This is a genomic window from Kluyvera georgiana, assembly GCF_050990895.1.
Classification (GTDB): domain Bacteria; phylum Pseudomonadota; class Gammaproteobacteria; order Enterobacterales; family Enterobacteriaceae; genus Kluyvera; species Kluyvera georgiana.
This window is the reverse complement of sequence record NZ_CP158865.1, coordinates 4,882,970-4,940,640: the sequence shown is the minus strand read 5'-3', so window position 1 is coordinate 4,940,640 and position 57,671 is coordinate 4,882,970. Positions and strand designations below refer to the sequence as shown.

Below are 57,671 nucleotides of genomic sequence, written 5' to 3'. Positions count from 1 at the left end.
CTGCTTCATCCAGCAGACGAGAAAGTTTGTTGAGCACGTTGATGACCCTATCAGAAAATAACTGCCCGGTAGCATGACGCGTACCGGGCCGATGAATCAAGTGGGCGAGCGTAAGATGCTCGCCAGAAGAGCCGCCGGGGCGGTAATCAAGCGCTGCGGCGCAGCAGACCTTGTTTTTTCAGCCATACCAGCAGAATCGAAATTGCCGCCGGGGTGATCCCGGAGATACGCGACGCCTGGCCGATCGAAACCGGTTTGTGATCGTTGAGCTTGGCAATGACTTCATTTGACAGCCCGTTCACCTGACGATAGTCGAGGGTGGCTGGCAGCAGCGTGTTTTCATTGCGCTGCTGTTTTTCAATCTCGTCCTGCTGACGCGCGATGTAACCTTCGTATTTCACCTGAATTTCCACCTGCTCTGCCGCCTGGGCATCTTCCAGCGCTGGAGAGAACGGCGCCAGGGAAGTCAGCTGCTCGTAGGTCATTTCCGGACGACGCAGCAGATCTTCACCGTTGGCTTCGCGGGACAGCGGCGCTGTCAGGTGAGCGTTCACTTCGGCTGCTGATTCCGCCGATGGCGTTACCCAGGTCGACTTCAGACGCTGGCGCTCGCGCTCGATGTTCTCCAGCTTCTCGTTGAAACGTGCCCAACGGACGTCATCCACCATTCCCAGCTCGCGACCAATTTCGGTCAAGCGCAGATCGGCGTTATCTTCACGCAGCATCAGACGATATTCGGCGCGAGAGGTGAACATACGGTACGGTTCTTTAGTTCCCAGCGTACAGAGGTCATCCACCAGTACGCCAAGATAAGCCTGATCGCGACGCGGCGCCCAGCCGTCTTTCTCTGCGGACAGCCGCGCGGCGTTAAGACCCGCCAACAGCCCCTGCGCCGCGGCTTCTTCGTAGCCGGTGGTGCCGTTGATCTGCCCGGCAAAGAACAGACCATGAATAAATTTGCTTTCCAGCGTCGGTTTCAGGTCACGCGGGTCGAAGAAATCGTACTCAATAGCATAGCCAGGACGGACGATTTTCGCGTTTTCCATCCCCTGCATCGAGCGGACGATCTGCATCTGTACGTCAAACGGCAGGCTGGTGGAGATACCGTTCGGGTAAATTTCGTTGGAGGTTAGCCCTTCCGGCTCCAGGAAGATCTGGTGCTGGTTACGATCGGCAAAGCGCATCACTTTGTCTTCGATCGACGGGCAGTAGCGTGGGCCGATACCTTCGATCACGCCTGCGTACATCGGGCTACGATCGAGGTTATTACGGATCACGTCATGGGTTTTCTCGTTGGTGTGCGTGACGTAGCACGGCATCTGGCGCGGGTGTTGAGACACTTCGCCGAGGAACGAGAAGACCGGCATAGGATCATCGCTGTTTTGCTGAGCCAATACGCTGAAATCGATGGTGCGCGCGTCAATTCGCGGCGGCGTCCCCGTTTTCAGGCGGCTGACGCGCAGCGGCAGTTCGCGCAGACGGCGAGACAGCGGGATGGATGGCGGATCGCCAGCACGGCCACCGCTGTAGTTATCCAGGCCAATATGGATTTTGCCGTCCAGGAAGGTCCCGACGGTCAGCACGACCGCTTTTGCACGGAATTTGAGGCCCATCTGGGTGACGGCGCCAACAACACGATCGTTCTCGACAATCAGATCTTCAACCGCCTGTTGGAAGATCATCAGGTTGGGCTGGTTCTCCAGCGCGGTACGGACTGCCTGACGGTAGAGCACGCGATCCGCCTGAGCACGAGTGGCGCGAACGGCCGGGCCTTTGCTGGCGTTTAGTATCCTAAACTGAATACCGGCGTGGTCGATCGCCGTTGCCATCAGGCCGCCAAGCGCATCCACTTCTTTTACCAGGTGTCCCTTCCCAATGCCGCCAATCGCCGGGTTGCAGCTCATCTGCCCCAGGGTGTCGATATTGTGTGTCAAAAGCAGGGTCTGCTGACCCATTCGCGCTGCGGCCATCGCGGCCTCAGTGCCTGCATGACCCCCGCCAATGATGATGACGTCAAAAGGATCCTGATAAAACATGGTGGTTTGCCTCGCGTACTGCGGTTTTTAAATGGATTGAAGTCCGGGCGTGGATTCTACTCAACTTTAGTCGATGGAGAAAGCGTCTGGATCCTGGGTATTAAAAAGAAGATCTTTTTATTTAGAGATCTGTTCTATTGTGATCTCTTATTAGGATCGCCAGTCTCTGTGGATAAGTGCGATCCAGACATTAAGATCAACCGTTTAAGGTGGATCGTTATCTGTGAATGATCGGTGATCCTGGTCCGTATAAGCTGGGATCAAAGTGAAGGGTTATACACAACTCAAAAACTAGCCAACGGTTATTCTTTGGATAACTACCGGTTGATCCAAGCTTTTAACCAGAGTTATCCACATAAAAAAGTACGATCTTTACAAATCTCTGAGCAATGGATGCCATGATCCCAGCCAAATTTCAGCCGGATCTTCCGGAATCTCATGTTCAAGGACGTTGATCCGCAGCGTTTCACCCACCTGTTTTGCGCCACACGCTTTCAGTTCGGCTTCCAGTTTGTCGATCGCGCCGCAAAACGTGTCATATTCACGGCTACCGATACCGATGGCACCAAAGCGAACCTGGGAGAGATCCGGTTTCTGCTCGCATAATGCTTCATATAAAGGAAGCAGGTTGTCAGGAATGTCGCCCGCACCGTGTGTGGAGCTGATCACCAGCCAGATCCCTTCAGCAGGAACTTCATCCAGCATTGGGCCATGCAGCATTTCGCTGGAAAAACCAGCGTCGTCCAGCTTTTCCGCCAGATGTTCCGCAACATATTCAGCACTGCCAAGCGTGCTGCCGCTGATTAGAGTGATGTCTGCCATGCTCGCCCACCTTTATAAAGAAGGCGCATTGTACGCTGTGAGCGAGCTGGGATCTACCTGTGGAAAAATGTGGGATTAAAAAAAGCGATCAGGGCTTGATGGTACGCATGATCGGGTTCTGCAGGACGATCAGCGTTTCAGTGGACTGAATTTCATCAATTGTTTGGATCTTGTTGATAAGTACCTGCTGGAGCGCGTCGATCGATTTGCACATCACTTTAATAAAGATGCTGTAGTGCCCGGTGGTGTAATACGCCTCGGTCACTTCATCCAGGCTTTCCAGCCGCGCCAGCGCCGACGGGTAGTCTTTCGCGCTCTTCAAAATAATGCCGATAAAGCAGCCCACGTCATAACCTAATTGTTTGGGGCTGACGTCGACGTGCGCGCCGGTAATGATCCCGGCCTGCTTCATCTTCTCTACGCGAACGTGGATGGTGCCTGGGCTAACGGCAAACTGTTTGGCCAATTCGGCGTAGGCGGTACGGGCATTGGCCATCAGAGCCTCAAGAATGCCGCGATCCAGATTGTCGATCTGATAATTTTCCATAGGTTTTTCTTATGAAGATTAATGATTCTCTCTATTTTAGCCTCTTATTTTAATGAATCAAAAGTCGATAAGGCTTTTTATTGTTTGATTATTGAATTGATGCCCTATTTTGTTGCTTAATCAATGGCAACAGGACGCAGGAGTAAAAATAATGAAAACCGCATACATCGCAAAACAACGCCAGATCAGTTTCGTTAAATCCTATTTTTCCCGTCAGCTGGAAGAGAAGCTAGGGCTCGTAGAAGTTCAGGCGCCGATCTTAAGCCGCGTGGGGGATGGGACGCAGGACAACCTGTCTGGTTGCGAGAAGGCGGTTCAGGTGAAAGTGAAAACACTGCCAGATGCCCAGTTCGAAGTGGTTCATTCCCTTGCGAAGTGGAAACGTCAAACCCTGGGACAACACGACTTCAGCGCGGGCGAAGGGCTGTACACGCACATGAAGGCCCTTCGCCCCGATGAAGACCGACTCTCTCCGATTCATTCCGTTTACGTTGACCAGTGGGACTGGGAACGTGTGATGGGAGATGACGAACGCCACGCCGGCACGCTGGAAAGCACCGTAAAGGCGATTTGGGCGGGCATTAAAGAAACCGAAGCTGCCGTAAGCAAAGAGTTTGGGCTGACACCGTTCCTGCCAGAACAAATTCACTTTGTGCACAGCGAAACGCTGCTGAGCCGCTATCCTGGCCTTGATGCAAAAGGGCGCGAGCGCGCCATCGCCAAAGAGCTGGGCGCGGTATTCCTGATTGGTATCGGCGGTAAACTGTCCGATGGTCAGCGCCACGATGTACGTGCGCCGGACTATGACGACTGGAGCACCCAGACCGCCTCCGGCCTGACGGGTTTGAACGGCGATATTCTGGTGTGGAACCCGGTGCTGGAAGACGCGTTTGAGCTCTCTTCAATGGGGATCCGCGTGGATGCGAAAGCGCTGAAACATCAGCTGCAGATAACCGGCGACGAAGACCGTTTACAGCTGGAATGGCACCAGGCGCTGCTGCGTGGCGAAATGCCGCAGACTATCGGCGGCGGTATTGGCCAGTCTCGTCTGACGATGCTGCTGCTGCAACTGCCTCATATCGGCCAGGTGCAGTGCGGCGTATGGCCGGCTCAGGTACGTGAAAGCGTCTCCGCTCTGCTGTAACTAATCTATCGCCGCCAGCGTCTCAGCAGGCGGCTTCTTAACCCGGTATCAAAGCGCCAGATATGATCGAAAATGCGCATGATCCCGGGTTTGCCATGGGCGGACATCGCCACCGCGTGAAAACGATGCTGATGTTTATGCTGAAGATCCCCCACCTTTTTGACCACCTCATCCGGTAGCCGCTGGGCGATAAAATCTGAAATCACCACCGCGTCGGCATCCTGCCACTGCGGGTTTTGCAGATGCTCGATAATGGCGCGGAAACAGCTGGCCATATCGGTACCACCACGAAATCGCTGGCTTAAAAAGCGGATTGCCTGCTCCAGACCCTGACGACCGGTTAACTCGTAGCGCACCACTTCGCTGGAAAACAGCATAATGTAGCAGCGACGGTTGTCCGCCAGCGCCACGCGCATCAGCGCGAGGCAGAACGCTTTTGCGCACTGTTCGTTGAAGCCGCCCATCGAACCGGACGTATCCACGCAGACGATAAACGGCCCGCGCGGCTGTTCATCGACGTCCTGATGTACGACCGGACGCTCGGTCACCTTCTCGCGCCAGGCGTCGCCGTGCAGACGGTACGTTAGCAGCTGTTTCTCCACCAGCCGCCGGTAAAATTCATATTCCAGCTCGGTGATCCCAAGCGTTGCCAGCTCCGGCGGCAGTAAACGCAGAATATCGTCGCTTTGCTGGATGCCATCGACCTGTTCGGGCACGGTGGAGGGCTCGCGCACCAGCGAACGGAAAGTCTCCATCGGGGAATCTTTCTTCGGTACCGATTTGGCTTCGCGCGAACGGCCCAGCTGTTCAGCCAGGCGCAGCAGCTCAGGCTGCTGGCTGAGAAACTCACCGTATTTCACAATCAGCTGATAATCGCCGCGCTTAAGCTGTCCGGCGCTCATATCCCACAGCCGCCCACCGGCGCTGTCGTTTTCCACCAGCACCGGATCCAGCTGTCCGCTTAGCGTCATCCGCTCCTGCACTTCGCTCAGCAGCTGCTCGCGCTCTTCTTCCAGCAGTTGCTGGTTCAGGGAGGTGACCTGAACGACCAGACTTAAGCGCCAGCGTTGCAGGAAAAGGGTGTGTAGCGCAGGGGTAAAGGTGGCGTTATTTGCCGCCAGTTGCTGAGCCTGAGCCGCAAAAGGCGACTGTACGCGGGTGAGCAGCGCCACAATCTGCGGCAGCTGCACGATAAACTGGCTGGTGGAGAGAAGCTGACTCTGCTGATAGCAGATGACCTCCTCTTCCAGCTCGTGCGGCACCGGGGCATCTTTGAGTCGGTTTCTGAAAGTATCGCGCCAGCGGGGAAGATCGTCGGTAATGGCGCTTTTCAGGCGTGGAAATTTTTCAAAGAACACGGCCAACTGCGGGGAAGCCAGCAGGGCGATGATCATCTCTTCAATCATCCCCTCTTCGCTGACCGCCAGCATGACGTTGAGCGTGTCGATAGTCAGCATTAACTCTGCGCCTGCTTAATTTGCGCGGCCACGTCCTGAAGGCTGGCTTCGATGCGTCCCAGCCACTCGTCATGAATGAACAGACATTTTTGCTGTTCGCTAAAGCGGTTGTGCTGCTGGTGCCACTCTTCATCTAAGGCGAGCAGCTGCTGGCGGATCTCGGTCGGCATACTTTCTGCTGAACCCGAACCCGGCAGCGACAGACGTGTACCCTGAAGGCTGATATCGCGCACGACCAGATGCTGTGCGGCATCCACTTCCATATTTAACGTCAGCGCAAAACCGATACCGTTGAGCTTACCGCGAATTTCACCGCCCTTTTCCAGCCAGTTCTCCAGCGCCTGGCGCTCGAAGGTAATGTGAATGACCTCAATATCGTGCAGCTTTAGCGGCTGCTGGAGCAGCAGGGTCACCGTTGGCGTTTGAATCTCCGGCGGCAGCTCATAATGCGGTTTGCGGCTAAACATGCCGCCCAGACGGGTGACTTTCAGCGCGGTTTTATCGCTTTGCTGCTGCTGAATTTGCAGGCGCTGCTGGGTGATGGCACCCAGCTTGTTGAGCATGGCCTGCTGCTGCCATGCATGCCCTGTCATCAAAATATCTATTTGTTGTTGCAGCAGATTTCTGCTTTCCGCATCGTGCCACAGGCACTCTTTTAACAGGATCAGATCGATAGGCGCGATCGTGTCGCGGCCGCTGAAGAAAGCGCAGGCCTGCAGCAGACGGATCGCTTTTTTCCAGCGACGATCGGAAACGTAAGGCGCATTTGGCAGGTTATCCAGCTGCTGGCGAAGGGTAAAAATCAGCTCGAACACCGCATCCGGCAGCTTCACGTTGCCAATATCTTTCTGCCACTGGAAGTACTCTTCGTCGGTAACCTGAAGATTCGCCGGAATCGGGTTGTCGTTTTCGTCCTGCTGGCTAATCAGCATCGAGCGGAAATTGCCCTTATCCTGCACTTTATCGAGCCACAGGCGAATCAGCATACGGTCATACAATGCTTCGAGGCTGCTTTCGGCTTCCGGCAATTCATTCGAAGCGGTGACCAGCAGGCGCATGGGAATCTTTTCAACGCTGGCGCCGTTGCGGAAGTGACGTTCGTTGATGGCGGTCAGCAAGGTGTTCAGGATGGCCGGGCCCGCTTTCCAGATTTCATCAAGGAAGACGATCTCAGCCTCTGGCAGATAGCCAGCAGTCAGGCGCTCATAGCGGCCTTCATCTTTTAACGCCTGGATAGAGAGCGGCCCAAAGACCTCTTCCGGCGTGGAGAAGCGGGTCATCAGATATTCGAACGCGCGGGCGTGCTGGAAGGCGAACTTGAGACGGCGAGCAATTAGACTTTTCGCGATCCCCGGTGGGCCAAGTAAAAAGACGCTTTCGCCGCTCAGGGCTGCCAGTAGGCAGAGGCGAATGGCGTGACTACGTTCAAATAGCCCTTTCTCCAGCGCGCTACTCAGCCGCGAAATTCTTTCTGCTAATAAATGTGGTTGGGCCATAATTAACTTGCGTCCTTTCGCCGTTTAATCAGCTAACTGGCTGAGTATAGACGTTTAAGTCTTTAGGTGAATAGCCTGAATAGTACCTCACAGTTTCTTGAGGCAGGTTAATATGACGTGATTAAGGGGTACGATTTTGACGCTAATCGTGCATACTGTGCGCTTTTCGTGGGCCAAGGGACTAGGCACACATTTGTTTCGTAAACGAAAGACTAGTCTATGAGCACTGATAAGAAACAATCTTTATCAGCGATTACACTCGCTGCAATTGGCGTGGTATACGGCGATATTGGTACCAGCCCTCTTTATACGCTTCGTGAATGTTTATCTGGCCAGTTTGGTTTTGGCGTCGAACGTGACGCGGTTTTTGGCTTTCTGTCATTAATCTTCTGGCTATTGCTGTTAACGGTATCTCTCAAATACATCACCTTCGTGATGCGGGCAGATAACGCCGGCGAAGGGGGGATCCTGACGCTGATGTCTCTGGCGGGGCGTAATACGTCTGCGCGCACGACTTCTGTCCTGGTCATTCTTGGGCTGATTGGCGGTAGCTTCTTCTATGGCGAAGTGGTTATCACCCCGGCGATTTCGGTGATGTCGGCGATAGAAGGTCTGGAAATTATCGCCCCGCAGCTCGATACCTGGGTCGTTCCCATCTCGATTATTGTCCTGACGTTGCTGTTTGCGATTCAGAAGCACGGTACCAGCATGGTCGGTAAACTGTTTGCGCCGATTATGCTCATCTGGTTCCTGCTGCTGGCAGGCCTCGGCGCGCGCAGTATTATCGCCAACCCGGAAGTGTTGCAGGCATTGAATCCATACTGGGCGGTCAATTTCTTCCTGCAATACAAAACCGTCTCCTTTATTGCATTGGGGGCGGTGGTGCTGTCGATTACCGGTGTGGAAGCGCTGTATGCCGACATGGGGCACTTCGGGAAGCTGCCGATTCGTTTGGCCTGGTTCTCGGTGGTACTGCCGTCGCTGGTGCTGAACTACTTTGGGCAGGGCGCACTACTGCTCAAGCATCCGGAAGCGATTAAGAACCCCTTCTTCTTGTTGGCGCCCGAGTGGGCGTTGATTCCAATGCTGATTATCGCCGCCCTGGCGACGGTTATCGCCTCTCAGGCGGTGATCTCCGGCGTCTTCTCGCTGACGCGCCAGGCCGTACGTCTGGGCTATCTGTCGCCGATGCGCATTATCCATACTTCAGAGATGGAATCGGGGCAGATTTATATTCCGTTCATCAACTGGCTGCTCTATATCTCCGTGGTTATCGTGATTGTTAGCTTTGAGCACTCCTCAAACCTGGCAGCGGCGTATGGGATTGCGGTTACCGGGACGATGGTCCTGACGACCATTCTGTTTACCACGGTGGCGCGTAAAAACTGGCACTGGAATAAGTTCTTTGTCGCGCTGCTGTTTGTGGCGTTTATGTGCATCGACATTCCGCTGTTCTCGGCGAACCTGGATAAGATCGTCTCCGGCGGTTGGCTGCCGCTGACGTTAGCGCTGATCATGCTCACCATCATGACCACCTGGAAAAGCGAGCGTTTCCGCCTGCTGCGCCGGATGCACGAACACGGCAACTCTCTGGAAGCGATGATCGCCTCGCTGGAGAAATCGCCGCCGGTCCGCGTGCCGGGCACCGCGGTATATATGTCGCGCGCGCTGAACGTCATTCCGTTTGCCATGCTGCATAACCTCAAGCACAACAAGGTGCTTCATGAGCGCGTTATTCTGCTGACACTGCGTACTGAAGATGCGCCGTACGTGCACAACGTGAGACGCGTGCAGATTGAGCAGCTCTCGCCAACTTTCTGGCGCGTGGTGGCCAGCTACGGTTGGCGTGAAACGCCAAATGTGGAAGAGGTGTTCCACCGCTGTGGTCTGGAAGGTTTAAGCTGCCGGATGATGGAGACGTCGTTCTTTATGTCGCATGAGTCGCTGATTGTCGGCAAGCGTCCGTGGTACCTGCGCCTGCGCGGTAAGCTGTATCTGCTGCTCCAGCGCAACGCGCTGCGCGCGCCCGATCAGTTCGAGATCCCGCCAAACCGCGTTATTGAGCTGGGCACCCAGGTCGAAATTTAACGCTATCAACACCCTCCCTCATTTTGACGGAGGGTGTTTTTTTATCCCCTCTTCTTTGTTCGCGAAACGTTTCGATATCGATCACATTTCTATAACCTGATGATGGTTTTCTGCGCGTTCTTCAGACTACACTTATGACAGCGAAACGTTTCGCTAGTGGAGCAAGAAAACAATATGAAGAAAGGTACGGTACTCAACTCTGAAATCTCGTCGGTTATTTCCCGTTTGGGTCATACCGATACGCTGGTGGTGTGCGATGCGGGTTTACCTATCCCTCGTAGCACGGCGCGCATTGATATGGCGCTAACCCAGGGCGTTCCCACCTTCATGCAGGTGTTGGGCGTGGTGACGCAAGAGATGCAGGTCGAGGCCGCCATTCTCGCCGCGGAAATTCAACAACATAATCCGCAGCTTCACGAAACGTTGCTCAAGCACATCGAGCAACTGCAGCAACACCAGGGAAATTGCATTGACGTTCGTTACGTCTCGCACGAGCAGTTCAAACAACAAACCGCAGACAGTCAGGCGGTGATTCGCAGCGGGGAATGTTCCCCGTATGCGAATATCATTCTCTGTGCTGGCGTCACCTTCTGAGGCCATCATGGACGCACTCTTACAACTGAAAGGGATCGATAAATCGTTCCCGGGCGTCAAAGCGCTCTCCGGCGCCGCGCTGAACGTCTACGCTGGCCGCGTGATGGCGCTGGTGGGCGAAAATGGCGCAGGTAAATCCACCATGATGAAGGTGCTGACCGGGATCTACACCCGCGACGCCGGTTCTTTATTATGGCTGGGTCAAGAGACCACCTTTAACGGCCCAAAATCCTCACAGGAAGCCGGTATTGGCATCATCCACCAGGAGCTGAACCTGATCCCGCAGCTGACGATTGCCGAGAACATTTTCCTCGGCCGTGAGTTTGTGAATCGCTTTGGCAAAATAGACTGGAAGAAGATGTATGCCGAGGCCGATATTCTGCTGGCCAAACTCAATCTGCGCTTTAAGAGCGACCGTCTGGTGGGTGACCTCTCGATCGGCGATCAGCAGATGGTCGAAATTGCCAAGGTGCTGAGCTTTGAATCAAAGGTCATCATCATGGATGAACCGACCGATGCGCTGACCGACACCGAAACCGAATCCCTGTTCCGCGTCATCCGCGAGCTGAAATCGCAGGGGCGCGGGATTGTCTATATCTCCCACCGCATGAAAGAGATTTTCGAGATCTGCGACGACGTGACGGTCTTCCGCGACGGGCAGTTTATTGCCGAACGCGAAGTCGCCAGCCTGAATGAAGATCTGCTGATTGAGATGATGGTGGGCCGCAAACTCGAAGATCAATATCCGCATCTGGACAAAGAGCCGGGTGAGATCCGCCTGAAGGTGGACGCACTGTGCGGGCCGGGCGTGAACAGCGTCTCCTTTACCTTGCGCAAAGGGGAGATTCTCGGCGTGGCCGGGCTGATGGGCGCCGGGCGCACCGAGTTAATGAAAGTGTTGTACGGTGCGCTGCCGCGAACCAGCGGCTACGTGACGCTCGACGGCCATGAAGTGGTGACGCGTTCACCGCAGGATGGTCTGGCAAACGGCATTGTCTATATTTCCGAAGACCGTAAGCGTGATGGCCTGGTGCTGGGCATGTCGGTGAAAGAGAACATGTCGCTGACGGCATTGCGCTATTTCAGCCGCGCCGGTGGTGGCCTGAAGCATAAAGACGAACAGCAGGCGGTGAGTGATTTTATCCGTCTGTTTAACGTCAAAACGCCTTCCATGGAGCAAGCGATCGGTCTGCTCTCCGGCGGTAATCAGCAAAAGGTCGCCATCGCGCGCGGACTGATGACGCGTCCGAAGGTACTGATCCTCGATGAGCCGACGCGCGGCGTTGACGTGGGCGCGAAGAAAGAAATTTATCAGCTTATCAACCAGTTCAAGGCCGACGGCCTGAGCATTATTCTGGTCTCCTCGGAGATGCCGGAAGTATTGGGGATGAGCGATCGCATTATTGTGATGCATGAAGGGCATCTCGGCGGTGAGTTTTCACGCGAGCAGGCCACCCAGGAAGTATTAATGGCTGCCGCAGTGGGCAAGCTTAACCGCGTGAATCAGGAGTAAAAAAGATGACAACCCAGTCTGTGGCGGGTCGCCGCTATTTCACTAAGGCATGGCTGCTGGAGCAAAAATCGCTGATAGCTCTGCTGGTGCTGATAGCGATTGTCTCGACCATGAGCCCCAACTTTTTTACCGTCAATAACCTGTTCAACATCCTGCAGCAAACCTCCGTGAATGCGATCATGGCGGTTGGGATGACGCTGGTCATTTTAACGTCGGGGATCGACCTGTCCGTCGGTTCTCTGCTGGCGTTGACCGGCGCGGTCGCCGCCTCGATTGTGGGTATCGAAGTTAATGCGCTGGTGGCGGTTGCTGCCGCACTCGCATTAGGTGCCGCAATTGGGGCCGTTACCGGCGTGATCGTAGCGAAAGGCCGGGTGCAGGCGTTTATCGCTACGCTGGTGATGATGCTGCTGCTGCGCGGTGTGACCATGGTGTACACCAACGGTAGCCCGATCAATACCGGCTTTACCGACAACGCCGATGTGTTTGGCTGGTTCGGTATTGGTCGCCCGCTGGGGATCCCTACGCCGGTGTGGATCATGGCGATTGTCTTCCTCGCGGCGTGGTACATGCTGCACCACACCCGCTTAGGTCGTTATATCTATGCGCTGGGCGGTAACGAGGCGGCAACGCGTCTTTCCGGTATCAGCGTCAATAAAGTCAAAATTATCGTCTACTCTTTGTGCGGGTTACTGTCGGCATTGGCGGGGATTATTGAAGTAGCGCGCCTCTCCTCGGCACAACCGACTGCGGGTACCGGCTATGAGCTGGATGCCATCGCGGCGGTAGTGTTGGGCGGTACCAGCCTGGCGGGCGGTAAAGGTCGTATTGTCGGCACGCTTATCGGTGCGCTGATTCTTGGGTTCTTGAACAACGGTTTGAACTTGTTAGGCGTTTCTTCTTATTACCAGATGATCGTTAAAGCAGTCGTCATTTTGCTGGCGGTGCTGGTGGACAACAAAAAGCAGTAACAAACGACACTACAGGACATCTTAGATATGAATATGAAAAAACTGGCTACCCTGGTTTCCGCGGTTGCGCTGAGCGCCACCGTCAGTGCGAACGCGATGGCGAAAGATACCATTGCACTGGTTATCTCTACCCTGAATAACCCGTTCTTTGTCTCTCTGAAGGACGGCGCGCAGAAAGAAGCGGACAAACTGGGCTATAACCTGGTGGTTCTGGACTCACAGAACAACCCGGCGAAAGAGCTGGCTAACGTTCAGGATTTAACGGTTCGTGGCACCAAGATTCTGCTGATCAACCCGACGGACTCCGACGCGGTGGGTAACGCCATCAAGATGGCAAACCAGGCGAAAATCCCGGTGATTACCCTCGACCGCGTGGCCTCTAAAGGTGACGTTGTGAGCCACATTGCTTCCGATAACGTACTGGGCGGTAAAATCGCCGGTGACTACATCGCGAAAAAAGCCGGTGAAGGCGCTAAAGTCATCGAACTGCAAGGCATTGCCGGGACTTCCGCCGCGCGCGAGCGTGGTGAAGGCTTCCAGCAGGCCGTGGCGGCTCATAAATTTAACGTGCTGGCCAGCCAGCCGGCAGACTTCGACCGTACTAAAGGTCTGAACGTCATGCAGAACCTGCTCACGGCACATCCGGATGTGAAGGCCGTATTCGCACAGAACGACGAAATGGCGCTGGGCGCGCTGCGTGCGCTGCAAACTGCCGGTAAATCCGATGTGATGGTAGTCGGGTTTGACGGTACGCCGGATGGCGAAAAAGCGGTAAACGACGGTAAACTGGCAGCGACTATCGCGCAGTTGCCTGATCAGATTGGTGCTAAAGGCGTGGAAACCGCCGACAAAGTGCTGAAAGGCGAAAAGGTACAGGCAAAATATCCTGTTGACCTGAAGCTGGTAATTAAGCAGTAATAACGTGAATGCGATTCAGGCTCTCACAGCCTGAGGGACTACATCTATAAAAGAAAAGCAGGGCACGCGCCACCGGGATGCCGGTGGCGCATCTTACCGGACACTCTGAAAATGAAAACCGCAGGCAAACTCGTCGTCCTTGGCAGCATCAATGCCGATCACATTCTCAATCTTGAATCTTTCCCGACGCCTGGCGAAACCGTCACCGGTAGCCATTATCAGGTCGCGTTTGGCGGTAAAGGCGCGAACCAGGCGGTTGCAGCCGGGCGCAGCGGCGCGGATATCGCGTTTATTGCCTGCACTGGCGATGACGATATCGGTGAGCGTATCCGTAAACAGTTGCAGGTTGACCGCATCGACATTGCGCCCGTGAGCGCGGTAGCCGGTGAGTCGACCGGCGTGGCGCTGATCTTCGTGAACGGCGAAGGCGAGAACGTGATTGGTATTCACGCGGGGGCTAACGCCGCACTGTCCACTGCGCTGGTCGAAGCGCAGCGTGAGCGTATTGCCGAGGCAGATGCGTTGCTGATGCAGCTTGAATCACCGCTGGATAGCGTACTGCTGGCGGCACAGATTGCCCACCAGAATAATACCACCGTGGTATTGAACCCGGCCCCCGCTCGCGCGCTGCCGGATACACTGCTGTCGCTGGTGGATATCATTACCCCCAATGAGACCGAAGCTGAGAAGTTAACCGGTGTTCGGGTGGAAAACGATGACGATGCCGCGAAGGCCGCACAGGTACTGCACGCGAAAGGTATCGACACGGTGATTATTACCCTTGGCAGCCGCGGCGTATGGGCCAGCGTTAAGGGAGAAGGGCGTCGCGTACCCGGCTTTAAAGTGCAGGCTATCGACACCATTGCCGCGGGCGATACTTTTAACGGCGCGCTGATGACTGCGTTGCTGGAGAATACGCCCTTGGCCGACGCGCTGCGCTTTGCACACGCTGCTGCGGCTATTGCTGTTACACGCAAAGGCGCACAGCCCTCTGTGCCCTGGCGTAAAGAGATCGACGAATTTTTACGTCAGCAGGGGTAATGCTTGGCCACGATGAAGGATGTTGCTCGCCTGGCGGGCGTTTCCACCTCCACGGTATCTCATGTCATCAACAAAGACCGGTTTGTCAGCGATGCGATAACCGAGAAGGTTGATGCGGCCATCAAAGAGCTGAACTACGCGCCGTCGGCGCTGGCGCGTAGCCTCAAGCTGAATCAGACCCACACCATCGGTATGTTGATTACCGCCAGTACCAATCCCTTTTATTCAGAGCTGGTGCGCGGCGTGGAGCGCAGCTGTTTCGAGCGCGGCTACAGTCTGGTGCTATGCAATACCGAAGGCGACGAACAGCGGATGAACCGCAACCTGGAAACGCTGATGCAAAAGCGTGTCGACGGGTTGCTGCTGCTGTGCACCGAAACGCATCAGCCATCGCTGGAAATTATGCAGCGCTATCCGTCTATTCCTTCCGTGATGATGGACTGGGCACCGTTCGACGGCGATAGCGACTTGATTCAGGATAACTCGCTGCTGGGCGGCGATATGGCGACTCGCTATCTGATCGAGCGTGGCCATACGCGCATTGCCTGTATTGCCGGTCCTCTGGATAAAACCCCGGCGCGACTGCGTCTGGAAGGGTATCGGGAAGCCATGCATAACGCGCAACTGCCAATTCTGCCTGGCTATGAAATTACCAGCAATTTTGAGTTTGGCGGCGGGTTCGACGCGATGCAGAAACTGCTGGCACATCCTGAACGTCCGGATGCGGTTTTCGTTGGAAATGATGCTATGGCGGTGGGCGTTTATCAGGCGTTGTATCAGGCTGGTCTACGTATTCCGCAGGATATGGCGGTGATTGGCTACGATGATATCGAACTGGCGCGCTATATGACGCCACCGCTCACCACCATTCACCAACCCAAAGACGAACTGGGCGAACTGGCGATCGATGTCCTGATTCATCGTATCGCGCAGCCCGGGCAAAAACAGCAGCGTATGCAGTTGACGCCCGAGCTGGTGGTGCGCGGGTCCGTGTGAGGCTAGTGTTTTTCTTTTATCAGGTTACGTCCATCTTTCGGGCGCAGCAGCATGAACATCAGCGCTGACACCGCCGTTATCACACCCATGGTGATAAAGGTGTAGTGGAACTGCTCAATCGTCGAGCCCACAATGCTTTGATACGAGCGCAGCACCGCGGCGCTGATCGCCACCCCAAGGCTAATCGACAATTGCTGTGTGACGGCTAGCAGGCTGTTACCACCGCTGGCGTTGTCGTCGGAAAGGTCGGCAAGCGTAATGGTGTTCATCGAAGTGAACTGCGTCGACATGGCCATCCCCAACACGAACAGCGGCAGAATCAGCATCCACACCGGCATTGACGGCGATTGTAGTGAAAACTGTGCGATCATCAGGCCGATAAACAGCGTGACGCCGACCAGCGTTTTCCGATAGCCCAACCGGCGTAGCACCTGGGTGACGGTTGATTTTGCCACGATAGAGCCGATTGCCGTGGGTGCCATCATGATGCCCGCAATCAGTGCCGGATAGCCAAAGCCGACCTGCAGCATCAGCGGCATCAGGAACGGCACGCAGCCGGTGCCCAGGCGTGTCGCCAGGTTGCCTGCAATACCGACCGAGAACGTCCGCGTTCTAAATAAGCCCAGAGAGATAAGCGGCGTAGGATGCTTACGCGCGTGGCGAATATAGGCCAGCAGCAAAATAATACTGAACAGTACCACCATCAGAGCGACCCAACCCGACACAATCTGCTCGCCGAGCAGCTCCATCCCGATGGAGAACAGCACCAGGCTTAAACCAAACAGCAGGAATCCTGAGAGATCGAAGCGTCGCCGCGGCGTTGTGAAGTTCGGCATGTATTTTCGTGCGTACAGCATGCCAATAACGCCGATCGGTATGTTGATGAGGAAAATCCAGTGCCAGGTCGCCCAGGTGACAAAAACGCCACCCAGTACCGGGCCCAGAATAGGCCCTATCAGCCCCGGCATGGTGACGAAGTTAAGCACCGGTAGTAGTTCGCTACGCGGGTAGGCGCGCAGCAACGCCAGACGGGCGACGGGCATCATCATGGCGCCGCCAATCCCTTGAACAATACGGAAGATCACCAGTTCGCCGAGCGAAGTTGAAAGCGCACACGCCAGTGACCCAAGAGTAAACAGGCTGACCGCCAGCATAAAGATGCGTCGGGTACCGAAGCGGTCAGCAAGCCAGCCGCTTACCGGGATCAGCATGGCTACGGTAAGGGTGTAGCTGATAATCGCTGATTGCATCGCCAGTGGCGATCGGTTGAGGCTGTGCGCGATAGCGGGCAGCGCTGTATTCAGAATGGTGGCGTCTAACGCCTGCATAAAGAAGGCCATCGCGGCTATCCACGGTAGCCCGGCCATACTCCGCGCTTTCTTCTCAGTCATTCGCTGTCCTTTATTCTGCGGCCAGAATATGTGGCGCGTTTAATAGGGCCTGGCAGGCCTGGTATGCCCGTGGGCCGTCGCCTTCCTGTATCGCATCAACAATGGCCTGGTGGCTCGCCAGTTCAATCACCTCATCTTCGGTAATAGAGGTAAAATAGATGTGGTACACCGAGTGGAACAGTTTGGCGAATGATGTCAGAAACGGGTTAGCGCTCATTTCATAGATGTGTTCATGCCAGGAGGTGTCGATATCGATCCAGCGCTCGCGGTCGAATGTTTTCTCCAACGTCGCCATCTCTTCCATTAAGGTATTGAGCTGGGCTTTCTGCTCGGCGGTGCCGAGCGTGGCGGCCAGCATGCATGCCTGCGGCTCCAGGCTGCGTCGCAGCACCAGGAAGTGTTTCATGACGTCCTGGAAGTTATCCGTCGTCAGCCACCAGGAGATCAGTTCAGTATCCAGAAAATTCCAGTGAGCTTGCGGCATCACGCGGGTACCAATGCGCGGACGAGGAAGCAGCATACCTTTTGCTGACAGCGTTTTTACCGCCTCACGAACGGCGGTTCGGCTGACGCCGAAAATTTCACCTAGCTCCATCTCGCCGGGGAGGATGCTTTCCGGGGGATACTCACCGGTTAATATCTTCTGGGCTATTTTCTCAGCCAGGACCCAGGAGATGTTCTTTTGAGCGGCCAGTTGCTGTGCGCTTAGAGACATAAATGCCATTCCTATTATTTATCTTTCTTTAGTATGCCATTTGACGTGCTGAATCGGTGTTAAAAACAGCAATCCGGGCATTTTACGGCGTATTCATAAGCAATTTGATGAAAAAAATAGCGAGCGATAAAATAATTCAAATTTCCCCTTGTCAGGCAGAATAAACTCCCTATAATGCGCTCCCACTGACACGGAACAACGGCAAACAAGCCGCCGGGTCAGCGAGGTTCTCCTGAGGATCTCGACGGAGAAAAGCAAAATTAAATGCTTGACTCTGAAAGAGGAAAGCGTAATATACGCCACCTCGCGACGGTGAGCTGTAAGCCGCGTCGCAACTGCTCTTTAACAATTTATCAGACAATCTGTGTGGGCACTCGAAGATACGGATTCTTAACGTCGCAAGACGAAAAATGAATACCAAGTCTCTGAGTGAACACGTAATTCATTACGAAGTTTAATTCACGAGCATCAAACTTAAATTGAAGAGTTTGATCATGGCTCAGATTGAACGCTGGCGGCAGGCCTAACACATGCAAGTCGAACGGTAGCACAGAGAGCTTGCTCTCGGGTGACGAGTGGCGGACGGGTGAGTAATGTCTGGGAAACTGCCCGATGGAGGGGGATAACTACTGGAAACGGTAGCTAATACCGCATAACGTCGCAAGACCAAAGTGGGGGACCTTCGGGCCTCACACCATCGGATGTGCCCAGATGGGATTAGCTAGTAGGTGGGGTAACGGCTCACCTAGGCGACGATCCCTAGCTGGTCTGAGAGGATGACCAGCCACACTGGAACTGAGACACGGTCCAGACTCCTACGGGAGGCAGCAGTGGGGAATATTGCACAATGGGCGCAAGCCTGATGCAGCCATGCCGCGTGTATGAAGAAGGCCTTCGGGTTGTAAAGTACTTTCAGCGAGGAGGAAGGCGTTGTGGTTAATAACCACAGCGATTGACGTTACTCGCAGAAGAAGCACCGGCTAACTCCGTGCCAGCAGCCGCGGTAATACGGAGGGTGCAAGCGTTAATCGGAATTACTGGGCGTAAAGCGCACGCAGGCGGTTTGTTAAGTCAGATGTGAAATCCCCGGGCTCAACCTGGGAACTGCATTTGAAACTGGCAAGCTTGAGTCTCGTAGAGGGGGGTAGAATTCCAGGTGTAGCGGTGAAATGCGTAGAGATCTGGAGGAATACCGGTGGCGAAGGCGGCCCCCTGGACGAAGACTGACGCTCAGGTGCGAAAGCGTGGGGAGCAAACAGGATTAGATACCCTGGTAGTCCACGCCGTAAACGATGTCTATTTGGAGGTTGTTCCCTTGAGGAGTGGCTTCCGGAGCTAACGCGTTAAATAGACCGCCTGGGGAGTACGGCCGCAAGGTTAAAACTCAAATGAATTGACGGGGGCCCGCACAAGCGGTGGAGCATGTGGTTTAATTCGATGCAACGCGAAGAACCTTACCTACTCTTGACATCCAGAGAACTTAGCAGAGATGCTTTGGTGCCTTCGGGAACTCTGAGACAGGTGCTGCATGGCTGTCGTCAGCTCGTGTTGTGAAATGTTGGGTTAAGTCCCGCAACGAGCGCAACCCTTATCCTTTGTTGCCAGCGGTTCGGCCGGGAACTCAAAGGAGACTGCCAGTGATAAACTGGAGGAAGGTGGGGATGACGTCAAGTCATCATGGCCCTTACGAGTAGGGCTACACACGTGCTACAATGGCATATACAAAGAGAAGCGACCTCGCGAGAGCAAGCGGACCTCATAAAGTATGTCGTAGTCCGGATTGGAGTCTGCAACTCGACTCCATGAAGTCGGAATCGCTAGTAATCGTAGATCAGAATGCTACGGTGAATACGTTCCCGGGCCTTGTACACACCGCCCGTCACACCATGGGAGTGGGTTGCAAAAGAAGTAGGTAGCTTAACCTTCGGGAGGGCGCTTACCACTTTGTGATTCATGACTGGGGTGAAGTCGTAACAAGGTAACCGTAGGGGAACCTGCGGTTGGATCACCTCCTTACCTTAAAGAAACGTTCTTTGAAGTGCTCACACAAATTGTCTGGTAAATGATGAACTTCTGAATGTACTTTCGAGTGCATTAAGAAGTTTTGCTCTTTAAAAATCTGGATCAAGCTGAAAATTGAAACGACACACTGTGTCTGTTCTCCGTAATAAGAACAGATAAATGGTGTGTTCGAGTCTCTCAAATTTTCGCAATCAGAAGTGAAACATCTTCGGGTTGTGAGGTTAAGCGACTAAGCGTACACGGTGGATGCCCTGGCAGTCAGAGGCGATGAAGGACGTGCTAATCTGCGATAAGCGTCGGTAAGGTGATATGAACCGTTATAACCGGCGATTTCCGAATGGGGAAACCCAGTGTGTTTCGACACACTATCGTTAACTGAATACATAGGTTAACGAAGCGAACCGGGGGAACTGAAACATCTAAGTACCCCGAGGAAAAGAAATCAACCGAGATTCCCCCAGTAGCGGCGAGCGAACGGGGAGCAGCCCAGAGTCTGAATCAGCTTGTGTGTTAGTGGAACGGTCTGGAAAGTCCGACGGTACAGGGTGATAGTCCCGTACACCAAAATGCACAGGTTGTGAACTCGATGAGTAGGGCGGGACACGTGGTATCCTGTCTGAATATGGGGGGACCATCCTCCAAGGCTAAATACTCCTGACTGACCGATAGTGAACCAGTACCGTGAGGGAAAGGCGAAAAGAACCCCGGCGAGGGGAGTGAAAAAGAACCTGAAACCGTGTACGTACAAGCAGTGGGAGCACCCTTTGGGGTGTGACTGCGTACCTTTTGTATAATGGGTCAGCGACTTATATTCTGTAGCAAGGTTAACCGTATAGGGGAGCCGAAGGGAAACCGAGTCTTAACTGGGCGTTAAGTTGCAGGGTATAGACCCGAAACCCGGTGATCTAGCCATGGGCAGGTTGAAGGTTGGGTAACACTAACTGGAGGACCGAACCGACTAATGTTGAAAAATTAGCGGATGACTTGTGGCTGGGGGTGAAAGGCCAATCAAACCGGGAGATAGCTGGTTCTCCCCGAAAGCTATTTAGGTAGCGCCTCGTGAACTCATCTTCGGGGGTAGAGCACTGTTTCGGCTAGGGGGTCATCCCGACTTACCAACCCGATGCAAACTGCGAATACCGAAGAATGTTATCACGGGAGACACACGGCGGGTGCTAACGTCCGTCGTGAAGAGGGAAACAACCCAGACCGCCAGCTAAGGTCCCAAAGTCACAGTTAAGTGGGAAACGATGTGGGAAGGCTCAGACAGCCAGGATGTTGGCTTAGAAGCAGCCATCATTTAAAGAAAGCGTAATAGCTCACTGGTCGAGTCGGCCTGCGCGGAAGATGTAACGGGGCTAAACTGTGCACCGAAGCTGCGGCAGCGACACTATGTGTTGTTGGGTAGGGGAGCGTTCTGTAAGCCTGCGAAGGTGTCTCGTGAGGGATGCTGGAGGTATCAGAAGTGCGAATGCTGACATAAGTAACGATAATGCGGGTGAAAAACCCGCACGCCGGAAGACCAAGGGTTCCTGTCCAACGTTAATCGGGGCAGGGTGAGTCGACCCCTAAGGCGAGGCCGAAAGGCGTAGTCGATGGGAAACAGGTTAATATTCCTGTACTTGGTGTTACTGCGAAGGGGGGACGGAGAAGGCTATGTTAGCCGGGCGACGGTTGTCCCGGTTTAAGCATGTAGGCGGAGCGTTTAGGTAAATCCGGACGCTTACTAACGCTGAGGTGTGATGACGAGGCACTACGGTGCTGAAGTAACAAATGCCCTGCTTCCAGGAAAAGCCTCTAAGCATCAGGTAACATCAAATCGTACCCCAAACCGACACAGGTGGTCAGGTAGAGAATACCAAGGCGCTTGAGAGAACTCGGGTGAAGGAACTAGGCAAAATGGTGCCGTAACTTCGGGAGAAGGCACGCTGATATGTAGGTGAAGTGGTTTACCCATGGAGCTGAAATCAGTCGAAGATACCAGCTGGCTGCAACTGTTTATTAAAAACACAGCACTGTGCAAACACGAAAGTGGACGTATACGGTGTGACGCCTGCCCGGTGCCGGAAGGTTAATTGATGGGGTTAGCTGTAAGGCGAAGCTCTTGATCGAAGCCCCGGTAAACGGCGGCCGTAACTATAACGGTCCTAAGGTAGCGAAATTCCTTGTCGGGTAAGTTCCGACCTGCACGAATGGCGTAATGATGGCCAGGCTGTCTCCACCCGAGACTCAGTGAAATTGAACTCGCTGTGAAGATGCAGTGTACCCGCGGCAAGACGGAAAGACCCCGTGAACCTTTACTATAGCTTGACACTGAACACTGGTCCTTGATGTGTAGGATAGGTGGGAGGCTTTGAAGCGTGGACGCCAGTCTGCGTGGAGCCAACCTTGAAATACCACCCTTTAATGGCTGGTGTTCTAACGTAGACCCGTAATCCGGGTTGCGGACAGTGTCTGGTGGGTAGTTTGACTGGGGCGGTCTCCTCCTAAAGAGTAACGGAGGAGCACGAAGGTTAGCTAATCCTGGTCGGACATCAGGAGGTTAGTGCAAAGGCATAAGCTAGCTTGACTGCGAGAGTGACGGCTCGAGCAGGTGCGAAAGCAGGTCTTAGTGATCCGGTGGTTCTGAATGGAAGGGCCATCGCTCAACGGATAAAAGGTACTCCGGGGATAACAGGCTGATACCGCCCAAGAGTTCATATCGACGGCGGTGTTTGGCACCTCGATGTCGGCTCATCACATCCTGGGGCTGAAGTAGGTCCCAAGGGTATGGCTGTTCGCCATTTAAAGTGGTACGCGAGCTGGGTTTAGAACGTCGTGAGACAGTTCGGTCCCTATCTGCCGTGGGCGCTGGAGAATTGAGGGGGGCTGCTCCTAGTACGAGAGGACCGGAGTGGACGCATCACTGGTGTTCGGGTTGTCATGCCAATGGCATTGCCCGGTAGCTAAATGCGGAAAAGATAAGTGCTGAAAGCATCTAAGCACGAAACTTGCCCCGAGATGAGTTCTCCCTGACCCTTTAAGGGTCCTGAAGGAACGTTGAAGACGACGACGTTGATAGGCTGGGTGTGTAAGCGTAGCGATACGTTGAGCTAACCAGTACTAATGAACCGTGAGGCTTAACCTTACAACGCCGAAGATGTTTTGGCGAAGAGACGATATTCAGCTTGATTACAGATTACATCGACAGGCTAATGCGTGTTGATAACAGAATTTGCCTGGCGGCTGTAGCGCGGTGGTCCCACCTGACCCCATGCCGAACTCAGAAGTGAAACGCCGTAGCGCCGATGGTAGTGTGGGGTCTCCCCATGCGAGAGTAGGGAACTGCCAGGCATCAATTAAGTGAAGAAGCCCATCCTGACGGATGGGCTTTTTTACGTCTGTGCGAAATGAAAATACGGTGAAATCTCAGGCGATTAATGCCCTCTGCAGGGCGGATAAGCGCAGCGTCATCAGGTTACCCCGGCGCAGATTGCCGGATGGCGGCGTGAACGCCTTATCCGGCCTACAATTCGTTTCTCAACCACGCCACAATAAACGACACAATTTCCTGTAAATTATTCAAATCCAGTACTGGCACATCCACATTTAGCCTAACATCACTGGCCACCGCAATCGTATGTTCATCGATCGCCAGCTCACTCACCAGGTGTCCGGCATCCTGACGAAACAGCATGATCTTGGCGACGGCCTCATGCTTAAAACCTTCTACCAGCACCAGATCCAGCCTTGATGCATCCATCCGGCTCACCAGCCACGCCAGATCCAACTCATTTTCCTCCGGCGTTTCGGTCATTAATGCCCAACGCTGCTGGCTGGCGACCAGCGTTTGCGCCGCTCCGGCTTTACGCAATTCATAGCTGTCCTTGCCTGGTTTATCGACATCCATATCATGATGGGTGTGCTTTATCAGCCCTGGACGAATGCCATGCTCGCAAAGTGCTGGGATCAACTTTTTCAACAGCGTCGTCTTTCCCGTCCCGCTCCAGGCGGCAATAGCGAGTAACGGAATCATGGCTTACCCTCATTGTGCTGCAAATCTTCAGGTGTATTCATATTGCAAAATGCGCTAATCATGTCGCTAAAATCTACCGAATGGCCGCCAACCTGACGCATAAATACCATGACTCGACGCTCACCTTTCGCGAGATAATCAGCAATCTGTGGCGCCAGGCTACGATGAGCGAGCGCCACTATCGGATGATCTCGCTCGCCATCGTGAACCCAAACCACGGCTGCCTGCTGGCGTTCCGCCGCTAACCGTGCGACGAGATTGTCGGGAATAAACGGGGTATCACACGGACAAAACAAAAACCATTCATCGTCTGTCTGCTGCATCACCGAAAGCATACCGGCCAGCGGCCCGGGAAAGTCAGATAACGTATCGGCCATGACCGGAAGCCCGCTAGCCCGATAGATCTCCAGATTGCGATTAGCGCTGATAACGATGCGATTAACCTGCGGATACAGGCGATCGGCCACGTGTCGCCACAGCGGCTTACCGTCGAGCATCATTAATCCTTTATCCTGCCCACCCATTCTGGAGGCTTTACCGCCTGCCAGCACCACGCCGGTTATCTGGCTCTCTGCATTCACCGCTATCGCCTCTTTTATTGTGGGGTTTACCCTGCTAACGTGTCTCTATCAAGCGTAAGGAGCACGACCATGAAATGTAAACGTCTGAACGAAGTTATTGAACTCCTCCAGCCAGCCTGGCAGAAAGAACCTGAGCTGAATTTAATGCAATTTTTGCAGAAACTGGCGAAGGAGTCAGGCTATGATGGCGAATTGGCCGATTTAACGGACGATATTCTGATCTACCATCTCAAAATGCGCGATTCCGCGAAAGACGCGGTCATTCCGGGCATTCAGAAAGATTATGAAGAGGACTTCAAAACTGCACTGCTGCGCGCGCGCGGCGTGATTAAAGAGTAAAAGGTTGTAAGCAGAGCCGCTCAATCCCTCGCGAAATGATATCCTGAATCATTCGTATCGTTATCGGATGTCAGGATGAACGACAAGGCTTTCACTTTCCAGACTCTCCACCCGGATACCATTATTGATGCCCTATTCGAGCAGGGTATCCGGGTTGATTCTGGCCTCACCCCACTAAACAGCTACGAGAACCGGGTTTACCAGTTTCAGGATGAGGACCGTCGCCGCATGGTGGTGAAGTTCTATCGTCCGGAGCGCTGGTCGGCTGCGCAGATTCTCGAAGAGCACCAGTTCGCGCTGGAGCTGGTCCAGGATGAAGTGCCGGTTGCGGCACCTATTCTCTTTAATGACCAGACGCTACTGACCCATGAAGGTTTTTACTTTGCCGTCTTTCCAAGCCTGGGAGGCCGCCAGTTTGAGTCCGATAGCCTGGATCAAATGGAGTGGGTGGGACGCTATCTGGGGCGGCTGCATCAAACCGGGCGCAAATCTCGCTTTACCGCGCGCCCGTCGATTGGCGTCAAAGAGTATCTGATTGAACCTCGTGAGGTATTTGAGCGCTCGGCGCTGATCCCTGCGGGGTTAAAAGCCCAATTCCTGAAGGCCACCGACGATCTTATTGATGCGGTTATGGGCTTGTGGCACGGACGCTTTGAGGCTCTGCGCCTGCATGGTGATTGCCATGCAGGGAACATCCTCTGGCGCGATGGCCCGCTATTTGTCGATCTCGACGATGCGCGTAATGGCCCCGCGGTTCAGGACCTATGGATGCTGCTTAACGGTTCCCTTGCCGAAAGACGTATGCAGCTGGAAACCATCGTAGAGGCATACGAAGAGTTCAGCAGCTTTAATTCAGACGAGTTGCCGCTGATCGAACCTTTACGTGCAATGCGGTTGGTTTATTATCTTGCCTGGATAATCAGGCGCTGGGATGATCCCGCCTTTCCGAAAAATTTCCCCTGGTTAACCGGGGAGGATTTCTGGCATCGGCAGATCGCAACTTTTGTGGAGCAGGTAAAGGTTCTTCAGGAACCACCGCTTCAGTTAACGCCCATGTATTAATTCGACACAGTCAGGAGAGAGTGAGTTATGAAAAAGGTTTGGCTTGCGCTGGCAGGTATGATTCTGGCATTCAGCGCATCCGCTGCTCAGATTACCGACGGCAAACAGTACGTTACGATCGATAAGCCGGTTGCAGGTGAGCCGCAGGTGCTGGAGTTCTTCTCCTTCTACTGTCCGCATTGCTACCAGTTTGAGGAAGTTCTGCACGTTTCTGACAACGTGAAGAAAAAACTGCCGGAAGGCACCAAAATGACCAAATACCACGTTGAGTTCCTGGGCCCATTGGGCAAAGATCTGACTCAGGCGTGGGCGGTGGCAATGGCGCTGGGCGTTGAAGATCAGATCACCGCGCCGATGTTTGAAGCCGTACAAAAAAACCAGACTGTGCAGACCGTTGCGGATATCCGCAAAGTCTTCACCGACGCGGGTGTGAAGGGTGAAGATTATGATGCCGCCTGGAACAGCTTCGTCGTGAAATCACTGGTTGCACAGCAGGAGAAAGCCGCGGCCGATCTGCAGCTGCAGGGCGTGCCGGCGATGTTTGTTAACGGTAAATATCAGCTGAACCCGCAAGGTATGGACACCAGCAATATGGATGTCTTCGTGGCTCAGTATGCTGAGACCGTGAAGCAGCTTGTTGAAAAGAAATAAAAATGAAAACGCCGGTCACTGACCGGCGTTTTTGTATTCTGCTTTTATTGCATCAATCTGTTTATCTTTCTCTTCCCACAGCGTATTCAGCCACAGCTGGAAACGACGCTTAAAGTTCTTATCGCCCACGTAGTCACCGTGCATCTCTGGGTCAATCGGGCGAAGATTTACACGCACCACAATTCGCGTTAGCTTGCCGCTAAGCATATCGTAGAACGGCGTCTTGTCGTTTTCTGGATAGCAAAGCGTCACATCCAGCAGCTTATCGAACTGAGAACCTAAAACGTTCAGCGCCATTGCAATACCTGCCGCTTTCGGCGGTAGCAGATTGTTATACGGTGACCGTGTTTGCAGACGCTTTTCCGGCGTGAAGCGTGAACCTTCAACAAAATTCACAATGGTCGTAGGGTGCGCGCGGAATTTCTCGCAGGAACGACGGGTGGTTTCCACATCTTTGCCGCGGCGTTCCGGATGACGAATCAGGTAACTGCGAGAGTAACGGCGCATAAACGGCATATCCAGCGCCCAGCAGGCCAGTCCCATAAAGGGAACCCAGGCCAGCTGCTGTTTGAGGAAATACTTGTTCATCGGGATATGCTTGCGGAAAATGACGCACAGCACCACGATATCGGCCCAGCTGTGGTGGTTGCAGATAAGCAGGTACCAGTTCTTTTTGCTGAGTGTCTCAAGCCCCTGAATGTCCCACTTGAGGTGCGGATTGAGATGTAACAACGCGGCCAGCCCTTCACACCAGCAATACATCATAAAATTGCAGAACACTGAGACTGAACGCCAGATGAACGGGATAGGCAAAATGAGCTTAATAAGTCCGGCGAGAATAATCGGCACGGAACATAAAATCGTCACTAAAATAGTGAGTACGATGCTTACAGGCAGCGTTATCGCAGCGAGAAATCTCGACATAGTGTTTTTATTCAGATAGTTAGTTATTTAACGCGCACATATAAACGAGCACAAGAGGCTGATTTTACCAGAAAACGCACCAAATGGCGGGTCTTACCAGATTAGAAAAATAGTCAATATGTCTATCCACATAGTGTGAATTATCACCAGATCGCTTTTTATTCCCATGATCTGATTTTAATTGATTGAAAAACATAGATTATTTTGAATTTAATCGAGAGTTACATATACTTTGTTATAAGTAAAATAAAACTATTCACAAAGTTATCCACAATTTATTTTGCGTGCGATCGTCAGGATCGTGAAATCTTTTCGCCTTATTTTGGGGAAAAATTCATGTTTTCATGCCGTCTGTGGCATCCTTTACCCATAATCTGATAAACAGGCACGGAAATTATGGTTCAGATCCCAGAAAACCCTCTTATCCTCGTTGATGGATCCTCTTATCTCTACCGGGCGTATCACGCATTCCCGCCGCTGACAAACCGCGCGGGTGAGCCGACCGGCGCCATGTACGGCGTGCTGAACATGCTGCGCAGCCTGATTCTGCAATATCAGCCTACCCATGCCGCAGTCGTATTTGATGCGAAGGGGAAAACCTTCCGTGACGAACTGTTTGAGGACTACAAATCGCACCGTCCGCCGATGCCAGACGATCTGCGTGCGCAGATTGAACCACTGCACACGATGGTGAAAGCGATGGGGTTGCCGCTGCTGGCCGTCTCCGGCGTGGAAGCAGATGACGTGATTGGCACCCTGGCGCGCGAAGCGGAAAAGGCGGGGCGTCCGGTGCTGATTAGTACCGGTGATAAAGATATGGCGCAGCTGGTAACGCCGGGCATCACGCTCATCAACACCATGACCAACACTATCCTTGGCCCGGATGAAGTGGTCACGAAATATGGCGTACCGCCAGAGCTGATTATCGATTTTCTGGCGCTGATGGGCGACTCTTCAGATAACATTCCGGGCGTACCTGGCGTGGGCGAGAAGACGGCGCAGGCATTGCTGCAGGGGCTTGGCGGCCTGGATGCGTTGTATGGCGAGCCGGAAAAAATCGCCGGGTTAACCTTCCGCGGCGCGAAAACGATGGCAGCAAAGCTGGAGCAGAATAAAGATCTGGCCTACCTCTCTTACAAATTGGCAACCATTAAAACGGACGTTGAGCTGGAGCTCGGCTGTGAACAACTGACCGTGGCGGAACCCGCAGCAGATGACCTGTTAACGCTGTTCAAGAAATACGAATTTAAACGCTGGATCGCTGATGTTGAATCCGGCACCTGGATGCAGGCTAAAGGGGCGAAACCGGCAGCGAAACCGGCGGGCAAAGCGATAGTGGCTGAAGTAGAGGTAGAGGTTGAAGAAACGGCCGCCACCCTCTCGTCAGAAAACTACGTCACCATTCTTGATGAAGCCACCCTGGTGAGCTGGATCGAGAAGCTGAAGAAGGCTCCGCTGTTTGCTTTCGATACGGAAACTGACAGTCTCGATAATATCTCCGCCAACATGGTTGGCCTGTCGTTCGCCATTGAACCGGGCGTCGCCGCTTATGTGCCGGTCGCCCACGACTATCTGGATGCACCCGATCAGATAGCCCGCGAACGCGTGCTTGAACTGCTTAAGCCGCTGCTGGAAGACGACGCGCTGCTGAAGGTAGGCCAAAACCTGAAGTACGATCGCGGAATTCTGGCCAACTACGGTATTGAACTGCGCGGGATCGCCTATGACACCATGCTGGAGTCTTACACGCTGGATAGCATTGCCGGGCGTCACGATATGGACAGCCTCTCCGACCGTTGGCTGAAGCACAAAACCATCACCTTTGAAGAAATTGCAGGCAAAGGTAAGAACCAGCTCACCTTCAACCAGATTGCGCTGGAAGAAGCCGGGCGCTATGCGGCAGAAGACGCAGACGTGACGCTACAGCTGCACCTGAAAATGTGGCCGAAGCTGCAAAAAAATGAAGGTCCACTGCGCATTTTCAACGAGATTGAAATGCCGTTGGTGCCAGTACTGTCGCGCGTTGAGCGTAATGGCGTGAAGATTGATCCTGCCGTACTGCACGCGCATTCGCAGGAGATCGCCAAGCGGCTGGTCGAGCTGGAGCAGAAAGCTTACGAAATTGCAGGTGAAGAGTTTAACCTCTCTTCACCAAAGCAACTGCAAACCATCCTGTTTGAAAAGCAGGGCATTAAGCCGCTGAAGAAAACGCCGGGCGGCGCGCCGTCCACTTCTGAAGAAGTACTGGAAGAGCTTGCGCTGGACTACCCGCTGCCGAAGGTGATTCTTGAGTATCGCGGTCTGGCGAAACTGAAGTCGACCTACACCGACAAGCTGCCGCTGATGATCAACCCGAAAACTGGCCGCGTTCACACCTCTTATCACCAGGCGGTTACCGCCACCGGCCGTCTGTCATCAACCGACCCGAACCTGCAAAACATCCCGGTACGTAACGACGAAGGACGTCGTATCCGTCAGGCGTTTATCGCGCCTGAAGATTATGTCATCGTCTCGGCTGACTATTCACAGATTGAGCTGCGCATTATGGCGCATCTGTCGCGCGACGAAGGCCTGCTGAAGGCGTTTGCCGAAGGGAAGGATATTCACCGCGCTACCGCGGCGGAGGTCTTCGGACTGCCGCTGGAGAGCGTTACCGGCGAGCAGCGCCGCAGCGCCAAGGCCATCAACTTTGGCCTGATTTACGGCATGAGCGCCTTTGGCCTTGCGCGTCAGCTGAACATTCCACGTAAAGAAGCGCAGAAGTATATGGATCTCTACTTCGAACGTTACCCTGGCGTACTGGAGTACATGGAGCGCACCCGCGCGCAGGCGAAAGATCAGGGCTATGTAGAGACGCTTGATGGCCGCCGTCTGTACCTGCCGGACATCAAAGCCAGCAACGCCGCGCGCCGCGCCGGTGCCGAACGTGCAGCGATTAACGCCCCGATGCAGGGCACTGCGGCCGATATCATTAAGCGGGCGATGATTGCCGTTGACGGCTGGTTAGAAACCGAGAAGCCGCGTGTGCGCATGATCATGCAGGTTCACGATGAACTGGTCTTTGAAGTGCACAAAGACGACGTGGATGCCGTGGCGAAGAAAGTACACGAACTGATGGAAAACAGCACCACGTTGGACGTGCCGTTGCTGGTGGAAGTGGGGAGTGGCGAAAATTGGGATCAAGCTCATTAAGTGCTCGATGAATAATGGTGTTTTATGTAAGTAAGCAACATAACTTATCTAATTTTGTGATGAACATTAGAATTCGTTATGTAACAAGTGAAAAAAAACTACAAAAAATGCTTTCTGTCAGCATTAAAAAAGAGTAGAGTTAATCTCGTAGGGTACAGAGGTAAGATGTTCTATCTTTCAGACCTTTTACTTCACGTAATCGGATTTGGCTGAATATTTTAGCCGCCCCAGTCAGTAATGACTGGGGCGTTTTTTATTGGGCGAAAGAAACGTTTTGCGCCAGCCAGCGAGCGTGAGAAGAGAGGGATGAGGGGAAGTACCCGGAACAGGGCGCCAGGCGCCGCTATCCGGGACGTAGATTGAATTACTCTGCGGCTGTTTCTGGATCTTCTTGTGGCGGAATATCGTTAAACCAGCTGTCCAGCTTCTGGCGCAGTTTATCCACGCCCTGCTTTTTCAGTGAAGAAAATGCTTCAACCTGCACGTCACCGTTAAAGGCAATCGCCGCTTCGCGCACCAGGTTCAGCTGCGCTTTACGCGCACCGCTAGCGAGCTTGTCAGCTTTGGTTAACAACACCAAAACCGGGATTTCGCTGGCGACAGCCCACTCGATCATCTGCTGGTCGAGGTCCTTCAGCGGATGGCGAATATCCATCAGTACCACTAATCCTTTCAGGCACAGACGTTTTTCCAGGTATTCACCCAGAGCACGCTGCCACTTGATTTTCATCTCTTCCGGTACCTGCGCGTAGCCGTAGCCCGGCAAGTCGACCAGACGTTTGCCGTCGGCCACTTCAAACAGGTTAATCAGCTGCGTACGACCCGGCGTTTTCGAAGTACGCGCCAGGCTTTTCTGGTTGGTCAACGTATTCAGGGCGCTGGACTTCCCCGCATTGGAGCGGCCGGCAAAAGCCACTTCGATTCCGGTATCGGAAGGTAAGTGGCGGATATCTGGCGCGCTGGTGACAAAGTGCGTCAGTTGATAGTTCCAGTTAGTCAAAACGGTCGTCTCCGTTAAATCAGGCAATGGGGGCGATTATACCCGATCGGTAGAAAAAGGCTGGATTTCCTCCAGCATCGTCAACTGTAAGCCGATGCCCTTCCGTTTGTAAGACATTTGCCATATCCGCTATGGGAAATTGAGGAAAGAATCTCGGCGAGATTATATGCAAATTATTTAAAATCATAATATTACACTCGGGCAATAATCTTATTTATCCATTTTTCGCCATTTCGTTGCTTGTTAGTTTAACGCAACGAGGTAAAGTAGCACCCATCGGCAAGGGCGCCAGAAGGATTTAGACTCAGGATGAGGGGTCAGGAACGCCAGGAGGCGAAGACCTACGGAATCTGTCAGGATGACCAACGTCTGGAGACGTTACGCAGGGAAAGGGAACAATAACAGGGACTGTTATAGAGCTAACGGATAGACAGGGCGCGTTGTAAGCAAACATGGAATGTAGAACCCGTTAAGGGTGTGAGTCAGGAAAAAAGGCGACAGATTACTCTGTCGCCTTTTTTCTTTGTTTGCTTTCTGCTAGATTCCGGCTCAATTCTATACTGAATAAAACGGCTTAAAAGATCTGACATCATGAAAAAACCAACCTCTGCACCGCGCAGCAAAGCGCCAGGCAAACAGCGTCGTAAAACGCGTGAAGAGCTGAACCAGGAAGCTCGTGACCGTAAACGCGACAAGAAGCACCGTGGCCATGCGCCGGGCAGCCGCGCCAGCGGCAGTGAGGGTGCATCCGGTTCTAACAAACAGAAGCAGCAAAAAGACCCCCGTATTGGCAGTAAAAAACCGATCGCACTGGGCGTGACTGAGGCGCCGGTCGTCAAGCAGCACAAACCGAAGAGCGAGAAACCTATGCTTTCACCGCAGGCTGAGCTGGACATGCTGGAGACTGATGAGCGCCTGGATGCGCTGCTGGAACGTCTGGAAGAGGGCGAAACCCTGACTGCTGAAGAGCAGGCCTGGGTTGACGCTAAACTGGATCGCATTGATGCACTGATGCAGCAACTCGGCCTCTCTTACGATGATGACGAAGAAGAAGAGGAAGAAGAAGAGGGCAAGGAAGACGTCATGCGTCTGCTGAGGGGCGGAAACTAACGTTTGCACCCGATAGGCCTGCCAGTCCTGCTTATAACCCTTTTGGTTGTATGTTATCTGGGGTGGTTATTCGTTAAACTACGACGGTTGTCGCGGCGTCAAAATTGGCTGCGCAACCGGCTGGCGCTGCGTAATGCGGCCAGGCCGGCAAGCCGTCGTCGTTTTCGACATCATCGCAAGGAGTGAGCATGTCTGTGCAGTTAATCGACTGGGATCTGGCCCTGATCCAGAAATATAACTATTCCGGGCCACGGTATACCTCATATCCTACGGCGCTGGAGTTCTCCGATGCCTTTGGCGAAGCGGAGTTTCTGAGCGCCGTTGCGCGCTATCCTGAGCGGCCCCTGTCGCTGTACGTTCATATCCCGTTTTGCCACAAACTCTGCTATTTCTGCGGTTGCAATAAGATCGTTACCCGCCAGCAGCACAAAGCTGACAAATACCTTGACGTGCTGGAGCAGGAAATACGCCAGCGCGCGCCGTTGTTTACCGGTCGCCATGTTAGCCAACTGCACTGGGGCGGCGGTACGCCAACCTATCTCAATAAGGCGCAAATCAGCCGTCTGATGACGCTGCTGCGCGAGAACTTTCACTTCGATGCTGATGCGGAGATCTCTATTGAAGTTGACCCGCGTGAAATTGAGCTGGATGTTATCGACCATCTGCGCGCCGAGGGTTTTAACCGCCTGAGCATGGGCGTTCAGGACTTCAATAAAGAGGTACAGCGCCTGGTTAACCGTGAGCAGGATGAAGACTTTATCTTCTCGCTGCTCAACCACGCCCGTGAGATTGGCTTTACGTCGACCAACATCGACCTGATCTACGGCCTGCCGAAGCAAACGCCGGAGAGCTTTGCTTTTACCCTCCAGCGTGTGGCTGAACTGAATCCGGATCGCCTGAGCGTATTTAACTACGCGCATCTTCCGACGCTCTTCGCTGCTCAGCGTAAAATCAAAGACGCCGACCTGCCGTCGGCGCAGCAGAAGCTGGATATCCTGCAGGAGACCATTCACTCGCTGACGCAAGCGGGCTATCAGTTTATCGGCATGGACCACTTTGCGCGTCCGGATAACGAGCTGGCCGTGGCCCAGCGTGAAGGTGTGCTGCACCGCAACTTCCAGGGATATACCACCCAGGGCGACACCGACTTGCTGGGCATGGGCGTCTCCGCCATCAGCATGATTGGCGATTGCTACGCGCAGAACCAGAAAGAGCTGAAGCTGTACTATCAGCAGGTCGCCGAGCAGGGCAACGCGCTGTGGCGCGGTATTGCCTTAACCCGTGATGATTGCATTCGTCGTGACGTGATTAAGGCGCTGATCTGTAATTTCAGCCTCGATTTCTCCGCGGTGGAAAAACAGTGGGACCTGAACTTCAGCGACTACTTTGCTGAGGACCTGGCGCTGTTGGCACCGCTGGCGAAAGATGGGCTGGTGGATGTGGATGAGAAGGGCATTCAGGTGACCGCCAAAGGCCGCCTGTTGATTCGCAACATCTGTATGTGCTTTGACGCCTACCTGCGCCAGAAAGCGCGTATGCAGCAGTTCTCGCGGGTGATTTAGCGATGATATTGCCCGGTGGCGCTACGCTTACCGGGCCTACAGTCGATTTGTAGGCCGGATAAGCGTAAGCGCCATCCGGCTTAGCTAAATAGCCCAATCAGCGCAGCGCAAAGCACCGCGGCCATCGCCGTTTGCGGTGAGTGGCTGGCCGCACCGCTCGACGCCAGATTAATTAATGATTCAAGCATGTTTCTTCCCCCCGGTATTCGCGGGCAGAATGATACTTAACTCATCGGAACAGTAAAGTACAAAATTGCAGCAACTTGCGCGAATCGAGCAATATTTACACTTCACACCGGCCTTACTCCATTCCTAACTCTTTCAGCTTGCGCGTCAGGGTATTACGACCCCAACCGAGCAGGCGTGCGGCTTCTTGTTTATGTCCTTGCGTATGGCGTAGCGCGGTCGTCAGTAGCGTACGCTCCATCTCTGGCTGGGCTTCGGACAGCAGATTTTGATGACCGGAACGCAGCGCGCGATCGGCCCACTGCGCCAGCAGCGTTGCCCAACTATCCGGTAGCGACGCGGCCGCGGTGCTATCCGGCTGGCTGGCTTCAAACAGCTCGCCCGGCAGATCCTGAATCAGTACCTCTTGCCCGGCGGCCATCACCGTCAGCCAGCGGCAGGTGTTTTCCAACTGACGCACGTTACCCGGCCAGGCCAGACGCGTTAAGGCGGCTTCGGTTTCCGGGTGCAGCAGCTTGGCTTCAACGCCCAGCTCGCGTGCTGCGACCTGCAGGAAATGATGCGCCAGGCGTGGAATATCCTCCCGACGTTCGCGCAGCGGCGGCAGGTGGACGCGAATCACGTTCAGGCGATGGAACAGATCCTCACGGAACTTACCTTCCTGTACGCGCTGTTCCAGATTCTGGTGGGTGGCCGCGATGATGCGTACGTCAACCTTTACCGGCGCATAACCGCCGACGCGGTAGAACTGACCGTCGGCCAGTACGCGCAGCAGACGAGTCTGGACGTCCATCGGCATATCGCCGATTTCATCGAGGAACAACGTGCCGCCATCGGCCTGCTCAAAGCGGCCCTGACGGACAGTATTGGCGCCGGTAAATGCCCCTTTCTCGTGACCAAACAGTTCGGACTCAATCAGGTCTTTGGGGATTGCCGCCATATTCAGCGCGATAAACGGCGCTTTGACGCGTGGGCTGTGACGGTGCAGGGCGTGAGCGACTAACTCTTTACCGGTACCGGACTCGCCGTTAATCAGCACGCTGATGGAAGAGCGGGAGAGACGGCCGATAATGCGGAACACGTCCTGCATGGCCGGCGCTTCGCCGATGATATCGGTGGTTGGCCCATCAACCTGCACATTGCGCGGCTGCTGCTGTTCCTGGTAGTGGCTGATAGCGCGTTCAACGAGCGCCACCGCTTCGTCAATATCAAACGGTTTTGGCAGGTAATCGAACGCCCCTTGCTGATAGGCGCTGACGGCGGCGTCCAAATCGGAATGTGCCGTCATTATGATGACCGGAAGCATTGGATGGCGTTGCTTGATTTGTGTTAACAGCGCCAGACCATCCATTCCGGGCATGCGAATATCGGACATCAGCACGTCAGGGGTTTTGGTGGCCAGCGCGTCCAGCACCTCTTTCCCGCCTTCAAACGTCGTGCAGGTCAGCCCTGCGCCGGTGAGGGCGCGTTCAAGCACCCAACGGATGGAGCTATCGTCATCAACGACCCAGACTATCCCTCGTTGCATAAACACACCTTATTTTTTAATTGGCAGGAAAACCGAAAACTCGGTATGGCCTGGCCAACTGGTAAATTCAATTTTGCCGGAGTGCTGATCGATCAGGCTGCGCGCGATCGACAGACCCAGCCCGGTGCCACCTTCGCGGCCGCTGACCATCGGATAAAACAGCGTATCCTGCAAATGTGATGGAATGCCGGGACCGTTATCTTCGACATCAATTCTGGCGGCCAGGCGGTAGCGAACGCCATGTAGCGTTAACTGAAAAGCGGTGCGGGTGCGCAGGACGATTTCGCCCCCTTCTGACCCGAGGGCCTGAAGCGCATTACGCACGATATTAAGAAGAACTTGCTCAATCTGGTCGGGATCGTGAGGCAGTTCCGGCAGACTTGGATCATAGTCGCGTATCAGAGTGACGTTTTCCGGCAGCTCCATCGAAACCAGCTTCACCACGCGCTCAGCCACTTTATGAATGCTCTCGGTAACGTGCGTACCGGGATGCTGCGGGCCAAGCAGGCGATCGACCAGATTACGCAGGCGGTCGGCCTGTTCAATGATGACGTTGGTATATTCGATGAGCGCGGGGTCGGGCAGCGCTTTGCTCAGCAGCTGTGCTGCGCCGCGCAGGCCACCCAGCGGGTTTTTGATCTCGTGGGCAAGGCCACGCACCAGATCGCGCGCGGCAATCTGCTGGGCGTGCTGTAGCTGCTCCTGGCTGAGGCGACGTTGATTGTCCATCGGTGCCATCTCCAGCAGGATAAAACCGTCAGGCAGCCGCTGCGCGGTGAGCGAAAGAATATGTGAGCGACCGTCGATAACCAGCGTCACTTCGTTATCGGTGAACCCCTGGCCGGTTTGCAGGCTTTCCTGCATTAAACCGACGTTGAGCGAGAAATAGCTCAGAAGCTCGGGAAGCGGCGTGCCGAAAAGTTTACGCGCGCTCTGCGCCAGCAACTGCTGCGCCGCAGGGTTCGCATAGTGAACGGCCAGGTCGTCATCGACCAGTAAGATGCTGTTGATTAACGAGTTAAGGATCTGCCCAGCATCGGGCAGCGCGCCTGTTGCCATTTAGCAGTCTCCTGAAAAGGCTTGCACTCTTTTAGTGCAGTATAGCTTTTTACGGATAAAAAGCGCGGGAAATCAGGTTGTTGGTGGAGAAAAAAGCCCATCCTGAGATGGGCTGAAAGTTTCCACGGCAACTCAATTCCCGAGTATCGCGTCAGCACCCATCGGCAGTGACGCGACATCATCGGGAAAGTACAACTCAAAACGTATTAGACGCTGTAGTACAGCTCGAACTCAACCGGGTGCGGAGTCATGCGAACGCGATCGTTTTCTTCAGTGCGCAGCGTGATGTAAGCGTCGATAGCTTCATCAGTGAATACGCCGCCCGCAGTCAGGAACTCACGGTCTGCATCGAGAGCCTGCAGCGCTTCTTCCAGAGAGCCAGCAACCTGTGGGATCTCTTTCGCTTCTTCCGGCGGCAGGTCGTACAGGTTTTTGTCCATCGCTTCGCCCGGGTGGATCTTGTTCTTGATACCGTCAAGGCCAGCCATCAGCAGCGCGGCGAAGCACAGGTACGGGTTAGCAGCCGGATCCGGGAAGCGCACTTCGATACGACGCGCTTTCGGAGAAGCCACTACCGGAATACGGATAGAAGCAGAACGGTTACGGGCAGAGTAAGCCAGCATTACCGGCGCTTCGTAACCCGGGACCAGACGCTTGTAAGAGTTGGTGGTCGGGTTCGCCAGGGCGTTGATCGCTTTAGCGTGTTTGATAACGCCGCCGATGTAGTACAGCGCCTGCTCAGACAGACCCGCATATTTGTCACCGGAGAACAGGTTTACGCCGTTCTTGGACAGGGACATGTGGCAGTGCATGCCGGAACCGTTATCGCCAAACATTGGTTTTGGCATAAAGGTCGCGGTTTTACCGAAGCGGTGAGCGACGTTGTGAACCACATATTTGTAGATCTGAATTTCGTCCGCTTTTTTGGTCATGGTGTTGAAGCGGGTCGCGATTTCGTTCTGGCCAGCGGTCGCCACTTCGTGGTGGTGCGCTTCAACGACCAGACCCATTTCTTCCATGATCAGACACATGGTAGAACGGATGTCCTGAGAAGAATCTACCGGAGGAACCGGGAAGTAACCGCCTTTCACGCCAGGACGGTGACCTTTGTTACCACCTTCGTATTTGGTGGAAGAGTTCCATGCGCCTTCGATATCATCGATAGCCACGTGGGAACCGGAGATAGATGCGCCGAAGCGGATGTCGTCAAACAGGAAGAATTCTGGCTCTGGCCCGAACAGAACGGTGTCTGCGATGCCGGTCGCGCGCAGGTACTCTTCAGCGCGTTTAGCGATGGAGCGCGGGTCACGGTCGTAGCCCTGCAGGGTGCCTGGTTCCAGGATGTCACAACGAATAATCAGGGTAGACTCTTCAAAGAACGGGTCGATGAGAGCGGTAGATGCGTCCGGCATCAGAACCATGTCAGATTCGTTAATGCCTTTCCAGCCGCCGATAGAGGAGCCGTCAAACATTTTGCCTTCTTCGAAGAATTCGGCATTAACCTGATGGGCAGGAATCGTGACGTGCTGTTCTTTACCTTTGGTATCGGTGAAGCGCAGATCGACAAACTTCACTTCATGTTCATTCAGCATCGTCAAAACGTGTTCAGCGGACATACTTTACATCTCCCGGATTTGTCATTGTCGTCGTCGTGGTAACGAGGTCTTCTATCACTGCTTAAAAATGGCGTTGTTGCCGTGAAAAATATAAAGCGAAATCTGTGCCAACTTTTAAATCACCCCCAAAAGGCGCTATCATGCGCACCATAGTGCAAAAGGGCTGCACCATGATAGCCGTTTTGCACCATTATAGTGCTTACACGCGAGCGTTGAGCACCATATTGGTGCAAATTGTGATTAGGTGCCCTTTTTATGCTCCGTGAAAGCGATCACAAAGAAACTCTGCGATACTTGTTTGCGGAGGATCTCTGTGATCCTGTTTTGTAGTGCGATTAATCCGTGTACAATAACGCGCTATTTCTAATGCCCGAGGCAAAGTTGTGATCGAAAATTTGCGTAACATCGCCATCATTGCTCACGTTGACCATGGTAAAACTACCCTGGTTGATAAGCTGCTGCAGCAATCCGGTACGTTCGACGAGCGTGCTGAAACTCAAGAGCGTGTGATGGACTCCAACGATTTGGAGAAAGAGCGTGGGATTACCATCCTCGCAAAAAACACCGCTATCAAATGGAATGACTACCGTATCAACATCGTTGATACCCCGGGGCACGCCGACTTCGGTGGTGAAGTTGAGCGCGTTATGTCCATGGTTGACTCCGTGCTGCTGGTAGTTGATGCCTTTGATGGCCCGATGCCGCAAACGCGCTTCGTGACCAAAAAAGCATTTGCTCACGGCCTGAAGCCAATTGTTGTCATCAACAAGGTTGACCGTCCGGGCGCGCGTCCTGATTGGGTTGTTGACCAGGTCTTCGACCTGTTCGTTAACCTCGACGCGACCGACGAGCAGCTGGACTTCCCGATCATCTACGCTTCGGCGCTGAACGGTATCGCGGGTCTGGATCACGAAGACATGGCTGAAGACATGACCCCGCTGTATCAGGCGATTGTTGACCATGTACCGGCACCGGACGTAGACCTTGATGGTCCGCTGCAGATGCAGATCTCCCAGCTGGACTACAATAACTACGTTGGCGTTATCGGTATCGGCCGCATCAAACGCGGTAAAGTGAAACCGAACCAGCAGATCACTATCATCGATAGCGAAGGCAAAACCCGTAACGGTAAAGTCGGTAAAGTGCTGACTCACCTGGGTCTGGAACGTATCGACAGCACCCTCGCGGAAGCTGGCGACATCATCGCCATCACCGGTCTGGGCGAGCTGAACATCTCCGACACCATCTGCGATCCGCAGAACGTCGAAGCGCTGCCGGCACTGTCCGTCGATGAACCGACCGTTTCTATGTTCTTCTGCGTTAACACCTCTCCGTTCTGTGGCAAAGAAGGTAAATTCGTTACCTCTCGTCAGATCCTTGACCGCCTGAACAAAGAGCTGGTGCACAACGTAGCGCTGCGCGTTGAAGAAACCGCTGACGCCGATGCGTTCCGCGTTTCTGGCCGTGGTGAACTGCACCTGTCCGTTCTGATTGAAAACATGCGTCGTGAAGGTTTCGAACTGGCGGTATCCCGTCCGAAAGTTATCTTCCGCGAAATCGATGGCCGCAAACAAGAGCCATACGAGAACGTAACGCTGGACGTCGAAGAGCAGCACCAGGGTTCTGTCATGCAGGCACTGGGCGAGCGTAAAGGCGACCTGAAAAACATGAATCCAGACGGTAAAGGCCGCGTACGTCTCGACTACGTGATCCCAAGCCGTGGTCTGATCGGTTTCCGTTCAGAATTCATGACCATGACCTCCGGTACCGGTCTGCTGTACTCCACCTTCAGCCACTATGACGATATCCGTCAGGGCGAAGTGGGCCAGCGCCAGAACGGCGTACTGATCTCCAACGGTCAGGGTAAAGCAGTTGCGTTCGCACTGTTCAGCCTGCAGGACCGCGGCAAGCTGTTCCTGGGCCACGGCGCAGAAGTTTACGAAGGCCAGATCATCGGTATTCACAGCCGTTCTAACGACCTGACCGTAAACTGCCTGACCGGTAAGAAACTGACCAACATGCGTGCATCCGGTACGGATGAAGCGGTTGTTCTGGTTCCGCCTATCCGCATGACTCTGGAGCAAGCTCTGGAGTTCATCGATGATGACGAACTGGTCGAAGTGACTCCGCAGTCTATTCGTATCCGTAAACGTCACCTGACGGAAAACGACCGTCGTCGCGCAATGCGCGGTGCGAAAGAAGAGTAATCTTCTTTTTTCCGTGACCAAAACCCTGCCTTATGGCGGGGTTTTTCTTTTTCTGATAGCGCGCTTTTGCTCATGGTCAAACCCCGCCTTTCCCGCTACAGTAAAAATTCCACGGCGTGAACGGAGGCAAAAATGCTCTATATCTTTGATTTAGGTAATGTGATTGTCGACATTGATTTCAACCGTGTTCTGGGAACGTGGAGCGACCTTGCTCGTGTGCCGCTGGCGCAGTTGAAGCAGCGCTTTACGATGGGAGAGGCATTTCACCAGCATGAACGCGGTGAAATATCGGATGAAGCTTTTGCGAAGGCGATGTGTCACGACCTGGAACTTCCGCTGAGCTACGAACAGTTTGCCCACGGCTGGCAGGCGGTATTCGTCGCGCTGCGTCCCGAAGTTATCGATATCATGCAGACGCTACGCGAGCAGGGGCACCGGGTGGTGGTGCTTTCGAACACCAACGCGCTGCACACCACTTTCTGGCCGGATGAATATCCGCAAATTTATGCTGCCGCTGACCATGTTTACCTCTCTCAGGAGATGGGCATGCGTAAACCAGAGGCCCGTATTTACCAGCGTGTACTTGAGCTGGAAGGTTTTTCTGCCGCCGATGCGGTCTTTTTTGACGATAACGCCGATAATATAGAGGGAGCCAATCAGTTGGGGATCGCCAGCGTACTGGTGACAGGGAGAGAAGCCCTGCCTGACTATTTTATGAAGTCGTTATGTTAAAAACCGTTCATCAAAAATGTATTCATCATACCCGGCCGCTGGTGGCGTGGAGTAAATTCCTCTGGCGGCGTATTGAAGAAGATAATATGACGACGCTGGCAGGCAATCTGGCCTATGTGTCGTTGCTTTCACTTGTGCCCCTGGTGGCGGTGATTTTCGCCCTGTTTGCGGCCTTTCCTATGTTCTCGGAAGTGAGTTTGCAAATTCGCCACTTCGTTTTTGCTAACTTCCTGCCCGCGACCGGCGACGTTATTCAGCGCTATATCGAGCAGTTTGTCGCCAACTCCAACAAGATGACCGCGTTTGGCGCCTGTGGTCTGATCATTACCGCGCTGCTGTTGATGTACTCAATCGATAGCGCGCTAAACACCATCTGGCGCAGCAAGCGTACGCGCCCCAGAATTTACTCATTCGCCGTTTACTGGATGATACTCACCCTCGGGCCGCTGCTGGCAGGGGTGAGCCTGGCAATTAGCTCATATCTGCTTTCCCTGCGCTGGGCCAGCGAGCTGCACGGCGTGATTGATAACCTGCTGCGGGTGTTCCCGCTGCTGCTCTCCTGGCTCTCTTTCTGGCTGCTCTACAGCATCGTTCCGACAACACAGGTGCCGAATCGCGATGCGATTGTCGGGGCGCTGGTCGCCGCGCTGCTGCACGAACTTGGCAAGAAAGCCTTCTCGCTCTATATCACCGCATTTCCCTCTTACCAGTTGATTTACGGCGTGCTGGCGGTGATCCCCATTTTGTTTGTCTGGGTCTACTGGACGTGGTGTATCGTCTTGCTTGGCGCAGAAATAACTGTCACTCTCGGTGAATACCGAAAACTGAAATCAGAACAACAAGAAGCAGAAGAACCATGATTGCATTAATTCAGCGCGTCACACGTGCCAGCGTAAGCGTGGCGGACGAGGTGACGGGGGAGATTGGCCCTGGACTACTGGTGCTACTGGGCGTAGAGAAAGACGACGACGAACAGAAAGCGAATCGCCTGTGCGAGCGCGTGCTCGGCTACCGAATTTTTAGCGATGCCGACGGCAAAATGAACCTGAACGTGCAGCAGGCAGGCGGGAGCGTGCTGGTGGTATCACAGTTTACGTTGGCGGCCGATACCGAGCGCGGAATGCGTCCGAGTTTCTCCAAAGGAGCCGCTCCGGATCGCGCAGAAGAACTCTATGAGTACTTTGTGCAGCGCTGTCGCCAGCAGGAGATCAACACGCAAACGGGACGATTCGCTGCGGATATGCAGGTGTCGCTGGTCAATGACGGGCCCGTGACATTCTGGTTACAGGTATGAACCCACTTCCCGGAAGAACGCGGGGGGCAAAAGAGAGCGCGATTATGTACCATCTCCGAGTACCGCAAACGGCAGAAGAGTTAGAGGAATACTACCAGTTTCGCTGGGAAATGCTGCGTAAGCCGCTGCATCAGCCGAAAGGCTCCGAGCGAGACGCCTGGGACGCGATGGCGCACCATCAGATGGTGGTGGATGAACAGGGAAAGCTGGTCGCTGTCGGGCGGCTGTACATCAACGCCGATAACGAAGCGTCGATTCGTTTTATGGCAGTCCATCCTGAAGTGCAGGACAAAGGTCTGGGGACACTGATCGCCATGACGCTGGAATCTGTCGCCCGACAGGAAGGCGTGAAGCGCGTAACCTGTAGCGCACGTGAAGATGCCGTGCCGTTTTTCGCCAAGCTGGGCTTCGTGAATCAGGGGGAAATTACCACCCCGCAAACCACGCCGGTGCGCCACTTTCTGATGATTAAACCGGTAGCCTCTCTGGACGATATTCTGCACCGTGGTGACTGGTGCGCACAGCTGCAGCAGGCCTGGTACGATCATATCCCGCTCAGCGAAAAAATGGGCGTGCGTATTCAGCAGTACACCGGGCAGAAATTTATCACCACCATGCCGGAAACCGGCAACCAGAATCCACACCACACGTTATTCGCGGGTAGCCTGTTCTCGCTGGCGACACTGACCGGCTGGGGCCTTATCTGGTTGATGTTGCGTGAGCGCCACCTTGGCGGCACGATTATCTTAGCCGATGCCCATATCCGCTACAGCAGGCCGATCACCGGCAGACCAACAGCGATCGCCGATCTGGGGTCGCTGAGCGGCGATCTGGACCGTCTGGCCCGTGGCCGCAAAGCGCGCGTTCAGCTACAGGTTGAGCTGTTCGGTGATGAAAAAGCGGGCGTGGTATTTGAAGGCACTTATATTGTGCTTCCGGCCAAGCCGTTCGGCGCCTTCGAAGAAGGCGGCAACGAAGAGGAGTAGCGCCCGCGATTCCTGATGCTATTTATTCACGAGTGGCCGCGGCCGCGCGCCAGGCCACGTCGTATATTGCGTCCCGCGCTGCCTTGCTTACGCCGCCCAGTTGGAAAAATCCGTGGATCACGCCGAGATAGCGCTGGCAAGTACATGCCACGCCCTGCTTGTTCAGGCGGTGATATAGCGCCTCGCCTTCATCACGCAGCGGGTCGAACTCTGCGGTGAGGATATGTACCGGCGGTAAACCGGCAAAATCATCACGCCATAGCGGACTGGCTTCCGGGTGGCGGACGTCGGTACCCTGGAGATACATTTCGAAGCCCGATAGCAGCGTATCGCGGGTGATGATGTAGTCTTGCCCGTTGCTGGTATAGCTAGGGAAACTGGCGGTAGCATCAAGCATCGGGTAGATCAGCAGCAGCTTTGCCGGAGACCATTGGGCGGCGGATTTCAGGCGTAGCGCGCTGACCAATGCCAAATGCCCGCCTGCGCTGTCGCCAGCAAGCGTGATACGTTCACGATCGATACCTAACTGCTCCGCGTATTGATGGACGATATTTGCCCCGCGTTCAGCGTCGTCATGAGCCGCAGGGAAGGTGTGCTCTGGCGCAAGACGATACTGAATGGCAATCACCCTACAGCCGCTTCTCCAGGCCAGTTGCCGTAGCTGGGGGTCGTGAGTCAGAAAACCGCCGCTAACAAAACAGCCGCCGTGATAGTAGAGGATACAGGGCAGCGAACCGGATGCGTTCAGCGGCGAAACGACGCGAAATGTCATGCCTTCCAGCACGATATCTTCCGAACTCACCCGAATTTCTTTCTCGCCTGCCAGCGTCGTGCTGGCAATGTAGCCCGCTCTCCGGTCATCAATATTCTGTTCTCGTGAAGAGGGGCGACCCGCGGCGATAAACCCGGCGACCAGTTCGGCAATTCCTTTTTCCAGTGGCATATAACGCTCCTTTTGCTGTATGTATGTACAGTTTATAACCTGGTTTAATGAGAAGGGAAATGGGTAAATAAAGTTGCAGCAGTATTCTGGATAGCTGCTCGCAAAAACGATTATTTCTACAAAATGAGCGTGCCACGTTTAACGAATCGCGTGTATTTTGTTCGCTTATTGAGCATGGATGATATACTTGAGGTATATATGAGCATGATGACGGAAAGGGATATGGGCAGAATACTTCTCGATTTATCAGATGAGGTGATCAGGCGTCTCGATGAACTCAAGCAGCAGCGGAATATGCCACGCGCGGAGCTATTACGTGAAGCGGTAGAAATGTATCTGGAGAAACAAAATCAGGCTGAACAGGCCATTGCCGGCGCGCTTGGGATTTGGCAAGAGTGTGAAGACGATGGCGTTGAATTCGAAAGGCAGCTCCGCGAGGAGTGGACGCGATGAACTGTCCAGTCATCTTTGATACCAATATTTTAATCGATCTGTTCAGTGGCCGGGTTGAAGCTAAAAAGACGTTAGATTTGTATCCACCTCAGCATGCTATTAGCTTGATTACATGGATGGAGGTGATGGTTGGCGCAAAGCGATTCCATCAGGAGCGACGCACAAGGATGGCCCTGAATGCTTTTGAGGTCATAGAGATATCGCCAGAGATTGCCGAAAAGAGTGTCAACCTGAGGCAGGAATATGGCATGAAGCTGCCGGATGCCATCATTCTGGCAACTGCGCATATACACCGAAGAGAGCTAGTCACGCGTAATACAAAGGATTTTGCCACGCTACCCGGCGTGATAGTACCTTACGCATTGTAAACCGGGCAGGGACGACCGCCCGGCTTTACCAGAGAACTTACTCCCCTTCCCCCGGGAACAGGAACGGGTTAATAGAGCTACGGGCGAACCCTTCCTGCTCCATCCGCGCGTCCAGCACCAGCGAGGCGAGGTCGTCGGCCACGGCTTCCACTTTCGGGTCCTTTTCCTGATACAGAATCTTCAGGTAGGTGCCGCAGTCGCCGCAGCTTTCGGCTTTAATCGCAGCCTGCTCGTTATCCAGAGACCAGTAGTGCAGGTCGCGACTTTGTTCGCAGTTGCTGCACTTCACGCGCACGACATGCCACTCGGTTTCACACAGGTTGCAGTGCAGATAGCGCAGCCCCTGCGTGGTGCCAATTTGCACCATGCTGGAAACCGGCATCGAGCCGCACACCGGGCAGTACTGACGCTGTTCACCGTATTCTGCATGGGCTTTGCCCGGAATCAGGCTGGCCATCTGCGCCCAGTAAAGTGACAAGGCGGCCCAGATGAACGGCGCTTTATCGCTGCTGACGGAGGAGAAATCGGACTCAAACAGCGCGCTGGCCATTTGCTCCAGCTCCTGTTCGGAGGATTTCTCCAGATTTTCAATCACCGCCAGCGCCGGGCCGCTCATTTCCGGTTTCAGTTCGGCAATCATGGAGTGCAGCAGCGTATGCCAGTGTTTATCGCGCGGCAGAACGTGGATATCCAGCGGCGGCTTGCCCTGGTCGTTTGCCTCTTTAAGACGCGCGCTCAGATCCATCCGCAGCGGATGGTCGTACAGAACCACTTCCTGTGCGTGGGCAATCAGCGCCGCAAAGCGCAGGTAGTCGCCCAGCGGGTTGTTCTCTGCCAGCTCGCGCAGACGCTCGGCGCGACGATTGTAGAGGTTCTTGAGTCTGGGGAACAACAACGGCGGAATGACTTCCGCCGTACGTTTCTCGCTCGAACCCAGCTCATCTTGCGGGATTATGCGAATACTCATTCAGATGACTTTTCCTGTTTCTGGCGGACTTCACGGTACCAGCGCGGGTGATGTTTCTTCGCCCACGTTTTGGTAACCCATCCTTCCACCATCGCGGTAATGGTGCCTTTCACCCAAAGGGCGGCGTAGATATGCACCATGATAACCACAATTAACGCCACTGCGGCAAATGAATGCAGCATTAGCGCAAATCGGATCACCGGGATTGAGAAAGCAGGCGCAAAGTACGGACGCCAGATAATCACACCGCTTACCAGCAGCAGTACCAGGAAGATAATCGCCGCCCAGAATACGCATTTCTGGCCGAAGTTATAACGCCCGGTGTCACCTACTTCCTCGTTGACGACGATCTTACGAATATTCTTCGCCCAAAAGATATCATCCCGATTGATTAGATTATGGTGCCAGTAACGGAAAAACATGATGATAAACGACGCAAACATGATAACGCCGACAAACGGGTGCAGAATGCGCGCCAGCTGCGGAGTGCCCATGATTTGCATCAACCAGTTGAAGGACGGGAAGAAAAAGCCCAGCCCGCTCACCGCCGCCAGAATGAAGCAGAAGGCGGTGACCCAGTGGTTGATGCGTTCCGGCGCCGTGTAGCGCACGATGGTGTCACGTCTTTTCATTTGCGCACCTCGTCTTTCTCTTCATCAAGATTATCCTCTTCCTCTTCCGCACGGTTCGGACCGACCCCGACGTAGTGGAAGACGCTCGCGGCGAACGTGGCGGCAAAGCCGATAGCGGCTAACGGTTTCCAGACGCCTTTCCAGAACTTCACGGTAGCGCTGATTTCCGGGTTTTCCGGCAGGCCGTGGTACAGATTCGGTTTGTCGGCATGGTGCAGCACGTACATCACGTGCGTACCGCCAACGCCGGCCGGATCGTACAGCCCTGCATTGTCGTAACCACGGGTTTTCAGCTCGGCTACGCGCTCGCCCGCCAGCGTTTTCATCTCCTCTTTGGAGCCAAAGTGGATAGCGCCGGTTGGGCAGGTTTTCACGCAGGCCGGTTCTTGCCCCACGGTCACGCGGTCGACGCACAGCGTACATTTGTAGACGCGGTTGTCTTCCGGGTTAAGACGCGGGACGTTGAACGGGCAGCCTGCGATGCAGTAGCCGCAGCCAATGCACTGCTCGGACTGGAAGTCGACGATACCGTTGGCATACTGAATGATTGCGCCTTCCGATGGGCAGGCCTTCAGGCAGCCTGGGTCAGCGCAGTGCATGCAGCCATCCTTACGGATCAGCCATTCCAGTTTGTCGTTCTGCTCCACTTCCGAGAAGCGCATGACCGTCCAGGATTTAGCGGTCAGATCGGCGGGGTTATCGTACACCCCGACGTTGCTGCCGATTTCATCACGGATGTCGTTCCACTCCGAGCACGCCACCTGACAGGCCTTACAGCCGATACAGGTGGTGACGTCGATAAGCTTTGCCACCTCTTCCTGGTGATCCCGCGCGCGCGGCGCGGGAGTGAAACCGTTAGTGGCGGAACGACGAATAATATCTTGCGATTGATAAGCCATAGGTCGTCTCCGTTACACCTTTTCCACGTTCACGAGGAAGGACTTAAATTCCGGCGTTTGCGTGTTCGCATCGCCGACGAATGGCGTCAACGTATTGGCAATAAAGCCTTTTTTCGCTACGCCTTCGTAGCCCCAGTGGATTGGAATACCGATAGTATCGATATCCTTACCGTCCACTTTCAGCGTGCGGATACGCTTGGTCACCACCGCCTTAGCTTTAATATAGCCACGGTTGGAGGAGACTTTGACGGTATCGCCGTGGGCGATGCCGAGCTTATCTGCCAGCTTTTCACCGATCTCCACAAACTGTTCCGGCTGCGCAATAGCGTTAAGCAGCGCATGTTTGGTCCAGTAGTGGAAGTGTTCGGTCAGACGATAGGTGGTACCGACGTACGGGAATTTGTCCGCTTTTCCTAACGCTTCCTTGTCGCCTTTAAAGATACGGGCGGCAGGGTTGGAAATCACGTTCGGGTGCAGCGGGTTCGTCCCCAGCGGCGTTTCAAACGGCTCGTAGTGCTCCGGGAACGGACCTTCTGCCATCTTATCGAGGGCAAACAGGCGACCCATCCCTTCCGGCTGCATGATGAACGGCCCGACGTTGCTGCCCGGCGCCGCGGCGCTGTAGTCCGGAATATCCACGCCGCCCCACTTCGCGCCGTCCCATTTCAGGAGCTGGCGTTTTGGATCCCACGGGTTGCCCTGCGGGTCCGCGGAAGCGCGGTTATACAGAATACGGCGGTTGAGCGGCCACGCCCAGGCCCAGCCCAGCGTGTTGCCAAGGCCGGATGGGTCGGCGTTATCGCGGCGCGCCATCTGGTTGCCTTCCGGCGTCCAGCTACCGGCGAAGATCCAGCAGCCGCTGGCGGTTGTCCCGTCATCACGCAGTTGGGCAAACGAGCTGAGCTGTTGGCCTTTTTTCACGATAACCGCACCGGTTGCCGGGTCGATAATATCAGCCAGCGCCTTACCGTTGCTCTCCATCGCCACTTCCTCGGAAGCCGGTTCATTTGGCGTCGAGTAGTTCCAGGTCATGTTCAGCACGGGCTCTGGCGCCGGGCCGCCTTCTTCGGCATACATTTTACGCAGACGCATGAAGATACCGGCGAGGATCTCACCGTCGGTGATCGCATCCCCAGGGGCATCCGCGCCTTTCCAGTGCCACTGCAGCCAGCGTCCGGAGTTAACGATAGAACCGTTCTCCTCGGCAAAGCAGGTGGACGGCAGACGGAACACTTCGGTCTGGATTTTCGACGGATCAACATCGTTCGACTCACCATGGTTCTGCCAGAAGGTCGAGGTTTCGGTGTTGAGCGGGTCGATGGTCACCAGATACTTCAGTTTTGACAACGAGGCGACAATCTTATTTTTGTTCGGGAATGAGGCAACCGGGTTGAAGCCCTGGCAGATATAGCCGTTGACCAGGCCCTGATTCATCATCTCGAAATATTGAAGAACGTCGTAGCCTTTGTCCCATTTCGGCAGCCAGTCAAAGCCCCAGCTGTTTTCCGCCGTGGCTTTATCTCCGTAGAACGATTTCATCATTGAGACGAAGAACTTCGGATAGTTGCCCCAATAGTTAACCTGGCCGTCCAGCAGCGGTTTTGGCGTGTTGGCGGTCAGATAGGTTTGCAGGTCAGCCTGTTTTTCACTTGGCAGCGTCATATAGCCCGGCAGGCTCTGTGACAGCAAGCCTAAGTCGGTCAGCCCCTGAATGTTGGAGTGCCCGCGCAGGGCGTTTACGCCACCTCCAGCCATCCCCATATTGCCCAGCAGCAGCTGAATCATTGCCATGGTACGGATGTTTTGCGCGCCGATGGAGTGCTGCGTCCAGCCCAGTGCATAAAGGAACGAGGCGGTTTTGTCGTGGGCGCTGGTTTCGGCGATGTATTTGCACACTTTCAGGAAGTCAGCTTTTGGCGTACCGCAAATCTTCTCAACCATTTCCGGCGTGTAGCGCGAAATGTGCTGTTTCAGCAGATTCCAGACGCAGCGCGGATGGGTGAGGGTGGCGTCCCGTTTCGCGTGACCGTTTTCATCCAGCTCGTAGTTCCAGGAAGTCTTATCGTACTTGCGCGTTTCCGGGTCATAACCGCTGAACAGGCCGTCGTCGAAGCTAAAGTCTTCGCGCACGATAAGGCTGGCGTTGGTATACGCCTCGGTATACTCGCGGTTGAATTTTTCGTTGTTCAACAGGTACAGCATCACGCCTGACAGGAAGGTAATGTCAGTACCGGAGCGAATTGGGGCGTAGAAATCCGCCACCGACGCGGTACGCGTAAAGCGGGGATCGATAACAATCAGCTTAGCGCCGTTGTGAATTTTGGCTTCCATCGCCCAGCGGAACCCGACCGGGTGAGCTTCAGCGGCATTACCGCCCATCACCACAATAAGGTTGGCGTTCTTGATGTCGACCCAGTGGTTGGTCATCGCACCGCGACCAAATGTTGGAGCAAGACTTGCTACCGTTGGTCCGTGTCAGACACGCGCCTGGTTGTCGACCGCGAGCATACCGAGTGCACGCGTAAATTTCTGGGTTAAATAGCCGGTTTCGTTGCTGGACGCCGAGGCACACAGCATACCGGTCGTGAGCCAGCGGTTAACGGTGGTGCCGGCATCGTTTTTTTCGACGAAGTTGGCGTCGCGGTCAGCCTTCATCAGCTTAGCGATACGATCGAATGCTTCATCCCAGCTGATTTGCTGCCATTTATCAGAACCAGGTGCGCGATATTCAGGGTACTTAAGACGGCTTTCTGAGTGGATAAAGTCCACCAGACCTGCACCTTTAGGGCACAGTGCACCACGGTTTACCGGGTGATCCGGATCCCCTTCGATATGGAAAATCGAGGCTTTCGCATTTTTTGCGCCGTCGCCGAGGCTATACATTAAAAGCCCACAGCCGACAGAGCAGTAAGTGCAGGTGTTACGGGTCTCACGAGTACGCAGCAATTTATACTGCCGTGTTTCCGCGAGTGCGATGCTCGGGGCAAAGCCCAGTGCTGCTGCCGTGGTTCCTGCCATACCGCCAGCGCAGATCTTAAAGAACTGCCTTCTGCTGACCTGCATGGTTCACTCCTTGTTTCGACATTGTCATTGCTTGTAGTTGTCCTTCGCCCTATCTCGGCAAAGATGCTGAATAATGCGATGCCCTCAGTTCCAGGAGGGCTTTGATCCAGAATACCACATTATCGGTAGGCTTGTTCTAACGCGGTTAATGGTAGGTGAATTGATTTTGTATGCATTAACATTGAACTGTGATATCGATCGCAATTTAGCCGAAATAAAACATCCCCCAGGCGCGCCCTCAACGACCTTAACCATAAGGGATTAATGCGCCGGTCTGGCGCAATCAGCGGCGAAATAAATCAAGATTGTGCGTTATTGCACCACAAACTTGATCCATAATAAGCCTCAATTCCCTGATGTTGTGATGGAATAGACGCCCCTTATTTTTACGCCGTTCAGAGTATTTGCCGTGTTTAATGTTAAAGATGAAGTCGAGCCCTCGTTACAGCTGGTTGGCGCAGCCGAGCGTACCGTCTTCAGAAGGCCACAAATTATGCAACCCACACAGGATATTCTTGCCGAAGAAGTTCCCGTTGCGCTGGTCTACAACGGCATCTCCCACGTCGTGATGATGGCGACGCCAAAAGATCTTGAAGCCTTCGCTATCGGCTTTTCACTGTCGGAAGGCATCATTGAGCATCCCCGGGAAATCTTCGGTATGGATGTTGTCCCTGCCTGTAACGGCATGGAGGTTCGCATCGAGCTTTCCAGCCGCCGCTTTATGGGGCTGAAAGAGCGCCGTCGGGCGTTGGCTGGCCGTACGGGCTGCGGCGTGTGCGGCGTTGAGCAACTCAACGATATTGGCAGGCCGATAAAACCGCTGCCCTTTAGCCAGACGTTCGATCTGGCTCATCTCGATTACGCGCTCAGGCATTTAGATGACGTGCAACCCGTTGGCCGTGAAACGGGCTGTACGCACGCGGCGGCATGGATTATGCCCTCCGGCGAGCTGGTGGGCGGCCATGAAGACGTCGGTCGTCACGTCGCGCTGGATAAACTGCTGGGGCGTCGCGCTAAAGAAGGCGTGCTGTGGCAGCAGGGAGCCGCGCTGGTTTCCAGCCGCGCCAGCTATGAAATGGTGCAAAAATCCGCGATGTGTGGCGTTGAAATTCTGTTCGCCGTCTCTGCCGCTACCACGCTGGCGGTCGAAGTGGCTGAACGCTGCAATCTGACGCTGGTAGGCTTCTGTAAGCCGGGAAGAGCGACGATTTATACCCATCCGGAACGTCTGGTTGCGGAGTAATGCCGCCAGGCAGCCAGCAGAATACTGCCTGAAAACGCGAGTTCCATGACCGCAGCGACCGGCGATCCCGCCATTATGTTGTTCAGTAGCCAACACACGCTGCCGCAAAGCGTGTATCCGCGTAGCCTGGTGCTCTGACCTTGAAACGCGGCAAAGGTCATCAGCAGGCTACCCATCAGCGGCAAAAGGCTTGCTATTCCCTGCCAGAAGTAGGCGCTACAGGCCATCGATACCACCATAAACCCCCACATCACCCACAGACGAAGCGTAACGACAGCAATCGCAAAGCGGCAGGCCGCAATCGCCATCAACACGGCAGCAACAGGCTGTTGTAGAAGATAAAAATGCCATGCCAGCAGACCGGTGGAACAGGCGAGTACCGTCAGCGTTTGCACCCGACGATGAAAATGAAAAGCGGTAATATCAAGCGCAAAGCTGACGCTTGCAAGTATCTGGGAAAGCAGGAAAGCGGTCATCACGGCAGCCAATTCGCAAATCAATGGCATCACCATAATGGGCTTAATCCGACCTCGCGTTAACTTTTGTTAAGACGCTGGCGAATACGTGAGAGGCTCACGGGGGTAATACCGATATAGCTAGCGAGATCCCGTTGCGTTAGCTGTGATTCCCAGTGTGGGAACTGAGTCTGGACGTAGCGGTAGCGTTGCTCTGGCGTGTTGAACAACAGCATCTGTTCTTTCTTTTCTTTGTAGATCAACTGCTGAATGAGGAGTTGCATCTTGAAATCCTGGTTTTCAGCGGCCTCGAAAAAGGAGAGAGGAATGTCGCTGGTTTCGCCTGCGGTGACCATCTGCAGACTATAATCCGCCGGCGTTGCCGTCAGCCAGTTAAGGTATAAAAAGCAGCATTCACCCGGAAAATAGAACTCTTTAACGCGCTCCACGCCCCTATCGGAGTGATAAACCGCTCGCACAACACCCTGATGTAAATAGTAAAAATGGCTCTGCACCTCACCCTGATGCAGCAGCCAGGCCCCCGCGCTCTGCGACTTTTTACGACTCGTCAGTAACTGCTGATTCAACGGCATATTTTTATCTCAAAAAAATTGAAAGACAAATGCAAATCATTCCGCTTTTAGTTGATCGAGATGTGACCTAATATTTATCACATCAAGGCAATACGCCTTATCCAAACAACTAAATTAAAGGGTTTATATCATGAAAAGCATCAAAACTTTTGTCGCAGTTATGACTCTGGCCGCTTCTTTCGGTTCTTTCGCTGCGCAAACAGTGACCGCAACTGCCTCTACTATTGACGGTGCAGAAGCGAAAATTGCCGCTCAGGCTGAACAGGCAGGCGCCAGCTCTTACAAAATTACTCAGGCTTACGCCGGTAACCGCGTGCATATGACCGCTGAACTGACCAAATAAGCCATTAGCTAGTGTCGAAAGAGCGCCCTCGGGGCGCTTTTTTCGTTTATACCCGGCAGACGCAGCAATGCGCTAGTGTTGGCTATTCCTTTTGCGCGTCTGCTTGAGTCGCAGGCGAATAAAACGCAGGTCATTCGTCGGTCGAAGGCTCCAGGGTGATTGCCGGGCAGGCCAACGACCAGGCAACGTTGCTTGCGACCTGTCTGCCGGGCGTGCCGGAAGAACTCAATGCCGGGGATGACATCTGCTACCCTGCCGATGACGAACATCTGTTTAAAGTGCTGGAACCGAACACAATGGCGATTCTGCTGGCAGAGCAAAACTGAGTGTACAGGGATGTAGATATATAGAATTTTGCATCTATCTTTAATAATCATATTATCTAAATAATATTTAATTTTTATTTGTTTTTCATTTTTATTGGTTGGTTGTTATAAATACTATCCGATATTCATCTTTTATTCTCTTTCAGTGTTATCTCGCTCACGATCTTTTAAAGAACCTTATTTACGCACTAAAGTTTATTAGCTAGTGTTTTTGCATCTATTAAGAAATATATCTTTCTATAAAGGTTAATGTCCTTTATGGAGTAGATGATAAAAAATTCATCGCCGTTATACAAGTGCGCATGAAATCTCTCCTGGGATTTCTGGGATGTTCTTTATTTCAAGGAAAGTGAATAATGAAGAAGTCGACATTAGCTATCGCTATTGGATTATTATTAGTGGCCAATACCGGTTTCGCTAAAACAACGAAGATGACGTTGGAACAGCGACTGGAACAGTTAGAAACTCGTCTGGAAGCAGCAGAAAGTCGTGCCGAGCAGGCTGAACAAAAAGTTCAGGCCCTGCAGGTGCAGCAGGCGGCTGAGATTAAACAAATTAAGGCGGCACAGGGCAACACGCCTGTGAACGGAGAGGCTTCAGCCGAAGAAACGAAGAAAAACGCCTCTACGCCTAACCTTGTGTTATCCGGTTATGGCGATCTGAAAATCTACGGCGACGTGGAATTCAATATGGATGCCGAAAGTAATCATGGCTTACTGGCCATGACAAACTCAACCTATGATGGTGACCCGACGAATGAAAAATGGGACGTGAACGGTCGTATTCTTCTGGGTTTTGATGGTATGCGTAAATTGGATAACGGCTATTTCGCAGGGTTCTCGGCACAACCTTTGGGTGATCTTTCCGGTTCAGTGAATATCGATGACTCGGTCTTCTTCTTTGGTAAGGAAAACGACTGGAAAATTAAAGTTGGCCGTTTCGAAGCCTACGATATGTTCCCGCTTAATCAGGATACCTTCGTTGAACATTCAGGGAATACTGCCAACGATCTTTATGACGATGGTAGCGGTTATATCTATATGATGAAAGAAGGCCGTGGCCGTTCTGATTCGGGCGGCAATTTCCTGATGAGCAAACAAATTGATAACTGGTATTTCGAATTAAACACCCTGCTGGAAGATGGTACGTCATTGTATAACGATGGCGATTATCACGGGCGTGAGATGGAACAGCAGAAAAATGTGGCTTATCTGCGCCCGGTTGTGGCCTGGTCCCCGACGGATGAACTCACCATTTCTGCTGCGATGGAAAGTAACGTTGTTAATAACGCTTACGGCTACACCAATAGTAAAGGTGAATTTGTCGATCAGTCAGACCGTACCGGCTACGGCTTGACCATGACATGGAATGGGCTGAAAAACGATCCGGATGATGGCATCGTGGTTAACGTCAATACAGCCTATCTTGATGCGAACAACGAAAAAGACTTCACTGCGGCGGCTAACGTACTGTGGAAGCGTTTTGAACTGGGCTATATCTATGCACATAACAAGATTGATGACTATGCGGGTGTTGTGTGTGACAACGATTGCTGGATTGACGATGAAGGGACTTATGACATTCATACCTTCCATGCTTCCTACCAGTTTGCCAACGTCATGGATATGCAGAATTTTAATATCTATCTCGGTACCTATTACTCTATCCTGAACAGCGATGGTGATGGTCACAACGGTGATGGATCTGACGATCGCTATGGTGCGCGCGTTCGTTTTAAATATTACTTCTAAAAAACAAAGGCCTCTGGAAGCAGAGGCCTTTTTCGTGGGTTAATCCAGGTAAAACACTTCCTTTAGCTCTGCACTTACCGGGCTGTTGTCCTGATTTGACGGCATCACGTCGGTCATGTATTTCCACCAGCGCTGGCACACGTCGGTATTGGCCACCGCATTCCAGCGCTCTTCAGACTCAATTTCGACGGTAGCAAACAGCAGATTGCGCGCTTGATCGAGATAAATCGCGTAGTGGTGCGCTCCGTGGGATTTCAGTACGGTTTCCAGCTCCGGCCAGATGGGATTGTGGCGGCGCTGGTACTCTTCGTGTGCGTTGGCGTTAACCTGCATCACAAAGGCTTTACGGATCATAATGCCTCCAGGTACAGCTCGCGGACTTCATCGCGGCTGGCGGTACGCGGGTTACAGGGTGCGCAAGGGTCAGCCAGCGCTTTATCCAGCCATCCTTCGATGTCTTCTTTGGTCACGCCCAGTTTACTGAAACCTTCAGGAATGCCAACGCGCGCGCTCAGCTGACGAATAGCGTTGATTGCCTCCATGCTGGCGGCTTCGTCGCTCATATTGCGGGTATCGACGCCCATCGCCTGCGCGACGCGGGCAAAACGCGCCACCGCGTTCGGGCGGTTAAAGTTTTCGATGATCGGCAGCAGGATAGCGTTACACACGCCGTGAGGGAGGTTGTGGGTTGCGCCCGGCTGATGCGCCAGCGCATGCACCAGGCCCAGACCGGCGCTGTTGAACGCCATTCCCGCCAGATACTGGCCAAAGGCCATCTGCTCGCGGGCTTCCAGATTGTGGCCGTCGTCGACGGCTTTCGGGAGCCATAGGGTAATCAGGCGGATCGCTTCCAGCGCGTTGGCGTCGGTCAGCGGATGTGCGCCAATGGAAACATACGCTTCGACCGCGTGGGTCAGCGCGTCCATACCGGTTGCTGCGGTGACTGAGGCAGGAATATCAAGCATCACGCTGGCATCGTCCACGGCGATGTCCGGAATGATATTCGAATCGATGATGACTTCTTTCACCTGGCGGTCGGTGTCGATGATGACCGCGTTGCTGGTCATCTCGGCGGCGGTGCCGGCAGTGGTATTGATCGCCACCAGATGTACACCCGCGTTCAGCACTTTACCCACGCCAGAGTAGGCGGTGGATGGGCCTGGGTTGGCGGTCAGGATCTTAATCGCTTTCGCGGTGTCGATTGGGCTGCCGCCGCCGAAGGCGATGATGTAATCACAGCCTTCGGCCTGGTATGTGGCATAACCTTTTTGCACCAGCGCTTCGGTCGGGTTGGGGAAAACCTCATCGAACAGGTGGTAAGACATTTTATGCGCATCCAGCGCGGTAAACAGGCTGTCCAGCAGACCCAGCTTCACCAGCTGACCGTCGGTGACGATCAGCGCCTTGCCCCACTGTTTCCCGGCAACCAGGTTAACCATATCGGCAATGGCACCCGCGCCGTGCAGGCTGATTTTTGGCAGTGCTAACATAAAACTCATGGTGTTCTCCTTGATACCTAACTTGTGAAATCCTGTGTTCCCTCGGCTGGTTTGCGGTGATGGTCAGGGAGGGAGAATGGGTAAGAGTTGCGCCTCAAGCGGGCTAAGAACTCATCCCATTAGCTCAGCGTTGAGATAATGGGATGCATTCTGAAGCCTGACCTCAATGGCTGAGGTCAGGCGATATGCTTATTTATACAGATTTAATGCGCTGGCCATCGGCGTCACGCCAAAGCGCTGGCCGAGAGCAATCAGTTCTTGCTGCGTGATGGTTTGCTTCATGCCGCCCATTGAGTACACCTTAACCAGCACTTCTGCGGATTTTTCGGCGGTATCAATCA

Annotated in this window: 51 protein-coding genes and 3 rRNA genes (2 of these 54 running past the window's edge); 28 read left to right on the top strand and 26 right to left on the bottom strand. The window is 53.9% G+C overall.

Translation table 11 applies throughout. The features are described from left to right. The 4 genes from rsmG to asnC form a co-directional block, all read right to left on the bottom strand. Positions 1–37, bottom strand: partial view of a 16S rRNA (guanine(527)-N(7))-methyltransferase RsmG gene (gene rsmG, locus ABTW00_RS23325; RefSeq protein WP_271447332.1) — the 5' end (the start) only. 587 nt of this gene lie to the left of the window's left edge; the window shows 37 of its 624 coding nt (coding positions 1–37); it begins with the start codon at positions 35–37; its stop codon lies off the left edge, out of view. A 109-nt stretch (positions 38–146) separates the two neighbouring features. Further along, the gene (gene mnmG, locus ABTW00_RS23320; RefSeq protein ID WP_065357335.1) at positions 147–2,036 is read right to left on the bottom strand and encodes a tRNA uridine-5-carboxymethylaminomethyl(34) synthesis enzyme MnmG; all 1,890 of its coding nucleotides are present in this window, start codon (positions 2,034–2,036) and stop codon (positions 147–149) included. Positions 2,037–2,408: 372 nt separating this feature from the next. Then, on the bottom strand, positions 2,409–2,858 hold the full coding sequence (gene mioC, locus ABTW00_RS23315; protein ID WP_065357334.1) for an FMN-binding protein MioC: 450 nt from the start codon (positions 2,856–2,858) through the stop codon (positions 2,409–2,411). An 88-nt stretch (positions 2,859–2,946) separates the two neighbouring features. Further along, positions 2,947–3,405, bottom strand: coding sequence for a transcriptional regulator AsnC (asnC, locus tag ABTW00_RS23310; protein WP_035893632.1), 459 nt, complete (start codon positions 3,403–3,405; stop codon positions 2,947–2,949). A gap of 151 nt (positions 3,406–3,556) precedes the next feature. Between asnC and asnA the strand changes: the two genes are divergently transcribed. Beyond that, complete coding sequence (gene asnA / locus ABTW00_RS23305; RefSeq protein WP_065357333.1) at positions 3,557–4,549, top strand: aspartate--ammonia ligase; 993 nt, start codon at positions 3,557–3,559, stop codon at positions 4,547–4,549. A 5-nt stretch (positions 4,550–4,554) separates the two neighbouring features. Here the strand turns inward: asnA and viaA are convergent, their stop codons facing one another. Continuing rightward, positions 4,555–6,006 carry an ATPase RavA stimulator ViaA gene (viaA, locus tag ABTW00_RS23300; protein ID WP_433637923.1) on the bottom strand — a complete coding sequence of 484 codons (1,452 nt, stop codon included), beginning with the start codon at positions 6,004–6,006 and terminating at the stop codon, positions 4,555–4,557. Further along, positions 6,006–7,502, bottom strand: coding sequence for an ATPase RavA (gene ravA / locus ABTW00_RS23295; protein WP_064540571.1), 1,497 nt, complete (start codon positions 7,500–7,502; stop codon positions 6,006–6,008). Before ravA ends, viaA begins: the two co-directional genes overlap by 1 nt. 219 nt (positions 7,503–7,721) lie before the next feature. Here ravA and kup point away from each other — a divergent pair, with 219 nt between their 5' ends. From kup to rbsR, 7 genes are all read left to right on the top strand, one after another. Continuing rightward, positions 7,722–9,590 (top strand): low affinity potassium transporter Kup, encoded by a 1,869-nt coding sequence (gene kup / locus ABTW00_RS23290; RefSeq protein ID WP_064540568.1) that lies wholly within the window; start codon positions 7,722–7,724, stop codon positions 9,588–9,590. Positions 9,591–9,764: 174 nt separating this feature from the next. Beyond that, complete coding sequence (rbsD, locus tag ABTW00_RS23285; RefSeq protein ID WP_064540564.1) at positions 9,765–10,184, top strand: D-ribose pyranase; 420 nt, start codon at positions 9,765–9,767, stop codon at positions 10,182–10,184. A 7-nt stretch (positions 10,185–10,191) separates the two neighbouring features. After that, entirely contained in the window at positions 10,192–11,697 is a 1,506-nt protein-coding gene (rbsA, locus tag ABTW00_RS23280) for a ribose ABC transporter ATP-binding protein RbsA (protein WP_433637919.1), read from the top strand. A 5-nt stretch (positions 11,698–11,702) separates the two neighbouring features. Continuing rightward, positions 11,703–12,668, top strand: a complete 966-nt coding sequence (rbsC, locus tag ABTW00_RS23275) for a ribose ABC transporter permease (protein ID WP_433637917.1) — start codon at positions 11,703–11,705, stop codon at positions 12,666–12,668. Between the two features lie 27 nt (positions 12,669–12,695). Next, positions 12,696–13,586, top strand: a complete 891-nt coding sequence (gene rbsB, locus ABTW00_RS23270; protein WP_064540553.1) for a ribose ABC transporter substrate-binding protein RbsB — start codon at positions 12,696–12,698, stop codon at positions 13,584–13,586. 111 nt (positions 13,587–13,697) lie between these two features. Next, entirely contained in the window at positions 13,698–14,627 is a 930-nt protein-coding gene (gene rbsK / locus ABTW00_RS23265) for a ribokinase (protein WP_065357328.1), read from the top strand. Between the two features lie 3 nt (positions 14,628–14,630). Then, positions 14,631–15,623: a ribose operon transcriptional repressor RbsR gene (gene rbsR, locus ABTW00_RS23260; RefSeq protein ID WP_271447327.1), complete on the top strand. Its 993-nt coding sequence runs from the start codon at positions 14,631–14,633 to the stop codon at positions 15,621–15,623. A 2-nt stretch (positions 15,624–15,625) separates the two neighbouring features. On the opposite strand, the gene mdtD is transcribed toward rbsR, so the two are convergent. Further along, positions 15,626–17,014 (bottom strand): multidrug transporter subunit MdtD, encoded by a 1,389-nt coding sequence (gene mdtD / locus ABTW00_RS23255; protein WP_433637914.1) that lies wholly within the window; start codon positions 17,012–17,014, stop codon positions 15,626–15,628. A 10-nt stretch (positions 17,015–17,024) separates the two neighbouring features. Next, the gene (locus ABTW00_RS23250) at positions 17,025–17,729 is read right to left on the bottom strand and encodes a FadR/GntR family transcriptional regulator (protein ID WP_433637912.1); all 705 of its coding nucleotides are present in this window, start codon (positions 17,727–17,729) and stop codon (positions 17,025–17,027) included. A gap of 476 nt (positions 17,730–18,205) precedes the next feature. Between ABTW00_RS23250 and ABTW00_RS23245 the strand changes: the two genes are divergently transcribed. The 3 genes from ABTW00_RS23245 (at position 18,206) to rrf (ending at position 23,084) form a co-directional block, all read left to right on the top strand. Continuing rightward, positions 18,206–19,745 (top strand): 16S ribosomal RNA (locus ABTW00_RS23245). Positions 19,746–19,970: 225 nt separating this feature from the next. Further along, positions 19,971–22,878, top strand: a 23S ribosomal RNA gene (locus ABTW00_RS23240). Between the two features lie 90 nt (positions 22,879–22,968). Continuing rightward, positions 22,969–23,084, top strand: a 5S ribosomal RNA gene (rrf, locus tag ABTW00_RS23235). The 16S, 23S and 5S rRNA genes sit together here, the layout of an rRNA operon. A 172-nt stretch (positions 23,085–23,256) precedes the next feature. Here the strand turns inward: rrf and mobB are convergent. Both mobB and mobA read right to left on the bottom strand, forming a co-directional pair. After that, complete coding sequence (gene mobB / locus ABTW00_RS23230) at positions 23,257–23,766, bottom strand: molybdopterin-guanine dinucleotide biosynthesis protein MobB (protein WP_433637910.1); 510 nt, start codon at positions 23,764–23,766, stop codon at positions 23,257–23,259. Further along, a complete protein-coding gene (gene mobA, locus ABTW00_RS23225; RefSeq protein WP_433637907.1) occupies positions 23,763–24,347 on the bottom strand; it encodes a molybdenum cofactor guanylyltransferase MobA in 585 nt (194 codons plus the stop codon). Before mobA ends, mobB begins: the two co-directional genes overlap by 4 nt. Positions 24,348–24,416: 69 nt before the next feature. Between mobA and ABTW00_RS23220 the strand changes: the two genes are divergently transcribed. The 3 genes from ABTW00_RS23220 (at position 24,417) to dsbA (ending at position 26,399) form a co-directional block, all read left to right on the top strand. Further along, the gene (locus ABTW00_RS23220; RefSeq protein WP_052284157.1) at positions 24,417–24,686 is read left to right on the top strand and encodes a YihD family protein; all 270 of its coding nucleotides are present in this window, start codon (positions 24,417–24,419) and stop codon (positions 24,684–24,686) included. 75 nt (positions 24,687–24,761) lie between these two features. Next, positions 24,762–25,748 carry a serine/threonine protein kinase gene (locus ABTW00_RS23215; protein ID WP_065357320.1) on the top strand — a complete coding sequence of 329 codons (987 nt, stop codon included), beginning with the start codon at positions 24,762–24,764 and terminating at the stop codon, positions 25,746–25,748. A gap of 27 nt (positions 25,749–25,775) precedes the next feature. Then, the gene (gene dsbA / locus ABTW00_RS23210) at positions 25,776–26,399 is read left to right on the top strand and encodes a thiol:disulfide interchange protein DsbA (RefSeq protein ID WP_433637903.1); all 624 of its coding nucleotides are present in this window, start codon (positions 25,776–25,778) and stop codon (positions 26,397–26,399) included. Positions 26,400–26,414: 15 nt separating this feature from the next. Here dsbA and ABTW00_RS23205 read toward each other — a convergent pair whose 3' ends face one another. Beyond that, a complete protein-coding gene (locus tag ABTW00_RS23205) occupies positions 26,415–27,323 on the bottom strand; it encodes an acyltransferase (protein ID WP_433637900.1) in 909 nt (302 codons plus the stop codon). 396 nt (positions 27,324–27,719) lie between these two features. Between ABTW00_RS23205 and polA the strand changes: the two genes are divergently transcribed. Continuing rightward, positions 27,720–30,515, top strand: coding sequence for a DNA polymerase I (gene polA / locus ABTW00_RS23200; protein ID WP_433637897.1), 2,796 nt, complete (start codon positions 27,720–27,722; stop codon positions 30,513–30,515). A gap of 364 nt (positions 30,516–30,879) precedes the next feature. On the opposite strand, the gene yihA is transcribed toward polA, so the two are convergent. After that, entirely contained in the window at positions 30,880–31,515 is a 636-nt protein-coding gene (yihA, locus tag ABTW00_RS23195) for a ribosome biogenesis GTP-binding protein YihA/YsxC (protein WP_064540503.1), read from the bottom strand. A gap of 591 nt (positions 31,516–32,106) precedes the next feature. Here yihA and yihI point away from each other — a divergent pair. Next, on the top strand, positions 32,107–32,625 hold the full coding sequence (gene yihI, locus ABTW00_RS23190; RefSeq protein ID WP_065357318.1) for a Der GTPase-activating protein YihI: 519 nt from the start codon (positions 32,107–32,109) through the stop codon (positions 32,623–32,625). 188 nt (positions 32,626–32,813) lie between these two features. Continuing rightward, positions 32,814–34,187: an oxygen-independent coproporphyrinogen III oxidase gene (gene hemN, locus ABTW00_RS23185; RefSeq protein ID WP_433637893.1), complete on the top strand. Its 1,374-nt coding sequence runs from the start codon at positions 32,814–32,816 to the stop codon at positions 34,185–34,187. An 80-nt stretch (positions 34,188–34,267) separates the two neighbouring features. On the opposite strand, the gene ABTW00_RS23180 is transcribed toward hemN, so the two are convergent. The 4 genes from ABTW00_RS23180 to glnA all read right to left on the bottom strand — a co-directional run bounded on the left by ABTW00_RS23180 (position 34,268) and on the right by glnA (position 38,576). Then, on the bottom strand, positions 34,268–34,375 hold the full coding sequence (locus ABTW00_RS23180; protein ID WP_100249970.1) for a YshB family small membrane protein: 108 nt from the start codon (positions 34,373–34,375) through the stop codon (positions 34,268–34,270). 113 nt (positions 34,376–34,488) lie between these two features. Further along, positions 34,489–35,901, bottom strand: coding sequence for a nitrogen regulation protein NR(I) (gene glnG / locus ABTW00_RS23175; RefSeq protein ID WP_064540495.1), 1,413 nt, complete (start codon positions 35,899–35,901; stop codon positions 34,489–34,491). Positions 35,902–35,910: 9 nt separating this feature from the next. Continuing rightward, on the bottom strand, positions 35,911–36,960 hold the full coding sequence (glnL, locus tag ABTW00_RS23170; RefSeq protein ID WP_065357316.1) for a nitrogen regulation protein NR(II): 1,050 nt from the start codon (positions 36,958–36,960) through the stop codon (positions 35,911–35,913). A gap of 206 nt (positions 36,961–37,166) precedes the next feature. After that, entirely contained in the window at positions 37,167–38,576 is a 1,410-nt protein-coding gene (glnA, locus tag ABTW00_RS23165; protein WP_064540489.1) for a glutamate--ammonia ligase, read from the bottom strand. 383 nt (positions 38,577–38,959) lie between these two features. Here glnA and typA point away from each other — a divergent pair, with 383 nt between their 5' ends. From typA to fabY, 5 genes are all read left to right on the top strand, one after another. Further along, positions 38,960–40,783: a ribosome-dependent GTPase TypA gene (gene typA / locus ABTW00_RS23160; protein WP_064540486.1), complete on the top strand. Its 1,824-nt coding sequence runs from the start codon at positions 38,960–38,962 to the stop codon at positions 40,781–40,783. 132 nt (positions 40,784–40,915) lie between these two features. After that, positions 40,916–41,515, top strand: a complete 600-nt coding sequence (gene yihX / locus ABTW00_RS23155; RefSeq protein ID WP_433637887.1) for a glucose-1-phosphatase — start codon at positions 40,916–40,918, stop codon at positions 41,513–41,515. Next, positions 41,509–42,375: a virulence factor BrkB family protein gene (locus ABTW00_RS23150; protein ID WP_064540481.1), complete on the top strand. Its 867-nt coding sequence runs from the start codon at positions 41,509–41,511 to the stop codon at positions 42,373–42,375. The genes yihX and ABTW00_RS23150 overlap by 7 nt, the downstream gene beginning before the upstream one ends. After that, the gene (gene dtd / locus ABTW00_RS23145) at positions 42,372–42,809 is read left to right on the top strand and encodes a D-aminoacyl-tRNA deacylase (protein WP_064540478.1); all 438 of its coding nucleotides are present in this window, start codon (positions 42,372–42,374) and stop codon (positions 42,807–42,809) included. Before ABTW00_RS23150 ends, dtd begins: the two co-directional genes overlap by 4 nt. A gap of 44 nt (positions 42,810–42,853) precedes the next feature. Further along, positions 42,854–43,795: a fatty acid biosynthesis protein FabY gene (gene fabY, locus ABTW00_RS23140; RefSeq protein WP_064540475.1), complete on the top strand. Its 942-nt coding sequence runs from the start codon at positions 42,854–42,856 to the stop codon at positions 43,793–43,795. 22 nt (positions 43,796–43,817) lie between these two features. Here fabY and ABTW00_RS23135 read toward each other — a convergent pair whose 3' ends face one another. Next, a complete protein-coding gene (locus ABTW00_RS23135) occupies positions 43,818–44,738 on the bottom strand; it encodes an alpha/beta hydrolase (RefSeq protein WP_433637881.1) in 921 nt (306 codons plus the stop codon). A gap of 198 nt (positions 44,739–44,936) precedes the next feature. Between ABTW00_RS23135 and ABTW00_RS23130 the strand changes: the two genes are divergently transcribed. After that, on the top strand, positions 44,937–45,191 hold the full coding sequence (locus ABTW00_RS23130; RefSeq protein WP_433637878.1) for a CopG family transcriptional regulator: 255 nt from the start codon (positions 44,937–44,939) through the stop codon (positions 45,189–45,191). Next, positions 45,188–45,559: a type II toxin-antitoxin system VapC family toxin gene (locus ABTW00_RS23125; protein WP_433637876.1), complete on the top strand. Its 372-nt coding sequence runs from the start codon at positions 45,188–45,190 to the stop codon at positions 45,557–45,559. Before ABTW00_RS23130 ends, ABTW00_RS23125 begins: the two co-directional genes overlap by 4 nt. Before the next feature lie 37 nt (positions 45,560–45,596). Here the strand turns inward: ABTW00_RS23125 and fdhE are convergent, their stop codons facing one another. Genes fdhE through fdnG form a run of 4 tightly spaced genes read right to left on the bottom strand, consistent with a single transcriptional unit; the run spans position 45,597 to position 51,120 of the window. After that, the gene (gene fdhE, locus ABTW00_RS23120; protein ID WP_061380387.1) at positions 45,597–46,526 is read right to left on the bottom strand and encodes a formate dehydrogenase accessory protein FdhE; all 930 of its coding nucleotides are present in this window, start codon (positions 46,524–46,526) and stop codon (positions 45,597–45,599) included. Next, positions 46,523–47,158, bottom strand: coding sequence for a formate dehydrogenase cytochrome b556 subunit (gene fdoI, locus ABTW00_RS23115; RefSeq protein WP_433637873.1), 636 nt, complete (start codon positions 47,156–47,158; stop codon positions 46,523–46,525). The genes fdhE and fdoI overlap by 4 nt, the downstream gene beginning before the upstream one ends. After that, a complete protein-coding gene (gene fdxH, locus ABTW00_RS23110) occupies positions 47,155–48,057 on the bottom strand; it encodes a formate dehydrogenase subunit beta (protein WP_064540463.1) in 903 nt (300 codons plus the stop codon). The genes fdoI and fdxH overlap by 4 nt, the downstream gene beginning before the upstream one ends. 12 nt (positions 48,058–48,069) lie before the next feature. After that, positions 48,070–51,120 (bottom strand): formate dehydrogenase-N subunit alpha, encoded by a 3,051-nt coding sequence (gene fdnG, locus ABTW00_RS23105; RefSeq protein ID WP_433637869.1) that lies wholly within the window; start codon positions 51,118–51,120, stop codon positions 48,070–48,072. Positions 51,121–51,568: 448 nt separating this feature from the next. On the opposite strand from fdnG, the gene fdhD reads away from it, so the two are divergent. Then, entirely contained in the window at positions 51,569–52,363 is a 795-nt protein-coding gene (fdhD, locus tag ABTW00_RS23100) for a formate dehydrogenase accessory sulfurtransferase FdhD (RefSeq protein ID WP_433641120.1), read from the top strand. Here fdhD and ABTW00_RS23095 read toward each other — a convergent pair. Then, entirely contained in the window at positions 52,330–52,863 is a 534-nt protein-coding gene (locus tag ABTW00_RS23095) for a YgjV family protein (RefSeq protein WP_433637866.1), read from the bottom strand. The two genes, fdhD and ABTW00_RS23095, sit on opposite strands and share 34 nt — an antisense overlap. A gap of 35 nt (positions 52,864–52,898) precedes the next feature. Then, positions 52,899–53,411: a Crp/Fnr family transcriptional regulator gene (locus ABTW00_RS23090; protein WP_433637863.1), complete on the bottom strand. Its 513-nt coding sequence runs from the start codon at positions 53,409–53,411 to the stop codon at positions 52,899–52,901. 130 nt (positions 53,412–53,541) lie between these two features. On the opposite strand from ABTW00_RS23090, the gene ABTW00_RS23085 reads away from it, so the two are divergent. From ABTW00_RS23085 to ABTW00_RS23075, 3 genes are all read left to right on the top strand, one after another. Next, complete coding sequence (locus ABTW00_RS23085) at positions 53,542–53,754, top strand: DUF1471 domain-containing protein (protein WP_433637860.1); 213 nt, start codon at positions 53,542–53,544, stop codon at positions 53,752–53,754. Positions 53,755–53,909: 155 nt separating this feature from the next. Then, the gene (locus ABTW00_RS23080) at positions 53,910–54,080 is read left to right on the top strand and encodes a DNA-binding protein (RefSeq protein ID WP_074416830.1); all 171 of its coding nucleotides are present in this window, start codon (positions 53,910–53,912) and stop codon (positions 54,078–54,080) included. A 356-nt stretch (positions 54,081–54,436) separates the two neighbouring features. Next, positions 54,437–55,831, top strand: coding sequence for a carbohydrate porin (locus ABTW00_RS23075; RefSeq protein WP_433637857.1), 1,395 nt, complete (start codon positions 54,437–54,439; stop codon positions 55,829–55,831). Positions 55,832–55,870: 39 nt separating this feature from the next. On the opposite strand, the gene rhaM is transcribed toward ABTW00_RS23075, so the two are convergent. From rhaM to rhaD, 3 genes are all read right to left on the bottom strand, one after another. After that, positions 55,871–56,185: an L-rhamnose mutarotase gene (rhaM, locus tag ABTW00_RS23070; RefSeq protein WP_433637854.1), complete on the bottom strand. Its 315-nt coding sequence runs from the start codon at positions 56,183–56,185 to the stop codon at positions 55,871–55,873. Then, positions 56,182–57,330, bottom strand: a complete 1,149-nt coding sequence (fucO, locus tag ABTW00_RS23065; protein ID WP_433637851.1) for a lactaldehyde reductase — start codon at positions 57,328–57,330, stop codon at positions 56,182–56,184. Before fucO ends, rhaM begins: the two co-directional genes overlap by 4 nt. Before the next feature lie 189 nt (positions 57,331–57,519). Then, positions 57,520–57,671, bottom strand: partial view of a rhamnulose-1-phosphate aldolase gene (gene rhaD / locus ABTW00_RS23060; RefSeq protein WP_433637848.1) — the end only. The gene runs 679 nt beyond the window's last position; the window shows 152 of its 831 coding nt (coding positions 680–831); the start codon falls outside the window, past its right edge; its stop codon occupies positions 57,520–57,522.

Coding starts and splice junctions, on each gene's coding strand:
- kup (WP_064540568.1), top strand. CDS start 7,722: ATGAGCACTGATAAGAAACAATCTTTATCAGCGATTACACTCGCTGCA.
- ABTW00_RS23215 (WP_065357320.1), top strand. CDS start 24,762: ATGAACGACAAGGCTTTCACTTTCCAGACTCTCCACCCGGATACCATT.
- ABTW00_RS23085 (WP_433637860.1), top strand. CDS start 53,542: ATGAAAAGCATCAAAACTTTTGTCGCAGTTATGACTCTGGCCGCTTCT.
- ABTW00_RS23090 (WP_433637863.1), bottom strand. CDS start 53,411: ATGCCGTTGAATCAGCAGTTACTGACGAGTCGTAAAAAGTCGCAGAGC.
- ABTW00_RS23135 (WP_433637881.1), bottom strand. CDS start 44,738: ATGCCACTGGAAAAAGGAATTGCCGAACTGGTCGCCGGGTTTATCGCC.
- ABTW00_RS23205 (WP_433637900.1), bottom strand. CDS start 27,323: ATGTCGAGATTTCTCGCTGCGATAACGCTGCCTGTAAGCATCGTACTC.
- dsbA (WP_433637903.1), top strand. CDS start 25,776: ATGAAAAAGGTTTGGCTTGCGCTGGCAGGTATGATTCTGGCATTCAGC.
- mnmG (WP_065357335.1), bottom strand. CDS start 2,036: ATGTTTTATCAGGATCCTTTTGACGTCATCATCATTGGCGGGGGTCAT.
- viaA (WP_433637923.1), bottom strand. CDS start 6,006: ATGCTGACTATCGACACGCTCAACGTCATGCTGGCGGTCAGCGAAGAG.
- mobB (WP_433637910.1), bottom strand. CDS start 23,766: ATGATTCCGTTACTCGCTATTGCCGCCTGGAGCGGGACGGGAAAGACG.
- glnA (WP_064540489.1), bottom strand. CDS start 38,576: ATGTCCGCTGAACACGTTTTGACGATGCTGAATGAACATGAAGTGAAG.
- ABTW00_RS23075 (WP_433637857.1), top strand. CDS start 54,437: ATGAAGAAGTCGACATTAGCTATCGCTATTGGATTATTATTAGTGGCC.
- fdoI (WP_433637873.1), bottom strand. CDS start 47,158: ATGAAAAGACGTGACACCATCGTGCGCTACACGGCGCCGGAACGCATC.
- rbsC (WP_433637917.1), top strand. CDS start 11,703: ATGACAACCCAGTCTGTGGCGGGTCGCCGCTATTTCACTAAGGCATGG.
- fdxH (WP_064540463.1), bottom strand. CDS start 48,057: ATGGCTTATCAATCGCAAGATATTATTCGTCGTTCCGCCACTAACGGT.
- asnC (WP_035893632.1), bottom strand. CDS start 3,405: ATGGAAAATTATCAGATCGACAATCTGGATCGCGGCATTCTTGAGGCT.
- rbsA (WP_433637919.1), top strand. CDS start 10,192: ATGGACGCACTCTTACAACTGAAAGGGATCGATAAATCGTTCCCGGGC.
- ABTW00_RS23125 (WP_433637876.1), top strand. CDS start 45,188: ATGAACTGTCCAGTCATCTTTGATACCAATATTTTAATCGATCTGTTC.
- ABTW00_RS23220 (WP_052284157.1), top strand. CDS start 24,417: ATGAAATGTAAACGTCTGAACGAAGTTATTGAACTCCTCCAGCCAGCC.
- yihI (WP_065357318.1), top strand. CDS start 32,107: ATGAAAAAACCAACCTCTGCACCGCGCAGCAAAGCGCCAGGCAAACAG.
- ravA (WP_064540571.1), bottom strand. CDS start 7,502: ATGGCCCAACCACATTTATTAGCAGAAAGAATTTCGCGGCTGAGTAGC.
- hemN (WP_433637893.1), top strand. CDS start 32,814: ATGTCTGTGCAGTTAATCGACTGGGATCTGGCCCTGATCCAGAAATAT.
- dtd (WP_064540478.1), top strand. CDS start 42,372: ATGATTGCATTAATTCAGCGCGTCACACGTGCCAGCGTAAGCGTGGCG.
- rhaM (WP_433637854.1), bottom strand. CDS start 56,185: ATGATCCGTAAAGCCTTTGTGATGCAGGTTAACGCCAACGCACACGAA.
- glnG (WP_064540495.1), bottom strand. CDS start 35,901: ATGCAACGAGGGATAGTCTGGGTCGTTGATGACGATAGCTCCATCCGT.
- ABTW00_RS23150 (WP_064540481.1), top strand. CDS start 41,509: ATGTTAAAAACCGTTCATCAAAAATGTATTCATCATACCCGGCCGCTG.
- rbsK (WP_065357328.1), top strand. CDS start 13,698: ATGAAAACCGCAGGCAAACTCGTCGTCCTTGGCAGCATCAATGCCGAT.
- yihX (WP_433637887.1), top strand. CDS start 40,916: ATGCTCTATATCTTTGATTTAGGTAATGTGATTGTCGACATTGATTTC.
- fucO (WP_433637851.1), bottom strand. CDS start 57,330: ATGAGTTTTATGTTAGCACTGCCAAAAATCAGCCTGCACGGCGCGGGT.
- glnL (WP_065357316.1), bottom strand. CDS start 36,960: ATGGCAACAGGCGCGCTGCCCGATGCTGGGCAGATCCTTAACTCGTTA.
- mdtD (WP_433637914.1), bottom strand. CDS start 17,014: ATGACTGAGAAGAAAGCGCGGAGTATGGCCGGGCTACCGTGGATAGCC.
- asnA (WP_065357333.1), top strand. CDS start 3,557: ATGAAAACCGCATACATCGCAAAACAACGCCAGATCAGTTTCGTTAAA.
- rbsD (WP_064540564.1), top strand. CDS start 9,765: ATGAAGAAAGGTACGGTACTCAACTCTGAAATCTCGTCGGTTATTTCC.
- ABTW00_RS23250 (WP_433637912.1), bottom strand. CDS start 17,729: ATGTCTCTAAGCGCACAGCAACTGGCCGCTCAAAAGAACATCTCCTGG.
- fdhE (WP_061380387.1), bottom strand. CDS start 46,526: ATGAGTATTCGCATAATCCCGCAAGATGAGCTGGGTTCGAGCGAGAAA.
- ABTW00_RS23130 (WP_433637878.1), top strand. CDS start 44,937: ATGAGCATGATGACGGAAAGGGATATGGGCAGAATACTTCTCGATTTA.
- ABTW00_RS23180 (WP_100249970.1), bottom strand. CDS start 34,375: ATGCTTGAATCATTAATTAATCTGGCGTCGAGCGGTGCGGCCAGCCAC.
- fabY (WP_064540475.1), top strand. CDS start 42,854: ATGTACCATCTCCGAGTACCGCAAACGGCAGAAGAGTTAGAGGAATAC.
- rbsB (WP_064540553.1), top strand. CDS start 12,696: ATGAATATGAAAAAACTGGCTACCCTGGTTTCCGCGGTTGCGCTGAGC.
- mioC (WP_065357334.1), bottom strand. CDS start 2,858: ATGGCAGACATCACTCTAATCAGCGGCAGCACGCTTGGCAGTGCTGAA.
- polA (WP_433637897.1), top strand. CDS start 27,720: ATGGTTCAGATCCCAGAAAACCCTCTTATCCTCGTTGATGGATCCTCT.